Origin of the sequence: Faecalibacterium sp. DFI.5.82, assembly GCF_029076575.1 — a bacterium.
GTDB classification, from domain to species: Bacteria; Bacillota; Clostridia; order Oscillospirales; family Ruminococcaceae; genus Faecalibacterium; species Faecalibacterium duncaniae.
Map to the genome: position 1 here is coordinate 113,954 of NZ_JARFIS010000003.1, position 57,671 is coordinate 171,624.

Genomic DNA, 57,671 nt, shown 5'->3' on the forward strand with positions numbered 1-57,671 from the left:
TGAATTTGTTCTGGAACTTTAAGGAGGATGCAATATGTATTACGAACAGCTTTTCCAAACAACCGAGGCTAAGATGAACTTCGTCAAAGGTCTGATCCGCATTTCCAAGGCAGATGGTGTCATCAGTCCGGAAGAGCAGACGTTCTTTATTGATGCGGCACGGGGGCTTGGAATTCCAGAAAATGATATTGCAATCCTGCCAACTGTAATGACGCAGACAGAGGAAATCCTTCTGACATTTGCATCTCGGCAAGAAGCTCTCTGCTTTTTGCGGGAGGCGCTGCAGCTCTGTATGGTCGATAATAATTACTCCGAGAGTGAGCAAAAAGAAATTATGAAGCTGGCAAAAGAGTTTGGCGTAGAGTTGGAACGTGTCCATGCGCTTGAAAAATGGGTACAGGATGGAATTGAGTGGAAAAAACAGGGTGACATGCTGGTTGAAGATTGATAAAAAGGAGAAAATCAATTATGGGACTTGGTAAAATTTTTGCAGCAGTCGCCGCAGGTGCAGTGGCAGTGGTTGCGGCTCCTGTTGTGCTTCCCGCAGCTGCCGCAGTAGGAGCCGCTGGAGCAGCCGCTGCTGCCGGAGCAGCGGCAACCGTGGCTGCTGGCGTGGGAACTGCTGCCGCAGGTGCAGGCGCATTAGCTGCCGGTGCAGCAACTGCGGTTAGTGGAGCCGTTGCCGCAGCAGGTACAGCAGCTGCTTCTACCGCAGTGGGTGGAGCGGTGGTTTCGGCGGCAACAGCAGTGAGCGGTGCCGCAGCTGCTGTTGGAACCGCTGCTGCATCTACAGCGGTTGGAACGGCTGTTACGGGCGCAATGGGGGCAGTTGGTGCAGGAATTGGAGCGGCGGCAACGGCAGTAGAAGCGGCTCCAATCATTGGTGGTGTCGCTGCAAATATTGCGGCGGTCGCAGGAACAACTGCGGGAACAGCGGGAGCCACTGCCGTTGGTACAATTGCGACAACGGGCGCAGTGGGTGCTGCGAATGCAGCCTCTGGCGCAAATAAACGTGCTAAGGCTTCTAAAATCAAAAATGAATCACAGAGTCTCTACAATAATGAAAGAAAAAAACTGGAAACCACTCAAGACGAGACCAATAAACGATTGTCTGAGCTTGGACAGCTCAAACTTAAGGCTTGGGGGGAAGGTTATCCAAGATTCTGTGAGATGTACAGTAAAGTAAAACTTCCTCCAAACTCGAACGGTGAAGTTGCGCTGGAAGGAGATTTGTCGATAACTCCGGAAGATTTGAGCGAATTTCGCACCCTTGGAATAGGCATAAAGGAAGCGATGCAAACCGGTGCAACAGGTTATGCAGTAGGTATGCTGGCTGGATTTGCAGCGCAAAGCGGCGCAACAAGTATGGCTATTTTTGCTTCAACGGGTACGGCTATTTCCTCTCTTTCTGGTGCTGCAGCAACAAACGCAACATTGGCTCAGCTGGGTGGCGGCGCGCTAAGTGCAGGTGGCCTCGGAATGGCAGGTGGCCAGGCGGTGTTGACAGGATTGACAGCTGCACCGCTTCTTATGGTAGAGGGAATCCTTTTTAATATCAAAGGAAATAAAGTTCTGGAAAACGCTAAGGATATTGAGTACCAGACATTTAAGGCTGTTGGCAAGATGCAAGACATTGAGATTGAGCTGAAACGGCTTGCACTTTTGTCCAAGAGCGTGCAGGACGAGCTGCAGCAGTTGTATGATGTTTATTTGCGGCTGGTTGCACAGGCAGAGAAGACTGTGGAGCGCACAACAGAGTACGTCAACTTTACGGCAGCGGAAAAGTTGAATTTCCAAAAGACCTGCTTAGCAATCAAGCTGATTTCGGTGCTTTCTAAGCAGGATCTTCTGGATGAGGCTAAGGAAGGTGAGATGAACAAGGTTCTGGACAAGGAAGCAAAGGTTACACTCCAGACTGTTCAGCAGGCTGCTGAAAATGGCAAACTGTTGATGAAATAATTGCTATTAGGAAAAACAAAAAATAAACAGTGCGGGGTGCAGTTCATGGTGCCACTCCGCACTATTTTTGTTGGTTAGAGTGAACATATCCGCTAAGTTAACGGAAAAATCTCTTGCGTTGACGATATTACGTAAAATATAGAAATAAAATACTTGACGTACGACAAGATAAAATATATACTAAGGGAAAGGAGGCGGCAAAATGAGTACGGAGATTATTCACGAAAAACAAGATTTGACCTATTTATCGTGGTCCCTGATTCGGTCATCGTCAGGAACAGCGGGATCTTTTTTAAAAGCAACAGATGATTTGCAGCAGCCAAAGATCTACTATAAACTATCCAATTATGATGGCATCAATGGCATTGTGGGACATGAGTGCATAAATGAGATCATTGTGGACCGCCTTTTAAACATTCTTGAGATTGAACATCTTCATTATGATCTGATCCATGCGGACATTGATGTGGATGGAAAAGAAATGGAAACCTATCTGTGCGCATCCAAAGATTTTAAGGCACATGGAGAACACAAGGTTGCCCTGGATGCATATTACCAGGCAGAAAAACTAGACGGTGAAACGCCGTTGCAGTTTTGCACTCGCAACGGATGGTCGGATTTCATCTATAAGATGCTGGTGGTCGATTTTCTGATTTTAAATCGTGATAGACATGGCGCGAATATTGAGGTGCTGCGTAATGCCCGGAAGAAATCACTTCGGCTGGCACCGATCTTTGATCATGGACTTTCGCTGCTGTTCAACTGTCATACAGAAGAGGAGATCAACCAGTTTGATGTAATGAAGGATCGTGCCGTGCAATGCTTTGTCGGGTCGCGGTCGGCACAGCAGAATCTAATGCTGATTCCCAAAGATGAAATACTGGCATTGAATCCCCTGCAACACACGCACAAGGCTTATTTACTGGAAGGACTGGATGGCATTATACCGCAGTCCTTACAAAACAAAATATGGGATATGATCTGGCAGAGGTGGGAATATTATGAAAATCTTTGCAGTCAGAGATGAGGACAATACAACTAATAAGGCGGTTGCATATCTGTTCTATTATGAAAAAGAAAAGCGTTTTTATATTGAATTGCCAGAGGAGGCCGATCCATGGGAAACGCCGCTGATCCTCTCGTCTTTTTTGAAAAAAGGGCAAAAAACAATTAACGCTTATTGGAGCAGAATCTGGGTGCAACAGAGAATTGTGCCGTCTGACCGACAGAATCTTGGCATGATCCTGAGAGATAACGGACTTGACTTTTATGATGAGTATAAGCTGCTGACGATGACAAACGGACGCTGCTCACAGGATAGCTATTATTTGGAGCCGATTTCGGAGAAGGATCTTCCGAAGGAATTTGTGAAACGAAATCAGCAGAAAGTAGAAGACGTTATCCCGCTGCCAGAAAATCAGTTGCTGGTGTTTTTCCGAGATGGATGCGTGAAGAAGCATGATTTGGTGCAGCTGGCGAGTACAGACAAGCGGTTTGCTCCGGTGCTCCAGAACGAAAATACATTTCGCGCCGTTAATGTGGAAACGGATGGTTATGGTATTTGCTGGGGAGAAAACCTGTGTATTGAATGCGGAAAGCTCTATGCGGCAGGGAAAAAGGTTCCGTTAAGCATGGAAGAGTTCAAGTGCTTCGTAAGAGAACGTGTAGTTGACTCGGCTGAGGCTGCAGAGGAGCTGGCATGTTCTAAACAGAATGTAGATGATCTTGCGAAACGGGGCAAACTCCATCCAATTAAAGAAAGCGCAAAATATCGATTGTTTCTGAAAAGTGAAGTAATGCAGCGGAAATGGAAATAATGCGGGGTAAAAGCAGTATGACTTGGAGTAAAGGAGCTGTATCACAATGGAGTCACTCTGGCTGCAAATTTGCGACATTCAAGGTCGCCTCTTTAAGCTTGCATGGAAAGCAGGTTACGACAGTGAAGATTTTATGAAACAGTTCATGCGTTCCAGAGTTGCCCGTGATTTGGATTCGGAGTACAATCGGATGCAATGGGCGGGAGAAGAGTATCTTCTGGAAGAATTTGCGGACGAGTGTCCACAGACTATAAAGGGAAATGCTCGATATGATAAGGAAGTTATGTATTGGGCGGGCTATCTTTACCGATATTGGCACATTCTGACCAAGGAATCAAGCAAGGAAATTTATGCGCAGGCTCCGGCAAAGACCATGAACACCAATTATTTGATGTTCCACACCATGGCTCCAGAGCTGGCAATTGAAGATCTGAAAGAGCTGCACCAACAAAAGAAACATTCCAAAAACAAAAAATAAGAGAAAACCAGAATAAAAAATAAACAGTGCGGGGTGACATGATGCCACTCCGCACTGTTTTGCTTAGGTAAAGGACTTGAGCACTTTTTTCAGTGCTTCACGCTGATCCGGGGATAGCTGGGCCAACAACTCTAAAAACTCCTGCTGTTCCTCCGGGGTGAACCGGTTCTTTGGCTCAGAATGATTTTGGCGGTTCATAAAAGATACTTGCTCCTTTCGGCAAATCCTGCGCGGCTATCAGTTCGGCACGAATCTGACGCTTATATTTATAATAGGTATTCCGGGCAAGACCTGTGAGCTTCATGCACTCGGCATCGTCAAGTGTGCCGCCAAAGGTCTTGCAATGGGTGCGGATGATTTGCTTGGCTTCTCTGGCTTTTTTCGTTTCAAAGCCAGTGCCTTTCTTGCGGCCAACCTGCTTGCCGTTCAGCCGGGCGGTCAAAAGGCCCTCACGGGTGCGCTGGTGCAAATCGGCAACTTCTTTTTCGGACTGCTCAAAGGCCAGTTTGATCTGCTCCTTTGCCAAGGCCATCAGATACTCGTTGATGCCCTTCAAGATGAAGTCCACATTTGTCCCTGTCATGGCAATGCTGCCGGAGAGAGCTTTTTTGTAAGTCTCGGTGTCGATGTGGTGCTCTTTCAAGAACACCAGCCGGATGCCATTGTGGTAGAGGTCTTCGTACAGAGCAAAACCTTCTTCTGCATTTCTGGACATCCGGGATACTGAATCGAATACCACCGTATCCCCGGATTTCAGAATCCGATAGAGCTTCAGCCATTCCGGGCGAAAGATAGATGTCCCGGTGTAGGCTTCCTGCACGATATGGGCAGTCGGGTACTCGGCCTTGATATTGCGGATCTGACGGTCAATGCTCTGCTTTGCCGTAGAGATGCGGCAATAGCCATAGATGTTCATGGGGTTCCTTTCTGGCTCAAAGATAACGAGCGACATTTTTAAGATTGTGTTTTGCACCTTGAAATGGTTTGAAAACGGCTGATTTTAATACAAAACAGAATATACGGTATTTTTAATACAGTTTTAGTGGGCATAGGCAGTCATAAAATCAGAAATGGTAGTGCACGGTTTGTGATTGGCGGTGTCCTCGCCATCCAAGGGAGCGTAGTTCCAGTCGGTATTCTCGTCAATATATCGCCGCCCATCGTCCGGCAGGTCCAGCGGTTCCGCAAGGATAATAGTGCCCCAGTGGTTGACCATCACAAAGGGCGCGATCTCACAAGGGATGCCCCGGCACTCGTCATCATGCCGAACATCGTAGGCGTACAGACCATCCGGAATGGTATCTCTCCTGATGCGGATGCTGGTGAACAGTGCAGGCTTTCCGCAAACCGTGATCTCTTCGTAGGGTTCGGTCATTGCATTAAAGGTCATAATCTGTCCTCCTTAGATTTCAATGATAAAAGCTCTGAATTTCTCTTTGTAGAAATCCATTGTACTCTGCGGCAGGGAAGTCAGATTCCCTTCGTTGTCACATCCGGCCAGAAATCCCGGCCCGGCAAGAACATCGGCTCCATCCCACAGCGGACGATTGAGCGGCAGGCCAAGCAGCTTGCCTTCATCATTGCAGACCAGTGTGACCTCTGAACCGGTATCACTCAATGTGATGCATTCAATCAGCCCGCCTACAAAGTTCTGCATGGCTTCAAGGGTGTTGTCCAGTTCGATCTCCTTTGGCAACTCCATTGGCAGGAGCGCAAGGACTTTGATTTTTTGTTCTTCCATTGTGTATCTCCAAATAAAAACAGGACAATCCAAATGGATTGTCCTGTAAAAAGTGAAGGGGAGCATCCGAAGATACTCCCCCTAAGTCATATACAGTTTAGTTGATGACAAGCTCTTTCATAAGCTTGTCACGGTATGCTTCGTCTTCAGAAGCCCGCTTAACATCTTCAATGCGGCTCTGGTCGAGGAGCTTCTTAACAAGAAGTGCCATTTGATTCTTGCCTTCGATTTTACCTTCAGCTTTTCCTTTGTTTTCCACTTTATCAAGCACATCGCACATATTGCGTGGGCCTCCAGTACAGTTTTTATTTTTTGCGTACCATGCAGCGCTTCTTGAAGAACGCGATGCCATAACAGAGGATGTCATCATAGTCATCCCGGAAGTCCGCTGCATACATCCGGTCATTGATCTGCTGAATGGCAGTATCACAGGCATCTGGCAGAGCATCCAGAGTTTTGGCATACTTGGCTTCAAAAATTGCCACGCGGCCATTGCGGATATCCTTTACAATGACATCGCTGCGCCCCTCGCCATGCTCTTTGTTAGATTCTACCACATAGCCAGCACCAGTAAAGATGCCTGCAAGGAAAGCGTGGTAAAAATCCTCCCGGTAGTCGTGGTAGCTGATGGTCATACGCAGCAGCTTGGTCATCTCTTTTGTCAGAGCTTCGTTGTTTCCGCTCCAGACTGCATCAAACAACGGGCTGCGGTTCCATGCCTTTGCACTGTCATCAAACCATTTGCTTACAGTGGTTTCAAAAATTTCCCGAATCTCTGCATTGGGAATCATCAGCGCAGAGCAGCCATCCGGCAGCGAATCCGTCAGATCCTTATCCCGCACCTTGGTCAGATAGCCTGTCAGATACAGCACACTCCAAAGATTTTCCTCAGAGGAGTGCAGATAATCGTAGGTCAGGTTTTCTTCAATATGCTGAACGATGAAGCCGCCAGCCATCAGCGTTTCGAGCTTTGTGGTGATATTGTCGCCTGCATAGTCGATGAAAGAACGGATGATGGCGTTATCACTGGTGTTTTTCCAATAGCTTTTCGGCTTCTGTGCTACACCATACTGGAAATCCCGCAGATAACTGATTACGTCCCACGGACAATAAATGTCTGCATCGCCAAAATGATAACCGTCGTACCATGCCTTGATTTCAGCAGACTGCGATTCAAGATCAGCATCTTTCAGCATTTGATCTACATCTGCCTGTGTAAAACCAAAGGATTCGCTCAACCGGGGAGAAAGAATCGTATCCGAAACAAAATTGTTCGTCCCGGTAAAGATGCTTTCTTTTGCAATTTTCAGGCAGCCGGTAATAACAGCAAAGTCAAGCGAAGTATTGTCTTTGAGCGTGGTGCTCATCATAGCCCGCATCACGTCCAGCATCTGCGAATAATATCCGTTGCTGCTGGCTTTTGCAATGGGAACATCATACTCATCCAGAATGACGACCGCCGATTTTTTGAAGTGGATTTCCAGCATCCGGGTCAATAGCAAAAAGCAGCTTTTGGTTTCATCTATGGATGCAGTGCGTCCCAGAATTCGCTTAAAGATGCCTTTGTCATCGTCAGAAATAGCATCGTCATCCAAAAGAAACTGATAATCCTGAAACGCAAATGCCAGTTTCATGCACAGCATTCCATAGGCACTTTCAAAGGTCAGACCGTCCGTGTCCTTGAAAGAGAAAAATACCACAGGACACTGGTTCATCCATTTTTTGCAAAGCTCTGTATTTTTGGAGATTGCCAATCCCTCAAACAGTTGCTTGCTGTCTTTGCGGATATCCAGAAAATTTGCGAGAGTGCTCATACCAAGGGATTTTCCGAAGCGACGAGGGCGAGTAATCAATGTTACTTCAGCGATACCTCCGCTAAGAAGTTCAGAAATCAGATTGGTCTTGTCGATATAATAATACCCGCCTTCTCGAATCTTTTCAAAATTCGAGATTCCAACAGGAAACTGCAAATCTTTCATGCAATGCTCCTTTCCGCTCACAGAGGAGAGCTTTCAGAACTCACTACTGTAAGTGTACCATGAAATATAGAATCATACAAGAATCAAGTGACATCGAAATAGAGCAGTTTTATTATGCTACGTTCAATCTGGTGGCTTTATAGCAGTCAGCGCACATTCCCTCATGGGTGGCTGCAAATTCTGCCGCCTGCATGATGGAGCCATCCTTCAGCTTGACCCTCTTGATGGGCTGATTGCATCGGGCGCAGATGCAGGGCACAGGCGGCTGTTCCTGCTTCGGGGCAGCGGGTCTCGGTTTCGGCTGCTTTTGCGGTTCTGCCTCCGGCTGCGGTGCAGCATCTTCCGGCAAATCCTCTCCGGCATAAACGTACAGGCCAAGACCGAACATAGCAAGGTTCTTCACCAAGCACCGCATGATGGCTTTATTCACATCGAACATGGAGGCTGCTTCTACGGTGCGCTCTTCCATGCCGATCTTTTCACGGCGGCGGGTCTGCGGATTGTAGTCCCATTTCGGGGTGGTATAGGTATAAGGCACAGCTTTCATGGCTTTGTTTGCGCCATCCAGTACAGGCAGCCACATTTCGTGCGAAACGCCCTCAATCGTGACAGTGGTGTACACCATGAAGCCGGTTATGGGGTCATAAACATAGGGCAGGCCGTTGAATTTCTTGACCTCGTAGCTGGCAGCAGGATATAGCTTTTTTACCTCTGCCCAAGCGTACGCCCAACTTACATATTTCAGTTCCGTGCTGCCGGACTTTTTGACTTCCAGATGATCTTTGAAGTCGATGGCAAATAATTTTACGAATGGATTTTCCATGAGAATGCCTCCAATTCTGATAAAGAAAAAAGGGCACAACAGCGTCAACTGTTGTGCCCCATGATGTGAAAATTACGGATTGAGCAGAAAATCAATGATGTTTCGATGAATGATTCCGTTTCGGCTTAAATTCATCAAATCACCACTGATAACATACTTAGGATAGTTGTCGTGCAGCCGCTCAAGATTACCGAACTCCCGTTCTTCATCGGCGGGAGTGATCAGGTAAGCAACCTGAATATAGAGCTTTTCATCTCCACGGTAGCAGATAAAATCAATTTCGGTGTCGTCCAGCTTGCCGACCTGAACTTCATAGCCACGGCTCCGCATTTCCAGATATACGATGTTCTCATACAGCTTGTTGCTGTCAAGCTTTTCGCTTTTCTTGATAACGTTCCGCAGCCCAAGATCGACTGCATAGTACTTTTCTGTGCTGGACAGGAGCGCTTTTCCTTTGATATCATAGCGGCGTGCATTCAGAAGGATAAAGGCTTCCTTGAAATAATCAACGTAGTTCAGTACGGTAGCAGTGGTTGTCTTGATTCCTTCCGAAACCATGCGTCCACTGATATTACGGGCAGAAAACGGATTGCCGATATTATCCAGCAGGAATGCAAGGACATTACGTAATGCGGTCTGTTCGCGAATATTGTGGCGCAGCATGATGTCACGGACAATGATAGCCTCGTAAAGATCGTCCAGATAGGTGGTGATTGAATGATCGTCAGGGAGGAAGAAACGCTGCGGAAAACCGCCGTACTTCAAATAGTCTGCGAAGAGCTTTTCATCCGAAGTATAGGTTCCGTTTTCAATGCATTGCTGTTTTGCTTCGGCCAGCGAAAAGGGGAAAACCTGAATCTGGATGTATCGTCCGGAAAGATAGGTTGCCAGTTCGCCGGAAAGCAGCTTGGAATTGGAGCCGGTCAGGTAAATATCACAATCGAAATCGACACGAAGAGAATTGATTGCAATCTGCCAACGCTCCACCTCCTGAATCTCATCCAGAAGAATATAAATTTTGCCAGTGCAGCCTTCCGCTTTTTCTGCGATGTAGTCGTAAAGCGTTTCTGCAGTACGGGTGTTACGGAAGCGCATGGACTCAAAATTGGCCTGAATAATGTTCTGTGCGGGAATGTTGCGCTGGAGGAGTACGTCCTTGATCTGACCGAGAAGGACTGTTTTTCCACAGCGCCGGATTCCAACCAGAACTTTGATCAGATCCTGATCGATAAAAGGAATGATCTTATCCAAATAACTTTTGCGCAGAACCATCGTGCATCACCTCATATTCTTATCTTAGCATACAATTATTGTTGTGTAAACAGTATTGTGCTTTTCTATTAAACAAAAATAGCTGAAGCGAAATTTTGTGTGCCTATAGGCGTACAAAAATTATGCTGCATGGATAATGGTAAACCTGCGGCTGCTTACATTCTTGCTGTACCGATTGAAAATATCGGGTTGTTCTTTCTTCAAACGCTGGGAGTCTACCCGTTTACTTTCGGAGGATACCCAGGACACCTTGTAGCCCGGTGCTGTGCCATAGGCAGCATCCTGCATTTGCAGCTTGACTTGCTGTTCGATAGCCATTTTCTCCTGTTCCATCTGCTCGATTTGGGTGGAAAGCTCCTGCCGCTTATCCAACAGGTCGCGGATGGGATTAAGATCGGCAGTTTTGTTTCTATCATCTGCAGAGTACAGCTGATTGATCTGCTGTGTATCCCCCTCGCTTCCGGTAGGTACAGGCGGAATTTCGGGCATCACGTTGTATTTCCAGAAGTGCTCTTCCTTGGCAATGAGGTTGTTCAGAACTTCTTTGTCGGTTGTGATCTTGTGAATCACCAGTTCCTTCCCGAAAATCAGAGCAGCAATGTACCAGCAGTCAAAACCGCTGACAGCCAGATAGTGATTGACCTGAGCCATGTAATGTGCAGGGATTTTGCCATCTGCCCACTTATCCGCAGAGAACGGTGAAACCGTTTTGCATTCCAGTCCTGCTTTCTGTCCGACAATCAAACGGTCAAAGTCCGCCAGAAGCAGCGGATGTTCCTCGCTCTGGTAAATGGCATTTGCCCGGCGTACCTTCAGACCGGTTGCTTCGGTAAACCGCTGCGCCACATAATCCTCCAAGTCACGACCCTGCCGCATGGCCTCATTATCGATGTTCTCAATAGTTTCGCTGTTTTTGTCGCAGTAAACCTGAAAAGCAGAACGATAGGGATTTACACCCAGAATGGCACCTGCATCGGTGCCGGTAATACCGCACTTGCGGTAGCGGAGCCAATCCTCTTTGGACAGGTTCAAAGTTGAAATCAATCTTTTCATGCGCTTTGCATCCTTTCTTTCATAATAGATTCGGCAAGAATGAAGTCATATTCCACCAAGTCTTTCATGATGGTGGAAAAGTCACTGGCCAATGAATGGCAAGAGCCAACCCACAGGTCATAAAGAAAATCCAGAATATTATTTTGCACCCTGAGATGGTTCCAGTAGCGCTCCTCCAGTCTGCCCTCGGATTCCAAAACAATAATGGCGGTGCTGATGGTACTTTTCATCGTGATCTCATAAGCCATGGTAACGCTGATTTCAGAAGCACTCTTCTCAACGTTGTCAAAAAATTCCGTGAATTCCCTGAAAATGCGGTTATTTACATCATTCATGGCTTGCTCCTTTATGCTGCGGCCAGCACCATCTTGTAAGCCTTGTCGATCATGGGGTTGCCCTCTGCGGTATGCAGGAACAGATTTTCCTTGTAGTTTTTGGTCTTGCGGAGAGGGTCTGCGTGGGTGGCAAAATCAGAGACTGCGTTGATAAAGCGCCAACCGTTCTTGCCGACCCATTCCAGATCCGGTGCGTTATAATAGCGAGTCTTCAGATCTTCCTGCAAGCGCAGGTTATTCTTCCGCTGGCAATCGGACAGGTCCTCAGAAATCGGGAAAAACTCATTGATGAACTCCTGCACCTTGTGATCGGATAAATCGATGTGAGCCATCTCTTCGCCACGGTTGCCGAGTTCAATCATATAGTTGCTGGCCAGCTGCAGGGTTTCACGGGCATCCTGCACGCGGAGCAGAACATTTTCGGTGTGGCGTGCAGTCCAGCTGCGCTTTGCTGTATTCAGCGCAAGGTTCAGAGTATTCTGGCAGACCACACGGATTGGAGTCATGGCCACTTTCACACCAGAACTTCCGTCATGACTGTTGAAGATCACAAGATATGGTACTACCTGATCTCCAGCGATAAGATATTTCCTCGGAAGCCTTGCCAGCATCCAAACCTTTTTGCCGCCCTGCAAGGAACCGGCAGTTTCGTAAGTGACGCCCTCGCCCAACAGGTCATCCGTGAACTGAAATGCTTCTTCGTTCTGCACAATGCGGTAGCGGTCGGATACCACACCCAGAACAGCATCATCGGTGCTGCGGACATTTGCGCGATAGCCGGGGATCATAGCACCCGTGCCGGAATAGATATTGCGGCTCTCCACCTGCCAATCCAGACCGGCCAGTTCCAAGGCTTCACGGCTTGCAGGGGCATCCATGATGATCCGGCCAAGGCCGTGCCAAGGGGTCTCACGGACAGAGAACATCGTTTCAACATTTGCGGGCATAGTAAAATCTCCTTTTCAGTGTATTTTGCTCAATCGTTGTTTTCCATTTCTTCAGCGATGCGGACGAGGACTTCCACCAGGACGGTGCCAACCTCTTTGACGATTTCGGACCAAAAGTTCATAATGCTTTCTCCTTTCTGCGCAGCTGCGCTTTAAAATACGATGGTAATAATGATAGTGATGGTGCGGAATAACAAAATGCTCACCTCCAGACATAAAAAAGCCCCTGAGTCTTTCGACTCAGAGGTTTCGTATCATGATTATTATATCTGGGTGAAAAATGGAAATTTGAGAAAGCTAAAGAGAGGAATTTATCATAAAAAATTATAATGCAGGACGAATTTGCGCTAAAAGAAGTTGGTCCGCCGGAAGCCACGGAACAGAATCAAGCTCCTTTTTAGTCAGCCAGCGTGCAGCCTCGGCTTCTTTCAGCACCAGTTTGCCGGAGACTACCTCACACCAGAAACAGTCCATGGAAAGATGGAAGGTCGGATAATCGTATTCAATGGTACCAATCAAATCGCCTACCGCAATCTCGGTATCCAGCTCTTCCCGGATCTCTCGTTTCAGTGCCTGCTGCGGGGTTTCACCCGGCTCGATTTTGCCACCCGGGAACTCCCATCCGCCCTTATATTCGCCGTAGCCGCGGGCGGTGGCATAAATTTTATGTTTCGTCTGAATATCGTCGCAGATCACGGCTGCAACAACGCGAATCATTTTCATGAAAATCTCCTGAATTATTTTTCATAATAGAGTGGACAACCCAGTTTTCTCAATTTGGATTCGATTGCTCCTGTAGAACGTTTTAGAATCAAAGAAATTCGTTTGACGCTGTTCCCCTGCTGGTGGAGCCGCAATAATTCACGTTCTTCTTTTTGCGACCATGCTGTTCCAGCGCGAGAATAACGCTCTGCCTTTTTGTTTCGAGGAAGAGACTTCAGATATTCAGCGGTAGATTCAATGGAGCAATGCTCCAATACGATTTTTAATGCTTCTTGAATTTCTTCCTGAGCACAACTATCATTTTCAGACAGAATCCAACCGGTTAAAGGATTAATACCTTTTGCAAGAGTTTCAATTATGGTGCGAGCCAGCATATCGTCCATAGTATGTTACCCCACGATCAATTTGTTGGTCTTTTTGAGGAACTTTGCAGGGATCGGGCGGTCCAGCTTCCATGTGATATTCATGGGACGGGAGCCCTCATGCTTCACATAGTTCACCGTGCCCAGATAGGTATACGCTCCTGCACCGCCAAAACGGGCATCTGCCTTGAACTCACGCACGAACAGCAGCACCCGGCTTCCCTTTGCACGGTGATGGATGTAGCGCTGCCCGGTGGCAGAGTTTTCGGCGGTGGTGCTCTGGCTCTGCCAGTGGAACAGGCTCTCGTTGATGGAATAATCCTTGTACATGGTGGTGGGCGAGTAATCCTTGTCCGCTTTGTTCAGGGTCACAAAGAATACGTCCAGCTGCTTTTCCGGCAGCCACTTCACGCCCTCGCGGACGGTAGCAGGCTTCAAACAGTCCAGCGCCACCAGCAGTTGGTCGCGGGTATAGGTGCAGTGCAGGTCCAGCGGACAATCAAAGCCCACACCCACCGGCTCGTCGATAAAATCAATGCGGTCATATTGATACTGCAAAAGTGCCTGCAGTTCCCCCAGCAAAACGGGACTGTCCGAGAGAGCATACAGGTTATCGAGAACTTCTTCATCCTCCCAGCTTTCTGCGGTCTTACCCCAAAGGGTCACATAGAACATCTGCAGCATCCGCTTCTCTACTGGCGATAGAGCCGCAAAGTCGGTGTTGTCCAATTTCGGCAGAAGCCCCAGCAAAAAACGGATCCACCTGCGGGAATCCACGACCGCAAAGCGGGCAAGGGCTTTGGTCATAGTTTCTTCCAAAGGTTCTGCAAAATCGGATGCCGCCCCTGCGCGGACGCACAGTCTGCTGAAGCAGACCTTTTTGCTGTAAATTGCACGCGGGTCAAGATGATAGTAGTCGAGGAAGTTCCCCAGTGTCAGGGGCAGACCGGTATCCTCCGTGAAGGCAGTCGCCCGTGCCACAAGCCCGGAGGTGCGGTCATAGGAGGCGCTGATATTATCCAGCACATACTTTGCAGCAATTTTCTCCAACTGAATGTAGCAGCCCTTAGGCGCAGAGACAAAGCCCTCCTTGAGCTCCCGGCTGACGCTGCGGGTGGTATTTGAGAGCAGTGCTGCGAATTTCTCCTCAAAATTATACTTTTTATTGGCCTGTCCGATGAAATCCAGAACGGTCAGGCAATCCTTGTTTTCTGCCAGACGTAAGCCGCGCCCCAGCTGCTGCAAAAACACGGTCAGCGACTCGGTAGGACGCAGGAACAGCACAGTGTTCACCTCGGGGATATCCACGCCTTCGTTGTAAATGTCCACCACAAAGAGGAAACGGAGCTCCCCGGAAACCAGCCGCTGTTTGGCGGCATTGCGCTCCTCGTCAGGAGAATCGCCGGTCAGTGCCATAGATGGAATGCCGCGGGTATTAAAGTAGCGCGCCATAAATTGGGCATGAGCAATGGAAACGCAGAAGCCCAGACCCTTTACCTCGTCGATATCGGTGACATATTTCAGGATGGAGTTCACCACAAGGTCAGCGCGGCGCTCCGCCACCATGCCGCTGAGGGTGTACAGGTTGGACAACTCGTTTTTGTCGTAGCCGCCGGTACGCCATTTCAGACTGCTCAGATCTGCGGTGTCGGTGACGCCGAAATATTGGAAGGGGCAGAGCAGTTTCCGGTTGATCGCTTCCGGCAGACGGATCTCGGCGGCAATGCGTCCGCCGAAATAGTCCAGAACGCTTTTGCCGTCCATACGTTCCGGGGTAGCAGTCAGCCCCAGAAGGATCTTCGGCTGATAATATTCCAGCAGCTTCTGATAAGTGGGTGCAGCTGCATGGTGGAACTCGTCTACAACGATGTAATCGTAAAAATCCGCTGCCGTTTTAGCGGCAAGCTCTTGAGAATTGAAGGTCTGGATGGAAACAAACAGATGGTCGATGCTGTCGGCTTTGTGGCTACCCACATACAGTTCGCCGAAATTGGCATCCTTCAGCACCGCCCGGAAGGTGTACAGGCTCTGCTTCAGGATCTCCTCCCGGTGTGCCACAAACAGTAGTCGGCAGGGCTGCCCCGGATGCTGCCTGCAGAAGCGCTTGTAATCCAGTGCGGAGATCACGGTTTTACCGGTGCCGGTAGCGGCGACTACCAAGTTGCGGTTGTAACCCCGAACGGTGCGCTCGGCATCCAGTCGGTCCAGAATTTCCTGCTGGTAGGAATAGGGCAGAATATCCAGGGTGTAGATTCCGCTGTGGTCGGTTTCGCTGTATTTTTCGGCTTTCAGGGCGCGGGTCAGCCGCTCCCGCTGCCCTTCATCGTAATATTCAAACTCGCTGGAGTTCCAATAGCTTTCAAAGGTGGCTGCGATCTTTTCAATGGTCTCCGGCAGGTCCTTTCGGGTCACCTTGACGTTCCATTCCAGACCGCTGGAAATTGCCGCATTGGACAGGTTGGAGGAGCCTACATACGCCGTAGTAAAACCGGTGTCCCGGTAAAACACATAGGTCTTTGCGTGGAGCCGGGTACGCTTAGTGTCGTAGCTGACCTTGATCTTCGTATTGGGCAGCGCGCGCAGCTCCTCAATGGCTTTCACGTCCGTAGCGCCCATATATGAGGTGGTGATGATGCGCAGCTCACCGCCGCTTTGCGCAAACTGCCGCAGCTCGTCCATGATGAGGCGCAAGCCGCTCCACTTGATAAAGGAGACCAGCATATCAATGCGGTCGGCGGAAACGATCTCCTTTTTCAGCTCCGTGTACATTTGCGGCTCATGGATAGCGCCGGTAAACAGGGAGCTTTGCGCAATGGAGGTCTCCGGGCGGTCAAGGTCCTTTGCGCTTTTTCCTGTAGCAAGGCGCGGGTCATTCTGCTGCAAAAGCGCAAGAAGCTGCTCTGCCCGCTGGTCAACATTAAGCGCGGAAAAGTCAGCTTCCTGTGTGGTGTTTTGGATGGTAGTCACGATCTGATTTGCCAGCTGGATCTGCGCCTCGATGCCGCCGCCGTTATCCTGCACGTTCTCAAGACCCTTCTGCACCACGTCGGTCAGATACTGCGCCAGTACCTTGGCAGCCTCCGCTGTGTCGATGGGCGCAGTGGACTTGCGGGCTTCCGGAATCTCTGCAAGCTCGCGGTTCAGTGCGTTGTTGATGACCTGTTCGTACAGTCCGGGGTAGAGCATAGATGCACTTCCTTACCGTTTTCTTTTATTATAGCGCCCGTTAGAAGAATATTCAATGATCGAGGGTATGAGATATGCTTTGCGATTCTCTACCACTTAGATCAGGGTGACGACTCGCATGATGTCAGCCTTGCGCAGTTTGCCACAACAATGCATCCTTTCAGTCGGTATTCAGCCAATTTTAGCTCTAGTTAAACATGAACGTTATCGGGAAGAAAACAACAGCATTTATATTTCGAACAATAGGAGCGGAACCTTGAAAAGAGACTCCACGCTTATTGTTGAACGAGTGGGAAAGGTGTATTTGACATAAAAAACCATTCCGAGATTTGTAAGACCTTTGCATTGATTTCGTTCGTTTGTTGGAGTAAAATAAAAATGGTTTGTTATAGACCGCCACCATCCGTGAATGAACGATGTTGAGGGTTACTATGGAATACGTATCAATTAAACAAATCTCTGAAAAATGGGGCATTTGTGCAAGACGAGTGCAGACCTTGTGTACAGAAGGCCGCATCGAAGGAGCACAGCGTGTTGGGCACCAGTGGATCATTCCTGCAGATGCTCCAAAACCAAAAGATGCTAGAGTAAAGAGCGGAAAATACATTAAATCGAAGAATGAAAATGGAGAAGATATAGATGAACAGAAAACCATATAGTGCAGGAGCCGTGAAATTTTCATTCTGGTTTATTGAGTTTCGGAAAACGGTCCAGTTGCTGGCAGAGGGCAAGAGCTTTTCGGAAATAAAACTGCTAAACGAGCAAGAGAATATTTACAGCGCATCCACAAAGGCACGGGCACAGATGATCTACTCTACCGTTACGGCGCGCATAAAGATGCTGGACCCCAGCTTTTACCCGGTTTTCCTGAGCAGCGATATTGCAACGCAGAAGATGTTTGCGCTGGTAGCAGCACTTGCACACGATACGCTTTTCTTTGACTTTGTGTACGAAGTTGTGCGGGAAAAGATGATCCTTGGAGTGGACGAACTGACTGATGCGGACATTCGGGTGTTCTTCAAGGACAAGCAGGCGCAAAGCGAGAAAGTAGCAGCCTTTCAGGACTACACGCTGCATCGGCTGGGAGCGGCATACAAAACGCAGCTCTACGAGGCAGGAATGCTGGACGGAAACAAGGGCAGCTCACGCAAGATCCTGCGCCCGATTTTGGACATTGCGCTGGAACGCTGGCTGCAAGACAATGGATATGCCATTATGGTCAATGCGCTTACGGGGGTAAGATAAGATGGAAACTGTGAATGGATGCCTGAGCGACCGGCTGGATGAGATGGAAGCGGCAATCCGGAAAACGTCCTTCCGCAAAGGAACCGGCAGAGCCAACGAGGTGAACTACTGGGTTTTCGACTATCCACCGGAAAAAGAGCTGGAAGTTCGTGCTCGAATCGAGTATATGAAAGGCAAAAATGCCCGTGGCGATGATGACTTTGATCTGGTGGTATTTGATCTCTACGATGTCATCATTGATTTTCTGGAGAAGAAGCGCTTTTTGGAAAAGTGTTATGACCTTGAAAAGAAAAACGGGATGGAGCGGATCACCAAAGCGGTTACCAACGCCATGAAGATCAATGACAACGACAGCCTCATCGTGCAGTATATCAAGGAACATACGCCGGAGAACGCCATCGTGTTTTTGACGGGTATCGGAAAGTGCTATCCGATTTTGCGGTCCCATAAGGTTTTGAACAACCTGCATCAGGCATTTGTCCGCTGCCCGGTCGTAATGTTCTTTCCGGGCACCTACAACGAACAGGAACTGATCTTGTTCAACGAGATCAAGGACGATAACTATTACCGGGCATTCCGGCTGGTGAAATAAAGGGAGGATATAGTAGCTATGCAGATCAAGGAGATGTTCCGTAAGGAGATCGACCGTGAACTTCAGGGTGTTATCGTAGTCGGTCAGGGCGCAGAGACCAATGTTGCACAGGAACTGGAAGAGTATGTGGTGACTCGTGAACTGCAGCGGCACTTTGCGGATTTTTTTGCGGCTTATAAAAAAGGTATTCTGGGCACCACGCCGAAAATGGGCGTATGGATCTCCGGCTTCTTTGGAAGCGGTAAATCTCACTTTCTGAAGATCCTGTCCTATCTGCTGGAAAACAAGCAGGTGGGCGACAAGCACGCACTGGATTTTTTCATCGACGATAAAAAGATCACAAACCAGATGGTTCTGGCAGATATGAAGCTGGCAGAAGACACGCCAACGGATGTAATTCTGTTCAACATTGATTCCAAGAGTGAATCTGATGGAAAAGAAAATAAGGATGCTATTGTCAATGTATTCTTGAAAGTTTTCAATGAAATGCAGGGCTTCTGCGGGTCAATACCTTATCTTGCGGATTTGGAACGCCACCTTACAGAAGAAGGACGTTTGAAGGAATTCAAAAAGAGATTTTTAGAAAAGCACGGTCATTCATGGGAAGAGTCTCGACACGAATTTGATTTTATTCAGGATAAAGTTGTGGCTGTCCTTGTGGAAATGGGCTTTATGAGCGAGCCCGCAGCCCGCAACTGGTGCGAAAAGGCAACGGAGCCCTATCAGATCAGCATCGAGGACTTTGCCAAGCGTGTGAAGGCTTATCTGGATAAGAAGGGCAGCAACCACCATGTTGTCTTTCTGGTGGATGAGATCGGTCAGTATATCGGCGATGACTCCAAGCTGATGCTGAACCTCCAGACTGTGACCGAGGAACTGGGCAAGGAATGTCAGGGCAAGGCGTGGGTCATTGTGACCTCTCAGCAGGATATCGACTCCATCACCAAGGTGAAGGGCAACGATTTCTCCAAGATTCAGGGTCGCTTTGATACCCGTCTGTCTCTGTCTTCCGCAAACGTGGATGCCGTTATCAAAAAACGTATTCTGGAAAAGACTGACACCGCAGCCCAGAGCCTGCGGTTGATCTACGACCAGAAGGGTACCATCATCAAGAACCTCATTGTTTTCAACGACGGTGTGGAGAAAAAGCTGTATGCCAATGCGGAGGATTTTGCAGAGGTGTACCCCTTTGTGCCCTATCAGTTCAACCTTCTGGCAAGTGTGCTGACCAGCATCCGTACCCACGGTGCATCCGGTAAGCATCTGTCCGAGGGTGAGCGCTCTATGCTGGCACTGTTCAAAGAGTCTGCCATGCAGCTCATGAACGAAGAAACCGGTGCCATCGTACCGTTCCATAAATTCTACGATGCACTGGAAAACTTCCTTGATCACAGCCACAGCAGTGTGATCATTCGTGCCTACGATAACAGCTACATTAACCCGGAAAAGAAGGAAAAGGACGTCTTTGCCATCAACGTGCTGAAGACCCTGTTCCTGATCAAATATGTGGTGGAGATCGAGGCAAATGTGGACAACATCACCAGCCTGATGATCTCCAACATCGACGATGACCGCCTTGCTCTGAAAGCAGAGGTAGAGGAAGCCCTGAAGGTGCTGATGCGCCAGATGCTGATCCAGAAAAACGGCAGCGTTTATGTGTTCCTGACCGATGAAGAGCAGGAGATCAACAACGAGATCGAAAAAGAAAACGTGGAGATGCCGGAAGTCATCACGAAGATCGCTGAGATGATCTTTGAGGACATCTTCCCCAGCAAAAAGTACCAGTATCCGGCATTCGGCGGACGATACACCTTCCCGTTCAACCAGATGGTGGATGACCGCCCCTACAAGGCAAATCAAAGCTACGATATCGGGCTACGTGTGCTGACCCCGTGGTATGAGGGCGGCGTGGAGGACTCTACCCTGCGGATGATCTCCGGGCAGGGCAAGGAAGTGCTGGTGGCACTGCCCAACGATGATTCTTTCCTGACCGAAATGCGCGCCTACCTGAAGATCGAGCGCTTCCTGCGCAAAAACACCTCGGTGCAGCTTGCAAAATACGAGGCCATCAAGGAAGCAAAGCGAGTGGAGATGCGGGAGCGCAACAGCAACGCCAAGCTCTACCTGACCGAGGCACTGAAAGATGCTACCATCTATGTAAACGGCGATGTGCTGCGTACCTCCGGCAAGGAAGTGAACAGCCGCATCAACGAGGCAATCGGTCGTCTGGTGCAGACGGTCTACCATAAACTGTCCTACATTACCGCCCCCATGGGCGAGACCGACATCCGCAAGCTGTTCCGCAGCAGCAACCAGCTCTCCCTCACCTTGGAGGACAGCTCTGAGGCAAATGTCCATGCGCTGGATGACGTTCTGCAATTTATCGGCGGCAACTCTCGGATGCACATGAAGACCTCCATGAAAACCATCAAGGATCGGTTCATGAAAGCTCCCTACGGCTTTGTGGAGGACGATGTGCAGTGGCTGGTGGCGCGGCTGTTCAAACGGGGCGACCTTGCCTTTACGGTGAACGGCGAAAGCGTGAACGCCAACAACCGCACCGAGGAAGAGCTTGTGGGCTACATCACCAAAAAGCAGTTTGTGGACAAGCTGCTGATGGAGGTCCGTGTCCGGGTGCCGGAGAAGCAGAAAAAGGCTGTCCGCACCATTATGAAGGAGCTGTTCAACGTGCTGCCCACGGCAGAGGACGAGGACACCATGATGACCGAGTTCCGGCACTACTGCGAGCGCACCATCACCTCCATCGACCGTCTGGAGCCCCGGTATCAGCTTTACGCCTACCCCGGCAGGCAGGTCCTTGCCGAGGGCAAAAAGCTGATGAGCAGCCTGCTGCAGATCAACGCTCCGCTGGAGTTTTTCAAGGAAGTCAGCGATGGGCAGGACGAGCTGCTGGATTTTGGCGAGGATTTTGAGCCGGTGCAGAAATTCTTCAGCCCCAACAGCGAGCAGGAGCAGATCTTCCGCCGTGCACTGGATATGCTGGGCATTTACGATGACAGCAAGACCTATATCGTGAACACCGCACTGGAAGATGTTGTCCGGCAGATGCGCAGCATCGTGTCCATGAAAGCACCCTACCGTGAGATCCCCAAGCTGCCGGAGCTGCGGGAAAAGTTCATGACCCTGTACAACGAGATTCTGGAAGAGGAGTCTGCACCGGTGGTAAAGGCCATCAAGGACGACCGCAACCGTGTGCTGGAGGTGTTGAACGACAAGCCCTACAAGGACGCAAAGCACAGTGGTTACATGGAGCGGTTCGAGGAGCTGCTGGACGGTGCCGTGCACTGCAACAATGTGTCGGTGCTGCGCAGCTATCAGGATAAGTCCGATGCGCTGAAGATCCGCCTGCTGGACGAAATGGTAGCCGAGGACAACCGCTTGGCACAGCAGGCACTTGCACAGGCAGAAGCAGAACAGAAGCGTCTGGCAGAGGAAGCCCGCAAGCGTGGCGAGACCGTCACCGTGTCGCAGCCGAAGGTCCAGCAGCCTGCCGTCAAGGTGCGTACCACCAAGAATCTCTCTATCAAAACGGTGGCACGGGCAGCGTCCTGGCGGCTGGAAAATGCAGCCGATGTGGACAAGTACCTGTCTGCCCTGCGGGAAAACCTGCTGAAAGAGATCGCGGATGATTCCATCGTGAATGTGGAACTGTGAGGTGTATATGTCAGAAATTTCATTTGATATAACTATGGAAGGTGACAGAGAGGGATATGTCACCTTTGAGTGCCCATTTTGTGGTTCATCGTTTGGCTTGAGAGCTGATGAAGTAAAGAATGACGAAGGAACATTGGACAAAATCTATTGCCCATACTGTGGACTGAACAGTGACTCTGATGAATTCCTACCGCAAGAGGTAATAGAACAGGCAGAGAAAATTGTGCACAACTATGCAGTAGAGCAATTTAATCAGGCTTTTGGAAAAATGGCCAAATCGATGAATGGGCATCATGGCATAATCAAAATGACGTATAAACCTCTGAAGAAAAAGGAACTTTCAGAACTGTATAGCCATGAGGGGACGGAAGAAGCCTTTGAATGTAAGAGCTGCAAGCATCATGTAAAGGTACTTTATGTTACTGGCAATACACTGGTATATTGCCCATATTGTGGGGTGAACACATGACGGAATATCAAGAACTTCAACTAACAAGCAAAGATTTTCGAGATTATTCGAGCAATCTGATGAATAGCAATCGAGAGAACGCAAGTGTCAACCTTGTACGGTTGATGAAGTACATCGAGGAAAATCCTACGATTCATGAAATTGTGCATACTGCGATCGATAATGTGGATTACGATTTTAATGAGTGCTTTACTTCGGGAATAGGATGGATGAAAGTTAAGATTCCAGAAGATCGTAACCAGCACATAAAAGCCATATATGATTATATGTGGTATATCATTAACGAAGAAAACAGAGATGTTGAGAGGCAAGCACTTGGTTACTATTGTAGGAGCAACAAAATAGAAGATTATATCCGGAATTTCTGTAGAAACGTTGTTGAACCTTTGGTGGATTACGTCGTAGGAGAACTTGAAAAGAGGATGATTATTATGCAGGGAACGCCGCAGCCAACAATTGTTGTGAATAACACTATCACTAATTCAACAGGTTCTTTCTACCAGCAGGGTCAGGGCACGATGGCGATAAGCAATCAGAATGGTGTCTCCGGTGAAGATTTGAACGGGTTGATTGAAAAAATTATCTCATCCCTGCCTGCAATCAAGGATGTTGACACTGAAGAAGTGGACAGTGTAAAGGATGATCTCGAATCATTGCAGGAGCAGATTCAGTCTCCCACACCTAAAAAGAACCGGATGCAGAAAGCCTTAAATGGCGTTCAGAAATTCTTTAGCGATTTTGGCATGAAAGTGGCAGTTACAGTAGCAGCAAAAGTGGTTACCAGCCAAGATTGGACTGCACTGATCCAACAAGCACAACTGTTTATCGGAAACTTATAATATGAGGATGGAATGATGAACAAAACAGCCATTAAAAACTTTGCCATCTGGGCGCGGAACAAGCTGATCGCAGATATCTGCTACCGTGCCGGACTGATGGGCATTACTGAAAAGGGCATTGCAGATCCTCTGCCCCAGAGCACGCTGGATGCCCAGTTCTACGATATCGGCGCAGCGGAGCCGTATCTGGTGGCAGGCGAGGCCATCAAGCAGCGGAGGCAGCTGGTGAGCGCCATCCGGGAGAAGGAGGCCGACACCGATTACGCCACCGCCTACCAGTACATCATGGAGGAAGTGGCGTATACATGGTTCAACCGCCTGATCGCTGTGCGGTTCATGGAGGTCAACGACTATCTGCCCTCCCACCTGCGGGTGCTTTCCTCCGAGAGCGGCAAGGTGGAGCCGGATCTGGTCACCACCCCCTTTGATGCCGAGTTGCCCTTTACCGCCGAGGAAGAAGCCCAGATCATCCAGTGGAAGCAGGACAACAAGCTGGACGAGCTGTTCCGCTTTTTGTTCATCAAGCAGTGCAATGAACTGAATAAAATCCTGCCCGGTCTGTTTGAAAAGACCACCGATTACACCGAGGTCCTGCTGAACCTTTCGGTGGTGGATCAGGAGGGCGTGGTGTACAAGCTGACCCACGACATCCCGGAAAGTGACTTCAACATCGAGCAGGGCGGTCAGGTGGAGATCATCGGCTGGCTGTATCAGTACTACAACACCGAGCCTAAGAAAGCTGCTTTTGAAAAGAACGGCAAGATCACCAAGGAGGAGATCCCGGCGGTGACCCAGTTGTTCACCCCGGACTGGATCGTCCGCTACATGGTGGAAAACAGCCTTGGCCGCCTGTGGGTAGAGGGTCACCCGGACAGCGACCTGCGGAAAAACTGGAAGTATTATCTGGACGAAGCCCCGCAGGAGCCGGAGGTGCAGGCAAAGCTGGCGACGATCCGCAAGGAGTACGCCGCCCTGAGCCCGGAAGACCTGACCCTCATCGACCCCTGCATGGGTTCCGGGCATATTCTGGTCTATGCCTTTGACGTGCTGATACAGATCTACGAAAGCGTGGGTTACAGCCAGCGGGATGCCGCCAAGAGTATTCTGGAACACAACCTCTATGGTCTGGACATTGATGACCGCGCCTATCAGTTGGCCTATTTTGCTGTGATGATGAAGGCACGGCAGTACAACCGCCGCATCCTCAACGGCGAAAATACCTGCCACGTCCACGCCATTCAGGAAAGCAACCCCATCAACCGGGCTCACCTCAAGTTTTTTGGGGCGGGCCTTTCGGACTTGGAAAAGAACACCGCCAAAATGCAGATGGAAGGTCTGCTGGATATCCTCACCGATGCCAAGGAGTACGGCTCCATCCTCAATGTGCCGGAGTATAACTGGGACTTGTTGCGCCGGTTTGTGGGCGGCATTGACGATGAGGTGCAGATCACGCTGGAAAGTGCCGGTGTGGAACACACCGCCGAGGAGCTGCAAAATCTCATCGACCTTGGCGAGACCATGGCACGGAAGTATTGGGTCACCTGCACCAATCCCCCCTATGCCGGAACCAGCAACCTCAGCGCCAATGTCAACAACTTTGTCAAAAAGAACTACCCCGACAGCAAGGCAGACTTGTTTGCTGTCTTTATTGAACGCTGCCGTGCCATGACTGCCGACAACGGCTATCAGGCAATGATCACCCAGCATAGTTGGATGTTCCTTTCCAGCTTTGAAAAGCTTCGGGAAAAGATGATGCTGACCGAAACCGTCAACATGGCTCATCTGGGCGCAAGAGCCTTTGAGGAAATTGGCGGTGAGGTGGTGCAGACCACCGCCTTTGTGCGCTGTGCAAACCATGTGGAGGGCTATAAAGGCACCTATTGCCGCCTGATCGAGCCGACTTCCCAGCAGGGAAAAGAGGAGGTGTTCCTTGCAGGACAAAACCGCTATACCGCAAATCAGGATGATTTTGCAAAGATTCCGGGGGCGCCGGTGGCGTATTGGGTTTCTGAAATAGTTTTCAACGATTTTATGACATTAAAACCGATAGCTGCTTTTGGTCAGGCAAAAGCGGGAATGACAACCGGCGATAATGATAGATTTTTAAGACTCTGGACTGAGGTTAAAAGCAAAAAAATTGGATTTGGCTGTCCCGATAGTAAAGCTGCGCTTGAATCTAAGAAAAAATGGTTTCCGTATAATAAGGGCGGCGGATATAGAAAATGGTATGGCTTAAATGATTATGTGGTTTTGTGGGAAAAAAATGGTTACGAAATAAAAAACGCCACAGAAAAAGGTCGTCGAATTGCAAGTGTTAGAAGTGAGTACTTGTATTTTAGAAAATCGATAACATGGGCAACCCTCACATCGTCAGCGATTTCTTGTCGCTATTCTGAACCCGGTCACCTATTTGACGATAAAGGTTCAAGCTGTTTTGTCTCGGATAAAGAATACGATTATGTTATTGCGCTCATAAATTCCTGCGTTGGAAATTATTTTCTTAATCTGCTGAATCCGACGATGTCGTTCCAGTCAGGAAATATAGGAACCTTGCCGATAAATGATACATATTTTGAAAACGTCGCAATAAAGCGCAATGTCACAAATAATATATATATTTGCAAAGAAGACTGGGATTCCTTTGAAACCTCTTGGGATTTTAAGACACATCCCCTTGTTCGTTGCAAATCTTTCCCACCCAAAGAAGTGGAAGAAGATGCCAAGCATCATATCGTTGATATGAATATGATTCAGGAAGCGTTTACGAATTGGAGCAATGAATGCTACCTGCGTTTTGAGAAGCTGAAAGCTAACGAAGAAGAACTGAACCGCATTTTTATTGATATTTACGGTTTGCAGGATGAACTGACCCCAGAAGTGGAAGATAAGGATGTGACCGTGCGTAAGGCAGACTTGCAGCGAGACATCAAGAGCCTGCTCAGCTATGCCGTGGGCTGTATGTTTGGGCGCTACTCTATTTATAAGGATGGTTTGCTTTTTGCAGGGGAGCCGTATTCTTTGCAGGCGTTTGTGGACAAGCTGAATGACCGTCCCGGAACGGTTTCGGCAGAGGAACTGGAGTGTGCATACCGCAATGAAGGGGTTGTGGTAGATGAGATGTTCTTCCCGGACAAAGATAATGTTATTCCCATCACCGATGAAGAATATCTGGACGATGATATTGTCGCCCGCCTGTGCGACTGGCTGAAGGTGGTGTACGGTGCGGACACGATGGAAGCAAACCTGGATTACATTGCCAAGGCACTGGGCAATAAGGGCACCACCAGCCGGGAGGTCATCCGCAACTACTTTGTGAACGACTTTTTCAAGGATCACTGCCAGACCTACTCGGTCACCGGCTCCGGCAAACGGCCTATTTACTGGCTGTTCGACAGCGGCAAGCAGAACGGCTTTAAGGCGCTGGTCTACCTCCACCGCTACACCCCGGATACCATCGGCACCCTGCGTGTGGATTACCTGCACAAGATGCAGCGTGTGTACGAATCCGAGATCAACCGGATGCAGGACATGATGGACCACACCACCAACGCTCGGGAAGCCGCTGCCGCCTCCAAGCGCAAGGACAAGCTGACCAAGCAGTTGAAGGAGTGCCGGGACTACGACGAAAAGATCAGCCATCTGGCACTTTCCCGCATTGCGCTGGACTTGGACGATGGCGTAAAGGTGAACTACCGCAAGCTCCAGACCGCCGCCGATGGCAAGTTCTACGAGGTGCTTGCCGATAGCAAGAACATCATGGCGAAAGAGAAGAAATGAGGGAGTACTATGAGTTTCAGAATTCAGTCGCTTCATCTTAAAAACTACGGCAACCTGCCGGAGTTCCACTGCGAAAAATTTACCGGGTTGAATCTGATCATTGGCGAAAATGCCACCGGCAAGACCTTTTTGCTGAAATCGCTCTATTCGGCTGTTCGTGCTATGGAGGATTACAAGCGCGGTGATGATATCCGTCCTATGGTGGATATCCTTTCGGATAAGCTGCGCTGGACCTTTCAGGCCGATAAACTGGGCGACCTTGTCACCCGTTCGGCAGCCGAGGGTCTGACCTTCAAAATGCAATCTGACCAGCAGGATATGGCGCTGGAGTACCAGTTTTCTCAGAGCGCAGCCACCAAAGTGGGCGGCGCAACGGCACCTGAATCTCCTAAGGTTGGCAATTCTATCTTTCTGCCTGCAAAAGAAGTGCTGTCGCTGTTCTCCATCATTCTGAAATCCCGTGAGGTGGATCGAAGCTTCGGTTTTGACGATACCTACTATGATCTGGTAAAAGCACTTCAGATCGCACCGTCTAAGGGCAAGAACTTTACGGCTTTTGCGGAGGCTCGGAAAGAGCTGAGCCATGTGGTAGACGGTAAAGTGGATTTTGACAATGACTCCGGCAAGTGGTACTACAAAAATTCCAGCGGACAGAAATTCTCTATCGGTGCTACTGCAGAGGGTGTAAAGAAGATCTCTATTATGGATCGGCTGCTGGCAAATGGCTACCTGAGCAAAGATTCGGTGATCTTTATTGATGAACTGGAATCGGCTTTGCATCCTACAGCGATCTGTAAGTTTCTGGATATGCTGGCACAGGTGTCCAAGGAAATGGGCATTCAGGTGTTCATCTCCACACATTCCTACTTTGTCATCAAGAAGATGTACCTGATCGCACTCAAACAGCCGGAAGCTGTCACCTGCATTTCTCTTAGCAGGGGACAAGAGCCGCTGATCTGCAACCTCTATGACGGTATGCCCGACAATTCGATCATCCAGACGTCCATAAAGCTCTATGAACAGGAAATCGACGAGGAATTGTAACGATGAAAATTACAGAATCTCACATGGAATTTGGAGAGTTCGAGGAGTCTAATGTTTTCCATATCGAGGAAAGTTCACAGTATAAGTTGATAAAAACACATGGAGTTTCCTGCTGTGAATTTATTCTATTGAGAGATGATAAGCTCTTTTTGGTTGAAGCCAAAGAATCTTGCCCACGAGCAGTAAGGGAAGGATATCCAGAAGGTGAAAAGGAAAAGCAACTCAAAAACTTTCAGGATTTCATCACGGAAATTACCACGAAAATGCGGCACACGCTGGAGTTATATGGAAGCGTTTTGCTAAATCGTCAGCCGCAGGACTCGCTTTCTGAGTTGATGCGTGAAAAGGGATTGCATGTGGCAGAAATCAAGCCTGTGCTGGTTGTAAACACCAAAGGTAAAGGGTGGAGTCCCGACCATGAAATTCAGGAAGCACTTCAGATGAAAATGAATCCCGAGTCGAGAATTTGGAAGGTTAGACCGATTCTGGTAATCAACGAGGTCAAAGCCAGAGAAAAGCATTTGATTATTTGATAAGTGAATTATTTACATAAAAAGGACAACCGTATGGCCGAATTAAACCTAAAACAAATCATAGACCGTCTGAATGCAGAGTTTACCGGCGATACCCGCAAACTGGTGTTCTGGTACGATGACAAGGCAGACTTTGCCGAGGATCTGGAAAACGTGGAACTGGAAAATGCAAAGATCTACCGCCTCCAGCCCGATAACCAGTTCTATACCAAATACTTTCTGGAACGGGTGGACACCACCACCAATTACCTTGTCTACGCCCCGTTCCCCAAGCCCGATGTGCGGGAAAACCACTTGGAGGACACCCTGCTGTACTCCCGGCGGTTCTTTGCCGACCGTGCCTCACTGCTGTCGGTAGACCTTGGCATTGAGGAAAAGTATAAGCCTATCCTCGAAAAGCACATCAAGTTCTTTGCCGATAAAAAGCGCACCCAGCGATTCTACGATCTGGAGATCGAGAATTTCAACGAGGAGAACATCCTCACCGGGCTGCTCAGCGCCATCTGCAAAGCACGCACCTGCTCCTTTGAGGAGGTGGTGCGTGTCGTGCTCACCGAGGGTAGTCTTGCGGAGAATGCTTACCTGCAGCAGTTTGAACAGTACGACCTGCTGCCGTCCTTCTGGCGGCTGTGCGAGCAGCATTTTGGCTATACGGACGTAAAGCCTACGCTGGAACGGCTGCTGGTGACTCTTTTCGTCACCTATACCGCCCGCTATGTGCAGGCGGAGCTGCCTGCGGCGTGGAAGTCCTTTGTGTCCTACAAGGCAGGCAACATCATTGCCTTCCTCGACAGCCTGATGAACAGCGTCCTCTACCGGGATAAGTACGATGAACTTTCGGATCATGTGGCAAAGGGGCTGAACGTCTATCAGGCGTTCTCCGGCTGCCGTGCCGATGATCTGGTGGAGTGCGATACCTTCCTTGCAGTGGATCAGGTACTGGTCAAGTGGCTGATGGGGCGGCTTCTTGCCGAGGATACCGGGGCAAAGCTCAACGAGCTGACCATCCCGGAGGTGTGCGAAAAGCGTGCCAAGATGCACTTTGGCAGAAAGACCGACAAGACCTACCAGTTGCTGCAAAGTGCCTACTGCATGGTGCAGGCGGCAAACTACCGCAGCGCCGAGGGCTTCAAAGCCATTGTGGACCGGTATCTGTCCGCAGATCATCAGATAGACCAGCAGTACCGGAAGTTCTACTTCTATTACGACAAGCTGGAAAACACCGAAACTTTTGAGCCGCTGCGGGAGCTGGTGGAGAACATCTACACCAACGAATATCTTGACACTCTTCTCCCGGCATGGAACGAGGCTCTCCAGAAGGAGGAAGCTCTGGCAGTGCTGCCCTTGCAGCGGGATTTCTACAACGCCAACCTGCGCTACGCCAAGGAGCGTACCGTGGTCATTATCTCCGATGCTATGCGGTATGAGGTAGGGCAGGAGCTTTTTGCCCGGATGCAGGATGACCCCAAGTGCTCGGCGCAGTTGAACGTGCAGTTGGGTGTGCTGCCCTCCTACACCCGGCTGGGCATGGCTGCGCTTCTCCCGCACCGCACGCTGGAAATGACCGATGACTTTCAGGTTCTGGTGGATGGCACCCTCTGCGATACGCTGGCAGGGCGTCAGCAGGTGCTGCAAAGCTATGTGCCGGACAGTGTCTGCATCCAGTTTGACGTGATCAAGAGCATGAAGGTGGCAGACCTGCGGGATGTCCTTACCAAGCGGCAGGTCATCTACGTGTACCACAATCAGATCGATGCCCGTGGCGACAAGCCCAACACCGAGGATGAGGTGTTCAACGCCTGTGAGGAAGCCGTGCAGGAGATCATGGATCTGATCCGCCGCATCAATGGCAGCGGAAACACCCATCACTTTATCGTAACGGCAGACCACGGCTTTATCTATAAGCGGGATAAGCTGTCCGAGAGCGAGAAAATCGCAGGCAAGAGCATGGAAAATGCTTTTGTCAACCGCCGCTTTGTGGTGTCCGCTGCTCCGCTTCAGGATGACGGCATCGGGCACATGAGCATGGGCGCAGTACTGGGCAATCAGGATGCCAAGGTGGTTTCCTACCCGGTCAGCAGCAACGTGTTCAAGGTTGCTGGCGGCGGTGCCAACTACGTCCACGGCGGCTCCTCGCCGCAGGAGATGCTGGTGCCAGTGCTGGATATCAAAATGGAGCGTGGACATCAGGAGACCAAGAATGCAGAGATCGCACTGGTCAGCATTCTCCACAAGATCACGAATCTGATCACCTCCATGGATTTTGTCCAGTCGGAAGCCGTCAGCGATACTGTGAAACCGGCAAAGTACCGGGTGTTCTTTATCTCGGAGGACAACGAGAAGATCTCCAACGAAAACACCTATGTGGCAGACAACCGGGAGCTCAGCGCACAAAAGCGCATTTTCCGGCTGCGTTTTACCTTTAAGAACAAGAAGTACGACAAGGATAAGCAGTATTATCTTGTGGTCTACGATGAGGATACAGGTCTGGAACAGTGGCGGCATCCGGTGATGATGGATATTGCCTTTGCAGACGATTTTGGCTTTGGATTCTAACAAAAAGGAAGGCGGGTACACCGTATGCTAATGATGGATCAGGCAGCAGAGGGAAACCGGGAAGAACTGCGCCGGAAACTGCGGGAAAACTTTGATGGTCGTATCGTCCGCAAGGATCTGACCAAAAAGATCAAGGAAGGTGCCAACGTACCGGTCTATGTGCTGGAGTTTCTGCTGGGGCAGTATTGCAGCTCGGACGATGAGGAGATCATCGAGCAGGGCGTGCAGAACGTAAAGCATATTCTGGCAGATAACTTTGTGCGCCCGGATGAGGCGCAGAAGGTGCTTTCTCAGTTGCGCCGGAACGGCAGCCACACCATTATTGATATGGTGACTGTGCATCTGGATATCAAGAAAGACTGCTTCTTTGCGGAGTTTTCCAATCTGGGACTCTCCAATGTGCCCATTACGGACGACTACCCGGAAAAATATGACCGTTTGCTCTGCGGCGGCATCTGGTGCATCGTTCAACTGGAATATGAATCCGAAGGTGACAGCAGCTTTGGAATAGAGGACTTTGATAGCGAACCCCGGCAGAAAAAGCAGAAGGATGTTTCGCCTATCAGCATCCGCAAGCTGACCCCCATCCAGATGCCTCATATCGATATTGAGGAAGTACGCACCGGGCGTAAAGCCTTCACGCAGGACGAGTGGATGGATGTAATGCTGCGTTCTTGCGGTTATGAGCCGGAGCAGTTGAACCAGCGGGAGAAATGGCTCCTTTTGGCTCGTATGTTGCCGCTGGTGGAGAACAACTTCAACCTCTGCGAGCTTGGACCTCGCAGCACCGGTAAGTCCCATATCTATAAGGAAATCAGCCCCAACAGCATTCTGGTATCCGGTGGACAGACGACTGTGGCAAACCTATTCTATAACATGGGACGAAAGACCGTTGGTTTAGTGGGTCTGTGGGACTGTGTGGCTTTTGATGAGGTTGCTGGTATCAAGTTTAAGGACAAAGACGGCATCCAGATCATGAAGGACTATATGGCTTCCGGCTCCTTTGCCCGCGGCAAAGAGGAAAAGGCAGCCTCGGCCTCGATGGTCTTTGTGGGAAATATTAACCAGAGTGTGGATGTGCTGCTAAAAACCTCCAGCCTGTTTGACCCGTTCCCGCCTGAAATGGGAACAGACACTGCATTTTTGGATCGCTTGCATTGTTACATTCCCGGCTGGGAGATCCCAAAATTCCGCCCGGAGCATTTCACCAACGACTACGGCTTCATCACGGATTATCTTGCTGAGTTTATCCGGGAACTGCGTAAGGAGCAGTACGGCGATGCACTAGATAAGTATTTCCGCCTTGGTAAAAATCTGAATCAGCGTGATACGATCGCAGTGCGTAAGATCGTAGGCGGCTATGTAAAGCTGCTGTACCCGGACGGTGAGTTTACCAAAGAGCAACTGGAGGAAATCCTTGTCTTTGCGCTGGAAATGCGCCGTCGAGTGAAAGAGCAACTGAAAAAGCTGGGTGGTATGGAGTTCTACGATGTGAATTTCAGCTACATTGATCTGGATACCTTTGAAGAAAAGTTTGTGTCGGTTCCCGAACAGGGCGGCGGCAAGCTGATTCCGGATGGAATGTGCAATCCGGGACAGATCTACACTGTTTCGCGTGGAAAAAGCGGCATGATCGGTGTATTCCGGTTGGAAAGTCAGATGTTGCCGGGCAGCGGAAAGTTTGAGCGCACCGGTCTTGGCAGTGACCGTGATTGCAGAGAATCCACCAACACAGCCTTTAACTTCCTGAAAGCAAATGGAAACCGCATCAGCGGTGGCATCAGCACGGCATCTAAGGACTACATCATCAACTATCAGGATCTTCAGGGCATCGGTATGACAGGAAAGCTGGCACTGCCCACCTTGATTGCATTGTGCAGCATTGCCCTTGGTCGTCCCACGGTCAGTACCCTTGCAGTTCTGGGCGAGATCAGCATCAGTGGAACAATCTTGAAGGTAGATGAGCTTGCAAACAGCCTGCAGGTCTGCCTCGATAGCGGTGCAAAGAAGGTTCTGCTGCCGATTTCAAGTGCCGTTGATCTGGGGACTGTTCCACCGGAATTGGTGGGTAGCTTCAATCTGATCTTCTACAGCAGCGCAGAGGATGCGGTGTTTAAAGCACTTGGTGTGGAGTGAAGAAAGGCGTGCTCTATGAAAACGAATGATAGAAAAATCACAGACCTGATGGCCACAATCCATACAGGAAAAACGCAACTTCCTGATTTTCAAAGAGGCTGGGTATGGGACGATAGTAGGATAAAAGCTCTGATTGCAAGTATCACAAATGGATATCCTGTCGGTGCAGCAATGTTTCTGGAATACGGTAATGAGAGTATTCACTTCAAATCACGAGTTGTTGAAGGGGCGCCTTCTGCAGACAAGGTGATACCGGATGAACTTATTCTGGATGGACAACAAAGACTGACATCTGTCTATTCTTCACTTTTTAGTGAGAAGGCAGTTAGAACAAGAACAGACAAAGGGCAAGAAATAGAACGCTTTTACTATATTGATATGGCCAAAGCTGTTAACAGCACGATTGACCGGGTGGATTCGATTATTTCGGTTCCTAAGGATCGGAAAATAACTTCAGATTTTGGTCGAAAGGTTGAGCTGGATCTTTCGTCGGCATCTCAGGAATACGCTCAGAACGTGTTCCCGCTAAACATTATTCTTGATCCGAGCAAATACAGCAAGTGGCAAATGGACTATATGCAATATCATCAGTACGATTCAAATGCTGCAAAATTGTATATGGACTTTCTCTCCAAAGTAATTGTTCCGTTCGGGTCAGTGACCACATAGGAGCTGTGGCATTGCAGGAGATTCGGTTTCAGCCAAAAGCGCGTCTTACCGCTGCCAGAGCCACCGACTACCAACACATTTTTGTTTCGGGCGTTCTTGGGGTCAGGTGGGCGATTGCTCATCATCAGACGTTCCGTTTTTGTCAGGATGATGTTATCGGCAAACTTGGGAGCCTGAAAAGGCTCAATATCCTTGGCGGTGCCCCATCGTGCAGAGCCGTACTCCATTCCATGACGGTACTTCTTTGCATTTTTGCTCCGCAAATATACGGCGAGCCGTAACCCTGCGCCGCAGGAAAAGCCAATAAGCAAATCCAGCGGATGCAGACTGGGCAGAGGGTTTGCAAAGGCCAGCGGAATAGTTCCCATCATCGCCATAATTTTATCGCCCAGTTCTTTGCCCTCGGCCAGCCGCCATGCTTCACCGAAGTTTGTTGCCACCAGTCCAAGCAGGATATAGGGAAGATACAGCGCAAGCAGCTTCATTAGCTTTTTTGTTGTCACAGCCCACGCTCCTGTTCCTTACGGCGCACCCTGCCGGGAAGTTCTGCTGCGGCTTGCACCAGCTCATGCAGCTTTTCCAGTACAGAGGGTCGCTTGGTTTTACTCAGAAGGGATACGGAATATTCTTTGAAAGCCGCATTAAATGCCTCCACATCTGGGGCTTTGAAAAAGACCAGATACCGGGGCGGCATTTCAGAGTTGTCCTTGCGAATAGCATAGTCAATGCCATATTTTTTTGCATACCGTTCAAACCCACGGATATTTGTTTTGTCGATTTCCACACTGGAAACACCACGATTCTGCCGCAGTAGCATTCGGACGCTCTGTTTGCCGCCAGCCATCTTCGCTTGCTGCTGTTGAATGGCAGCTTTTCCGGCATTAAGAATTGTCCGGGCGGTCAACTTTGTAGTAGACACCACGATGTTGAATGTTTTCTGCTCGACTTCTTCCTGCATTTTACCACCCCCCGTGCAGAAGTTTAGATTTAACGGTCATGTTCCGCTGGTGGCTTGCTCACGACTTTATTCTCGGCAGACTTCACAGCATCGTCCGGGACAGGAATCACCAACAGGCGATTCCCCAATTTCAAAAAAGTTTCCGGCTGGTGAAATTGCTTCTCGTACTTCTGTGCCAGCTCCGGGGAAAGTGATGCAAAATCCTCCTCTCCCAACCCCACCACCAGAAAGGTTCCGGCAACGGCATCATACATTTGACCCTGCTCATCACGCATGGCGCGATTCAAGGGTAACCCAGTCAGCTTGCCCTCATCGTTATACACGATAGCAACCGGATCATCGAAAGGATAGCTTGCCGCAATGGTGCCACCGACTGCATCCTGAAAATCTTTCAGCTCTGTGCCGATGGTGACTTTCTGCGGATACATACCGGGCTGAACCAAAAGAATCTCCATTTTTCTGTTCTCGGAAAGTTCTTGCTCCCCCACGGTTTTGAAATCGACACTGACAAAATCCGTGGAATCGAGAACATAGTCCTCATTGTTCCACGCTTCCGTGACGATTTTCTCTGCTTCTTCCTGTGAAACAGCTTCGACAGAAACCGTGCGCTGGAGTGTTTCTGTGATTTCTACATCAAACTTCTTCATGTGTACCTCAGTCGATGCAGATGCAAGTCAGCTTGTCGCGGTCGATCATCAGAGTGACACTGTTGCTTTCCAGATATTTCTGGATGGTGTACATATCGCTCATCGTTAGGGATGCAAAATCCCCATCATCATCGAAGCGATGGAAAATCACCGGGCCAATCAGATACCGCTTGCCCATCAGCTTAATGACCTGCTTGGGGTTGTAGCGGAAGCCAAGCGGTTCATCTTCGGAAATGCCGATGCCCTCATCTGCTTCATCGAAGCAGGGCAGGATATGCGGTGCATCGTCAGGCCGGATCACGGTCAAATCCAGAACGGGAGAAACTGCCGCAAAGTACGGCTCTGCATTGCCAAGTTCGTTCTGCATGACCATGTGCATGAAAGAGAAGAAGCCGGACACAGTATCGTCGATGTGGTCGATTTTCTTGCTCATGGTGTCGATAGTCTTTGCGGTATTGAAATCAATCGTATTGTTCATAGGCGTTACCTCGTATAATAAAATAGTAGTATTTATAGACCGCTCTCCAGCGGAATGCTACAATAGTTTCAGGGTGCTGTGGATTGGTGAGGCGTTACTACCGCAAAGACGGTTTTTGGGAGGCTCCAACCACAGCTTCTTTGTTGAAATGTTAATCAGTTAGATACCGCCAGACGGTTTATTTAGAACGAGGTTACAAGAGCAAAGAAGTCTGTGGTCCTGAACAGCATCGAAATAAATACGCCGGAGGTATCAAAATGGTTTGTGTTGGAATTGACGTTGCCAAGGATAAGCACGACTGCTGTATTCTCGACTCGGACGGAACGATTCGTGCCGACTGCATTACCATCCCCAATAACATGGATGGCTTCAAGCAGCTGCTTCAGACGATTCGAGACTGTACCAAAAAGTCAGACAAAATAAAAGTAGGACTTGAGGCTACCGGACATTACAGCTACAACATTCTTGGATTTCTTCTTGACAATGACCTGGCCGTCTATGTCATGAATCCTTTGCACACCAACCTGTACCGAAAAAGTCTCAGCCTTCGCAAAACCAAAACCGATCGTGTGGATGCAAGAACGATTGCAACTATGCTATTGTCCGATGTAGACCTCAAGTCCTACACGGATACAGCATACCATAACGAAGAGTTAAAGTCACTAACAAGATACCGATTCGATAAGGTTCGTGAAAGAGCCAAGCTGAAGCAGTCAGTGTCCAGACTGGTCACGATTCTGTTTCCAGAACTGGAGAAGCTCGTTCCCTCTCTCCATATTGCTTCGGTTTATGCGCTCCTCAGTGAATATCCCGGTGCAAAACAGATTTCAGAAATTCATCTCACCAAGCTGACAAACCTTCTTGCGACAGCATCCAAGGGTCGTTATGGCAAAGATAAGGCTATCCAGATTCGAGATGCTGCCAGAACTTCCATTGGTTCCGTTATGCCTGCTAAATTTCTGGAACTGAAGCATACCATTAAACTCATTCGGGAACTCACCTCCGAGATTGATGAAATTGAAGTTTCTATTCAGAAAATCATGGATGAACTGAATCCACCGATTCTTTCTATTCCCGGTGTCGGTATCCAGTCAGCAGCCATGATTCTTGCTGAAATCGGTGATTTTTCCAACTTTGAATCTCCTGACAAAATCCTTGCTTACGCTGGCTGCTCTCCATCTACATACCAGTCCGGAAAACTTACAAACTGTTACGCTCACATGGAGAAGCGTGGTTCTCGTTATTTGCGATATGCCCTCTACAACGCAACCAAGTACGTCTGCCACTGGAATCCCGTCTTTGCTGAATATCTTGCCAAGAAACGTGCTGAAGGAAAGCACTACAATGTTGCCTTATCCCATGCCACGAAGAAACTTGTGCGGCTAATCTATGCCTTGCAGAAATCTGGCAAAGCATATCTTGTAGCTGCCTGATTCTCTCCAGAGCCTGAGCCAAATCCAAGAACAACTTAGCTGGCGCAGCGAACCCTTGACAAACCGAAGCATTCAAATGCTATTCTGTTTCTGCGAGGGTTGGCCGGGCTTGCTTTGCTATTCTCTCCGTCGCCCTCGCTGCATTGATTATGGCATTTGAATGCTGTTTGTCAGGGGCAGCGGTCGGCAGACGGATTTTTTCATTTTGGGGCTTGACTTTTAATAGTTAGTCTCCAAAATTTTTGCAAAAATAAAAGACCCAAGCGGGTCTTCTCGGCGTATACGCCGTCAACGCTCGTTGCCACGCTGACGTTTTTTCTGCCACGCATCCAAAAGCTGTATGATTTTTTCTTCCATTTGCCGGGGCGTGTAACTGCGCGGAAAGTATTTGCGCAGGATGTCGTTTTTGATAGTTACTGTATCCAGTTCGCCTTTCTTTTCTTCTCCCATAATGGCAACAACGGCATCAGAGGTGAATTGACCTATCTGTGCCAGTTCTTTGATGCGCTTTGCCTGTGAAACGGAAGGTGCGTTTTGGGTATCGTCCATCGCCTTTATCATTTCCTGCTGTTGCTCAGGCGAGAGGTAAGACAGCTCTACGGCAGGATTGAATGAAATCATTTTTTCGTCCACCATATTGAGCAGTTCAGGAATAAGGTTCGTAAGTCGGACATACCGCTGTACTTGTCTGCCGCTTTCATCGGTGGTTTTTCCTATCACGTCAGCAGCTTCCAACTTCCCGACAACTTGTCGGGAAGTTAAATCTGACCTAGCACCTTGATTTTTTAGAGCATCCAGCTTCATTTTGTATGCGAACGCTCTTTCGCTGGGTGAGATGTGTTCTCGCTGCAAGTTGGAATCAACCATCAAAATCGTAGCAGCATCATCATCCATGTCACGCACAATGACGGGCAGCGTTTCCAGACCAGCCATCTTTGCAGCGAACTGGCGGCGGTGGCCAGAGATAATCTCATATCCGTCACCATCCGGACGCGGTCTTGCGATAAGCGGTGCCAGCACACCAAACTGGGCAATGCTTTCCACCGTCCGGGTCATGGCTTCATCGTCCACGACTTTGAAAGGATGGTTGGTGAACGGATGCAGCTCATCAATGGGAATCTGTTGCACCTGTTCGCTCTGCTCTTCCTGTCGCTTTTCCTCCGTAGAGAAAAGTTCATCTAGCCCTTTCAGAGCTAAGTTTCCGCTGTCTATCGGCATCGGCCAGCACCTCCTTCGTCAGAGATTTGTAGGCTTCTGCCACTTTTCCTTTTGGGTCATAGGCAAAAATGCTTTTTCCTGCCGCACTGATTTCAGCGGCACGGACAGACCGGGGAATCGTCTGCTCGAATACATTGATCTTCCGGCCATAGCCTTGCCGGATTAGATTGTCGATCTGCTTTCCATAGGTGGTGCGGCTGTCCGTCATGGTGAGCAAAATACCCTCGATTTTTAATTTTGGGTTTATCTGCCGCCGCACTTTTCCAATCGTCTGCAAGAGCTGTTCCAGTCCTTTGGCAGAGAGGTACTGCGCTTGCATCGGAATCAACGTGGTATCTGCCGCAGCCAGCGCATTGACGGTGAGCATTCCCAGCGAAGGAGTACAGTCCAGTAGAATATAATCGTACTCGCGTTTGGCACTGTCCAACACCTGCTTTAGCATCTTTTCCCGGTTCATACTGTTGACAAGGGCAACTTCCATTCCCGCCAGCTCAATGTTGGCCGGGATAAGGTCAACACCCTCCGCATGGTGCAGGATGCCCTCACCGGGCTGGATGGGCTGGTCATTCATAGCTTTCTGCATGAGAGTGGATAGCGTAGTGGGCAGTTCATCCGGCTGCTGCCAGCCCATACTGATGGTGAGTGAGCCCTGCGGGTCAACATCCACCAGCAGAACTTTCTTCCCCTCCATAGCCAGACCGATGCCCAAATTTTCACAGGTGGTGGTTTTGGCCGTGCCGCCTTTTTGGTTGACGATGGCGATTGTGGTTGCTTTCTTTGCGATAATATCACCTCCCCGGAGAGCCACGCGCAAAGTCGTGGTTCGTTTTGTTCTGATAGTAGAGATTCATGGTCGTAGGCGCATTGAATAATGCCGCCAGCAGATATTGCTTCATGTTCCGCACAGGGGAAGTGTTCTCTGCCAGACAGCCCAGCACGAAGCGGATATGGTCTGCGTTCAGCTTTTTCAACCGACTGCGCACTACTTCGACAGGCTTATCATCCCCGGCAATCCTCAACATCTTGCGTTTGGTGGAGCAAGTGTCCACAAGCAAGTCCACGATTTGATAAATGGCGTCCTCATCATCCGGGCAGAGCCGGAGCAGCAGTTCGACCTCCAATGCCTGATAAAAATAATCTTCAAGCTGTTCTCGCTGGGTCAGCCTGTCCGTTTCATCCGGGAGGAAAGGATGGTTCTTCTCTGTTTTATTCTTATCAGTCTTATTAGATTGCGATTTTGGCCGCACCTGAACTGTACTTTCGGCAGCACAAGAATTGCTGTTTGCACAATTCTGTATTTGCGCTTTTGGCAGTCCAGATGAAAAGTTCTTGACGTAGATCAAGCTGGGTCTGCCCAGCCCACGCCGTTTGCGTTCGATGAGGTCTGCCTGTTCTAGCTCCCGGAACAACTTGACCGCCTTGTGCTCGGCACAGCAGAGAGATTCCTGCACCTCCCGGACGGTGTAGATGATATACACACGCCCATGTTCATCCACCCAGCTATTCTTTGCAGACAGACTCATACGATCGAGCAGGATGCCGTACAGTGTCCGGGCATCCGTAGAGAGTTGCCGGAAACGGCTGTCCTGAAAGAGTGCTTTCGGTATGCGGAAGTAGGCGAACAGTTCACCTGACTGCCCATAGAAGTAGTCGAGCATCATTTGGTGTGGCCTCGGATTTTCAACTGTGAGTGTGTGATCATGTGCAAAACCTCCTTGTCTGATTTTTGCAAAAGAAAAAACGCACCTTCAATTTTGTGGAAACTGAAAGTGCGCTATGTAAAACTAATTCAATTATTCACGAAAGGATTCCAGATATTCGTCCAGCACTTCTACGTTCACCAGTGCAATGCGTTTCAACCGGACGACAGCGTGAGCATCCTGTGCGACTTGTCGGAAAGAGTTTTTGCCCATCGAGTAGAGGACTGCCCCTTCCTCGTAGCGAACGTATTTCTTTTTCTTTCCAGCCAGCAGTTTTTCCAGTTCAGGAACCTCAACCGAGTTTCGCTTATGTGCCATGGTATTCTTCTCCTTTGTCAAGGTTATGTGGTATACTTGCATTATCAGGATATAGAAAAAGGACACTCCACTTTCGGCTTTTGCCGATGGTGAAATGTCCTCTTGACTGTTTTCTCGTTTACAGTTTTCTGCTGGATGTGGAACTGGCGAAAATCCGTCACGCTCCGTTTGGGATTTTTGCCTTCTCCGACAAGCCCCTAAGAAATCCGTCTGAACATTCAGGTTTTTGGTACATTCAGGGTCGGATTTTCAGTTCGTGCGGACTGTCGGAGACACAAGGATTACCACGTAGCTTAGTTAGATTCCGGGCGCATCGTGGGGAACAGCAGAACATCGCGGATGGAGGCGCTGTCGGTGAGCAGCATGACCAGGCGGTCCACGCCGAAGCCCAGGCCGCCCGTGGGGGGCAGACCGTACTCCAGAGCGTTGACGTAGTCGTAATCCACCTGAGCCTTGCAGTCGGGCTCAATGGCCTTGCGCTCGGCGACCTGACGCTCAAAGCGGCCCTTCTGGTCGATGGGGTCGTTCAGCTCGCTGAAGGCGTTGCCGTACTCGGTGCAGTCGATAAAGTACTCAAAGCGCTCGGTAAAGGCGGGATCCTCCGGCTTGCGCTTGGCCAGCGGGCTGATCTCCACGGGGTAATCATAAATGAAGGTGGGCTGGATCAGCTTGTCCTCAACAAAGGCATCGAAGAACTCGGCCAGAATGGCACCCTTGGTGGGGACCTCGGGCAGCTCCACATGATGCTCCTTGGCAGAGGCAATGGCATCCTCGTCGGACTTCCAGTCGTTGAAGTCCACACCGGAATACTTCTTGACAGCCTCCACCATGGTCAGGCGCTCCCAGTGGCCCATATCGATCTGCTTGCCCTGATAGGGAATGACCATGCTGCCGCAGATCTTGAGGGCCAGGCGCTTGTACAGCTCCTCCACCAGATCCATCATGCCGTGGAAATCGGTAAAGGCCTGATACAGCTCGATGCTGGTGAACTCGGGGTTGTGCTTGGGGTCCATGCCTTCATTGCGGAAGATGCGGCCAACCTCGTACACGCGGTCCATGCCGCCCACGATCAGGCGCTTGAGGTACAGTTCGGTCTCAATGCGCAGCACCATATCCATGTTCAGGCTGTTGTGGTGGGTGTAGAAGGGGCGGGCGGAGGCACCGATCTCAAAGGGGGTCAGGATGGGGGTATCCACCTCCAGGAAGCCCTTCTCGTCCAGATAAGCGCGGATCTCCTTCAGGATCTGGCTGCGCTTGACGAAGGTATCCTTCACCTCGGGGTTGGCGATCAGGTCCACATAGCGCTGACGGTAACGCATCTCAGTATCGGTCAGGCCGTGGAACTTCTCGGGCAGGGGGCGCAGGCTCTTGGCCAGCAGGGTCAGCTCGGTGGCACGGACACTCAGCTCGCCGGTCTTGGTGCGGAACACCTCGCCCTTGACACCGATGATATCGCCCACGTCCAGCTTCTTGAAGGCGGCATAGGCCTCCTCGCCCAGCTCGTCGCGGCGGACATACAGCTGGATATCGCCCTTGTCATCGCGCAGGTGGGCAAAGCTTGCCTTGCCCATCACGCGCTTGGACATCATACGGCCAGCCAGCGCGACCTGCTTGCCGCTGTCGGTCTCGTTGGGCAGCTCCTTGAACTCTTCCTTCAGGTCGGCAGAGTATGCGTCCTGCGGGAACTTGGTCAGGGTGAAGGGGTCGTTTCCGGCAGCCTGCAGGTCGGCCAGCTTCTGGCGGCGCACCTGCACCTGCTCGCTCTCAGACAGGCCCTGAGCGGGGTTTCTCTTTTGCTCTTCCATGGTTTCCTCCCGTTCAGGCTCAGTTTGCGGCGTGGGTGATGGCCAGCACTTCGTACTCGACGGTCTGGCCGGAGGGCAGCAGGACCTCAGCCTTCTCGCCCACGGCCTTGCCCAGCAGAGCGTGGCCCACGGGGCTCTCGTCGCTGATCTTGCCGTTGATGGGGTCAGCCTCGGTGCGGCCAACGATATCGTACTCCTCGGCCTCATCATCGCCGATCATCTTGATGGAAACGTGGGTGCCAACAGCAACGCTGTCCACGCTCAGCTCGCTCTCGTCGATGATCACAGCGTTCTTGACCATCTGCTCCAGCTCGGTGATGCGGTTCTCCACCAGACCCTGGGTGTTCTTGGCTTCATCGTACTCGCTGTTCTCAGAAAGGTCGCCGTGGCTGCGGGCTTCCTTGATCTCCTCGGCCAGCTCCTTGCGGCGGACCGTCTTGAGGTATTCCAGTTCGTCCTGCATCGCCTTCAGGCCGGAAGCGGACATCTTGATTTCTTGTGCCATTTTGGATCTTCTCCTTGTCTATTGGATTGACGCAGCCGCAAAGCCGCGCACGAATGCTATTATGACTGTTCTATTATAATAGCAAGCCGGGAGCTTGTCAATAAAAACCACGGCGCTAGAGCGGAAAAAGCGGCGGTTTCGGCTCCCGCCCCTATGCAGAAGCGCCCCACCGGTTCCCCGGCAGGGCGCTTCCACAGGTTATTTGGGAATAGAGAATGGTTCGGTTGTGGGGGCAACCCCCCAGTCGCTTTCAGCGACAGCCCCCGCTAATAGGGGGGCCCTTGGCATGGCGGATAGTTTCACCTTTTTGCCAAGGCCGCCCCTATTAGGGGCGGTGGCATCCCGAAGGGATGACGGTGGGGTTTACTTTTCCTGTGCCTTATTCCACACGCGGATCACTTCAACACGGCTCACGGAATCGGTATCCACATAGGTCTCGCCGTTGTCCTTTGCGGCCTTGAGCAAATCGTTCTCCACAGCCCAGGCAATGGCCTTCTGGGTATCGGTGGCATCGGCGGGCAGAACTGCGGCGGGTGCGGGCTTACCGGCATGGTTCCACACCAGCAGGGCCAGCTCGGCACGGTTTGTGGGGATGGCAGTACCGGCGGGCAGAGCGGTTTTCAGGTACAGCTCCGTGCCCAGCTGGTAGCCCTGCCATGCCAGAATGGCGGTGCCAGCAGCGGCAGTGCCGACTACTGCGGCGGTGCCCAGAATGTTGGGCTCGTCCTCCTCAATGGAGGCATCCTTCGTCATGGCTTCGATGGTCACGCCACCGGCAGGCATCTGGAACTTCAGGGGGTTGTTCTTGACATCCACATCCAGCGTTTCATCGGTGGTAATAGTCCACTGGTCAAATGCAACGGCATCGCTCTGGCTGGTGTAGGTCACGGTCACGTCAGCCTTTTCGGGCACTTTGGCGATCAGCTCGCCCTTGTCGTTCTTCTCAGCCTTGATCTCTTCGTCACCATTCTTAATGGTAACATCAGCATTCTTAACGGTCAGGGTGTAGAGCTCGGTTGCAGGGGTCAGTTCGGCGGCCTTTTCGGCAACAACGACCTGAGTGCCATCAGCACAAATCTGGGCACCATTTGCGTCCTTCAGGGCAACGTTAAAATCAAACTTGCCGACTTTTTTGTAGGTCACATTCAGGGTTGCTTTGATATTACTGCTTCGGGAAGTCAGTTTCATCATCTGAGCCAGCTCCTGAACAGTGTATTCTTTCTCGGTCAGTTCCTTGCCGTCCAGCTCCACCTTCTCTACTTCGTCGCCGTAGGTCAGAGCAACTTTACCTTTGTGAATCTCTGCCCCATAGGTGCCCGGGTTAACGGTAATGTTCACATCAACCGGGGTATTGACCAGATAGGCGCTCTTGGAAGTGGTTGCAGTCATCGTTGCGGCAACGGGGATGACTTTCCACTTGGCGTAATAGGTTTTACCAGTTACGGGGGTAGTATCCTTGGTTTCAATCTGGCAATTAGCGTCCTCATACCATTTTGCGGTACATCCAGCCTTGGTTACACTGTCAAAACCGGTCTTATCCGTATTGACTGTACCGCCCTTAACAACCATAACGATACCGTGACGATTCGAAATGCCAGTGTCACTCCCCGGAATTGCACTTGCATCATTGACATAGATGACAGTAGAATCATTCATACCATCACCAAAGCAGCCAGCTGCATAGCTGGCAATCTTTTTGCAGCCGGTCAGGTCAACGGTTTTCAGGTTGGTGCATCCCGCAAGCGATGCTTCAAACGTTGCATCATCGCCAACCACTTTCAGATTTTCCATCTTCGGGAAAGTCTCAGCTTTTACATATTGCAGGTTTGCATCGCTCACAGTAACTTCTTTGAGTTGTTCACTAGGAGAGAACATATTTTTCCAAAGAGTTTCTGTCGTCATATCTGTCCGACTAGTATTCAATGTGCCAAGAATTTCCACGTTCTTCAAAGAGGTTACAGCCGGATAAGAACCTGTCGGTTGTTCTCGGAAGGGATTAGAATCATCGCTAGTAATTTTTGCGCCTTCTTCAATAATAAAGGTTTCAATGCCACATGCTGGGAAAGGAACATGATGCAATGCGGTTTCACCGTAGAAGGTCACTCTCTTCAAATTCTGACAATTTGCAAACGCCCATGCATCAACTTTTGTCACACTCTTCGGAATGTCAATTTTCTCAATAGCAGTCCCTGCGAATTCAGAATCTCCAATGATTGTAGGGTTGCTTCCCAAATCAATCACACTCAATTTCTCACAACCCCGCACAATTGCATAGGGAAGTTTTTCGGTCCTAACAATCATTTTTTTCAAACCAGAACCTTGAAGTGCATTAGAAGTCCCATCCGGAACCTGTGGGTTTTTTCTTAATCCAAACTCGATGTCATCTGTAACAGTAAAGCTTTCCAGATTCCGCATCATTGAAAAAGCATACGCACCAATATATTTCAGATTGCTCCAGTTATCAAAATCAACTGTAAACTGTGTTCCTCGAACTGCCGCACAGCCAACACCTTCAAAGCTCTTGGGAAGCCATTCAGTCAGTTCCTTGTCCTTGCCCAGTTCAGAGCAGAAATCGAACATACTTGTAGGCAAATATTTTCCTGTATATACATTCTGGTTTGAATCCACGTCAGTAGTTTCAGCCGCTTCAAATCCTTCTGCCCAGATTACTTCTTCCAATGCTTCATCATAGCGAAAGATGTAATCGCCCAAATGCTGAATGCTGGCAGGAATATTAGCTTTTTTCAAAGCCTTCATCCCACGGAATGCACTATTGCCAATCGCAGTAACGCCTTCCTCAATATGTACCTCTGTAATCTGGTTGAGATAGGGTTTCCATGGACGCAGATCATTGTCTGTGCCAACATCCGTATCAGCAATTCCCTCATAATCTGCCATTGGGCCATTGCCAAAAATAGTCAGAACCTTTGTAGATTCATCGTATTTCCACTGAACACTCTCTTCCTGATTCTCTGCACCACAATAACCAGAGGTTTCTGCTTCGCTTTCGGTGCTATTCTTGCCAGTAACAGTGGTTGTCTCCGCAGTATTGGTGCTCGTTCCCGCTGCAAACGCCGAAACCGCAGTAGCAGGCATCATGGAAACTGCCATGCTCACTGCCAAGGCGGCGCTGATCACACGTTTCAATCTCATAAAAATCCTCCTTTTATGAATTACTCCCAAAATATAACCATGCCCGCACAAAGCAAAAAGAGCGCCGCACCGGCCAAATGGCTGGTACAACGCTCTGCGTTTTGTACTTTGGGAATCTACCGCCCCTTGAGGTGATGCCCATGTGCGGTATGGTTGAGAAAGTGCAGCTGGCTGCCATATTACAGGCCCTGTAGCTTTGCGTCGCAGCCTTTCGACTGGTTTGCCGATTCTTCTGTTTTTATGTGGCATTTTACACAAAAATCATAAGACTTTTTTTTTTTTGGTCAATAACCCAAAATCATCTTTGGCAAGTTACACAAAATCGACAGTGTTTGTATAACATTTTCGGATAGCAGCATCGCCCCGGGGAGAAGTGTTCCGTTTGGGAAATGATGGCGTGTTTCCTCGCTTTTTCGTTGAAATATGCCAGGTTTTATGATATAGTAGTAGTCGTTTTTACGTTTCACTCCCCTACTCTCCCCGCGGAAAGGAAGCTCCCATGAACCTGACAAAGCAGTTCTTCAAGTATGTGTCGCAGAATATTTTCGGTCTGATCGGCACATCGTGCTATATTCTGGCCGACACCTATTTCATCGCCCAGGCGGCGGGCACCGACGGCGTGACCCTGCTGAACCTCTGCCTGCCCATGTACAACCTGATCTTTGCCTTCGGCTCGATGATCGGCCTGGGTGCTGCCACCCGGTACGCCATCCTGCAGGCGCAGGGCGAGGCACGGGCGCAGCGGTTTTTTTCCAACGCCATCCTCTGTGCCTGCCTGATTGCCATCCCGTTCATGCTGGCGGGCGCGTTCTGCCCGGGCACGCTTCTGCAGCTCATGGGCGGCGATGCGGGCATTGTGGCGCTGGGCCTGAACTACACCCGCATCTTCCTGCTGTTCACGCCCTTCTTCATGTGCAACTACATCTTCTCGGCCTTCGTCCGCAACGACGGCGACCCGTCCCTTGCCATGGTGGCCACCCTGAGCGGAAGCCTGTTCAATGTGGTGTTCGATTACATCTTCATCTTCCCCATGGGGCTGGGCCTGCCCGGCGCGGCGTTGGCAACCGCTATCTCGCCGGTGCTCAGCATCGCCATCTGCAGCCGCCACCTTTTTCAAAAGAGCAACACGCTCACCTTTGTCCGGCAGGCCCCCTCGGCCCGGCTGCTGGTGCAGAGCTGCCAGCTGGGCATCTCCGGCTTTGTCGGGGAGCTCTCCTCTGCCGTGACCACCACCGTGTTCAACTTCCTGCTGCTCCGGCTGGCGGGCAACGTGGGCGTGGCCGCTTACGGCGTGGTGGCAAACTTTGCGCTGGTGGCAACAGCCATCTTCAACGGCGTGGCCCAGGGTGCCCAGCCGCTGATCAGCCAGTGCTACGGCAAAAATGAGATGGCCGGGGCAAAAAAGCTGCTTCTGCTGGGCTGCGGCACTGCGCTGGCGCTGGCGGCGGTGTTGTACGGTGCTGTGTTTGGCTTTACCGACACCTTTGTTGCCCTCTTCAACAGCGAGAGCTCTGCACTGATGGCCGAATACGCCCACAGCGGTATGCGCATCTACTTCCTGGGCTACTTCTTTGCAGGCTGCAATATTGTTGCGGCGGGCTATCTGGGTGCGGTCAACCGCCCCACCGAGGCCACCATCACCTCGGTCAGCCGGGGCGTGGCCGCCATCGTCACTTGCTCGCTGATCCTGAGCGCCCTGTTCGGCATGAACGGCGTGTGGTCGGCCTTCCCCGCCGCCGAGGCCATCACGCTGGCCCTGACGGTGTTCCTGCTCAAGCGCCCGCAGTCTGTGTGCGGCTGAGCACCTCCACGGAAAAGAGCCGGGTGCTGCCCCGGCTCCTGAACATTTTAAATATACAGTGCCTGCTCCCGCTGGCTTTCCGCCGGGCTGAGGGGCCGTGCTGTCTGACCGGCCAAGGCCCGCCACTGTGCGGGGGATTGGCCGGTCTCTTTTTTGAACACCCGGCACAGGTAGTTGGCCCCTGAGAAGCCGCACAGGCTGGCAATGACATCCAGCGTGTATTCCCGGTGCAGGAGCAGCCGCATGGCAGCTTCCACCCGCACAGTGGTCAGGTAGCGCCCCGGGGGCACCCCCACGGCGGCGGTAAAGGTGCGGACAAGATGGCTCTTGGAGACCCCCAGCCGCTCACTGAGCTCCTCCACGCCGTACAGGCCAGCGTAGTTCTGGCGGATATCCTCAATGGCTGCCTCCACCAGCGGCGGCAGGGGCGGGGCGGCGCTATCGGCCCCCGCAAGCTCACAGAGCAGGGCAAAGGCCAGCTGGCTGGCAGCCCGGCTGCGGGGCGTGTCGGCCTCGGCAGCAAGGCGGCCCAGCAGCTCTGCGGCGGCGGGGCAGGTCTCGCCCCGGGCCAGGAACGGCAGCTCCGTCAGCCCGGCAAGGAACTGCACCGCCGCCTGCCCGGTCAGCTGGATGCAGAGCAGGTGGCTCTCCCCTTCCGGGGTCAGGGTCAACGGGGCGCGGCTCAGCACCAGATGGCCCGCCGCCGCGCTCTGGGGCGGCAGGATCAGTGCGCTGCCCGCCGGGGAGGGCGAGGCATCGGTCAGGCTGGCAGTGCATCTGCCGCTGGAGACCAGGCAGACCCACAGCCCCTCGCCGGTCAGGGTCAGGGGTTCTTTGGGCTGGATATCCCGCACCACGCCAAGGGCTGCGGTGCTTGTCCAATCATAAAGCAATATCTGACACCTCAAATCAATAAAATGCTATTTTATATCACAAAGTTATCTGTTATTATAATACCAACGAGAGCGTGCACCGTCAAGGTGCCGTAACATAGAAAAATTTTAATGGAGGCAATGACCTATGGCTTCGATTAGCTGCCAGCACATCTACAAGATCTATCCGGGCGCTACTGCTCCTTCTGTTACCGACTTCAACCTGGAGATCCAGGATAAGGAGTTCATCATCTTCGTCGGCCCCTCTGGCTGCGGCAAGTCCACCACCCTGCGCATGATCGCCGGTCTGGAGGAGATCTCCAAGGGCGAAATGTACATCGGCGGCCGCCTGATCAACGACGTTCCTCCCAAGGATCGTGATATCGCCATGGTGTTCCAGAGCTACGCTCTGTACCCCCACATGACCGTTTACAAGAACATCGCTTTCGGTCTGGAGCTGCGCAAGACCCCGAAGGACGAGATCGACCGCCGCGTTCACGAGGCTGCCAAGATCCTGGAGATCGAGCACCTGCTGGACCGCAAGCCCAAGGCTCTGTCCGGCGGCCAGCGTCAGCGTGTTGCTCTGGGCCGTGCAATGGTTCGTAACCCGGCAGTCTTCCTGCTGGACGAGCCCCTGTCCAACCTGGATGCAAAGCTGCGTACCAGCATGCGCACCGAGATCATCAAGCTGCACAAGAAGCTGGCTACCACCTTCATCTACGTTACCCATGACCAGACCGAGGCTATGACCATGGGCGACCGCATCGTTGTTATGAAGGACGGCATCATCCAGCAGGTCGATACCCCGCAGAACCTGTACGACATGCCCTGCAACATGTTCGTTGCCGGCTTCATCGGCAGCCCCCAGATGAACTTCCTGGACGGCACCGTGACCAAGAACGGCGATCAGTACGCCATTGACCTGGGCGGCGACACCATCCCCCTGCCCAAGGAAAAGACCGCTGACGGCAAGCTGGATTCCTACGTTGGCAAGAAGGTCAAGATGGGCATCCGTCCTGAGGATATCGACGACGAGCCCGAGTTTATGGCAAAGCACCCCGACTGCCACCTGGAGGCTCAGGTCGATGTGTCCGAAATGATGGGCGCTGAGATCTACCTGTACCTGGAGTACAAGGGCAACAAGATGACCGCCCGTGTCGCTCCCACCTCCAAGGCACGCAACGGAGACACCGTCCGCGTTGCATTTGATCCGCACAAGGTCCACGTCTTTGATGTCGAGACCGAGCAGACCATCCTGAACTAAGTTCTCCAGGGATCATCTTTTGATCCTCCTAATAAGCAAAAGCCGCCGGGAAACGATTTCCGGCGGCTTTTGTCTAAGAGAACACACATTGGAACATTATAAGGGAGATTTCACCATGGAACACATGATGCTTCTGGTCACCTACCGTATGCTCCCCGGCCAGCGGGACGCTTTTCTGCAGGAGGTTGCCGCTGCCGGCATTCTGGCAAAGGTCCAGCAGGAGGACGGTTTTGAGCGCTACGATTACTACCTGAGCGCCGCCGACCCGGACGAGCTGCTCATCGTTGAGGAGTGGGACTCCGAAGCCCAGCAGCAGGCCCACGTGAACACCGACCACATGGCCCAGCTCCGCGCCATCAAGGAGAAGCATGTTGCTTCCACCGCGATGCAGCGCATTGCCAAAGCCGACTGAGCACGAGAGGATAGAAAAGCACCCGCGGCCTGCTGGCTGCGGGTGCTTTTTCCAAAGGAGAGAACGGAATGCTCAGCCCTTGACACCGCCCAGTGCAACACCACGGACGATGAACTTGGACAGCAGCAGATAAACAATGATCACGGGCAGGATGGCAATGGCCACCAGCATATAGACTTTGCCCATATCGAACTTGAGGAAGTCGGCACTGCGGAGCTGTGCAATGAGGATGGGCAGGGTCTTTTTGTCTGCCGTATCCAGCACCAGTGCGGGGATGAAGTAGTTGTTCCAGCTGGACACAAAGGAGAAGATGGCCTGCACCGCCAGAGCGGGCTTCATAATGGGAAGCACGATATGGTTGAAGGTGTAGAACTCCCCTGCGCCATCGATGCGGGCGGCTTCCACGATCTCCATGGGCAGGCTGGCATCCAGATACTGCTTCATAAAGAAGAACACCGCCGGGGCCGCAATGCTGGGGATGATGAGGGGAATGAAGCTGTTCTTCAGCCCCATCTTTGTGATGAGCTGCAGGAAGCCCAGCGCCGAGACCTGGGTCGGCATGGTCATAATGAGCAGGATGATGGCAAACGCCGCCTTTTTGAACCGGAAGTTATAGGCGTAGATGCCGTAGGCTGTCAGGGCCGAAAAATAGACGCTGAGGGCAGCCGAGCAGCCGGACACGATCAGGCTGTTCCGCACACCGGTCAGCACCGGGATGTTGGCATCCGACAGCACGTTTTTCAGGTTGGTCATCAAGGATCTGCCCGGCAGAAAGGAAAAGCCTTTCTGGATCTCAAAATGGGTACGGGTGGAATTGATGACCAGCACATAGAAGAAGAACAGGCATAAAAAGCTCAGCAGCACCAGCGCCGCATAGCACACCGTGCGGCGGGCCGCAAGGGTCGCTTTTTCGGATCTTGTCTTGACTGCGTGTGACATTATGCTTTTCCTCCCTTCACCTGTTTGGCCGCCTGCCTGCGGGCCTTGCGCTCGGCCTTGCTCAGGCCGTCGTCCTCCTTGGTCAGGGCCATGTAAACGATCACGCAGAGCACTGCGCACACCAGGAACAGCACCACCGAGACCGCGCCGGCCATGCCGTAGTTCTTGCTGAACAGGTGGTTATTCAGGTACATGATCATGGTGGTAGAGGTGCGGTCGGGGCCGCCCTTGCCGTTGGTCAGGATCTGCGGCACATCGAACATCTGCAGGCCACCGATCATCGAAGTGATCATCACATAGACCAGGATCGGCCGGATGAGCGGGATGGTGATCTTCCAGAACATCTGGTTCGGGGTGCAGCCGTCCAGCTCCGCTGCCTCATACAGGGTGGGGTCCACACCCATGATGGCCGCCATCAGCATGATGGTCGTATTGCCGAACCACATCAGGAAGTTCATCAGGCCGATAAGGCCGCGGTTGCCCCAGACACTGTTCAGGAAGCTGAAGGGCTCCTTGAGGATGCCCATGCCCACCAGTGCAGCGTTCACGGGGCCGTTATCCGAGAACAGGGCAAAGAACAGCATGGCGAACGCCGAAGCCATGATGAGGTTGGGCATGTAGATGACTGTCTTGAAGAAGGTCTGGCCCTTCAGCTTCAGGCGCAGGTCGGTGAACCAGGCCGCCAGCAGCAGCGAGATGGCGATCTGCGGGATGAAGCCGATGATCCAGAGCAGCAGCGTGTTGCCAAAGTATTTGGGCAGGTCGGTTGCAAACAGGGTGATGTAGTTCTTCAGGCCCACAAAGGTAGGGCCTATGATCTTCAGGCCGCTGCGGTAATTTTCAAAAAAGCTGTAATAGATCGTAGACCCCAGTGGAATGAGCTGGAACAGCGCAAAGATGAGGAAGAACGGTGCAATGAAGATATAGCCCCACTTTGCATAGCTGATCGAGCCGTTCTTCTTTGGTTTTGCTCCCATAGTAACTGCCCTCCTGACGTACACTGCCCAAAGCAAAACGGGGCGGGCGGGATCAGCGTCCGGCCCGCCCCATTCAGATTCGGTTCAAAAGGTTTTCAGGTTCCGGCTGCGCTTATGCGGGCCAGACCACATCGGTCAACTCGGGGTACTTTTCCTTGATGGCGGTCTCGAAGTTTGCCTTTGCGGTATCCTCGTCCACCGTGCCGGTAAAGTAATCCTTGAAGGCATTCTGGAAGCTCTCGTTCAGGCCCTGATCGTACGGGCCTGCATTGGACATATCGATCTTCTTTGCAGCTTCTGCAAACAGGGCGATATGGTTCTGGCCGCCCAGGAAGTCGGAGGCATAATCGCTGTTTGCGATCTCTTCCATGGCCTTCTCGTTGTTGGTGTAATCCTGCGTATCCAGGGTGATCTGCTTCATAATGGCTTCGTCGCAGGTCAGCTTCTGCATCACGTCGCGGATGATATCGGTATTATCGGTACCGGCTGCCGCGCAGATCCAGGTGCCGCCCCAGTAATAGGGCTGAGGACCTTCGCAGACTGCGTAATCGCCGTAGATGCCGTTGCCCACTTCTTCCTTGCCGCCCTCGGCCACAGGGGTCTCCAGAGAGTTGCCCAGCAGGGTGAAATTGATGCCCCAGGTGGAATAGAAGAAGCCAAACACCTTGCCGCTCGGGCCCTGATCGGCTGCCCACTGGCTGTCCCACAGGCTGGACTTATTGTTGTAGCCCTTATCGGTGTACTCCTTTGTCTGATCGACCCACTTCATAATGTTGGGGTCTACCTTGACGGTCGTGCCGTCCACCCAGGGAGCGTCCACGTTGTTGGAGAAGGTGCGGTAAGCATCATCGAAGCCGGACAGCATCTTGTAGCCCTTGGCAGAGGCCTGTGCAGCCACCTCGTTGAACTTATCCCAATCGGACAGATGGCTCTGCACCTCGGTGGGATCATCGGTGCCCAGCACTTCCTTGGCAATGCTGCGGCGGTATGCGAACAGACCGGGGGTCGCCTGCCAGGTGGTGCCGCGCTGGCTGCCGTCCACGCTGACAATATCCTTGGTGTACTGGTACTGACCGGCCAGATCGGCATCGGTCAGGCCGATGTCTGCCTTGACATCCAGCGCGTAATCGGAATCCACATACTTCAGTGCGTAGTCAGCCTCGATCAGGAAGATATCTACCTTGTCATCATCGGCGGCAGAGTCCTGATTCAGCAGGGCCTCATCCAGCTTATTCTGGTAGTTGTTGTTCTCGTTGGCGTTGATGGTCCACTTGACAACGGTGCCATCTTTCAGGGTGGTGGTGGATTTATCCTCAGCGATGGAGGCGACCTCGGGGTAATAGTTATTGAAGCGGCCCTGGAACTCGTCGTTCCAGCACCAGATATTCAGCACCTTGCCCTGAGCTGCCGGAGCAGCGGAAGCGGCGGAAGAAGCTGCGGCAGAGGATGCCGCGCCGGTAGAAGAAGAGGAGCCGCCGCATGCACTCAGCGCTGCACTGATGGTAACTGCACCGGAAGCCAGCAGGAAATTACGACGCGAAATCTTTCTCATAATGAAAAACCTCCTTCAATGGTTTTCGTGAAAAAGCGTTTCAAATTCAAGGCTCCGGTTCGCCCGGAACCAAATCCAACCCATTCATTCGATGCTGCGCACCGAGCCGCCCTCCAGCAGTTTTCCTGTCACCGGGATCTGCTCGGCCAGCGTCACACGGGGGTGCTCGATCATCTGCACCAGTTTATCCGCTGCCATCCGGCCCAGCATTCTGGTGTTCTGCTGCCAGGTCACCAGCTGGGGCTTCATCACGCGGGAGAGGTAAATGCCGTCATATCCCATCACGGAAATATCCTCCGGGATGCTCAGGCCCGCTTCCTGCAGAGCGATGCAGCCGCCCATGGCCGAGAAATCATCGGGGAAGAGGATGCAGGTGGGCCGCTGGAGCAGTGCCAGCAGGGCCCGGGTCTCCTCGGCACAGCGGTCGGGATCGTGATACACACCGCTGCGCACATATTCTTCGGGGACCTGCAGCCCCAGCTCCGCGCAGCTCTTGTAGAAGCCCGCCAGACGGTTCTCCGTCACCGCCGTGCGCTCGCCATGGATAAAGGCGATGCGGCGGTGGCCGTTGGCGTAGGCGTACCGCACCAGCGCCGAAAGCCCGTTGACATTATCGGAAAGGACCGCCATCCGGTTGTTGAACACATGGTCGATGGTCACCACCGGCACATCACTGTTGACCAGCTCCACCACCTGCGGATCGTTGAAATCCACGCAGGCAATCACCGCTCCATCCACGCCCCGGTAGTGGCAGTGCTCCAGATAGGTCATTGTTCTGCCGCCGAGGTTCCGGTTGACAAAGGTGATATCGTAGCCCAGCTTTTCTACCTGCACTTTGAAGCTGTCCAGCACCGCCGAGAAATACTCATGGGCCAGGCCGCTCTGCCGCTCGTCCACAAACAGAACGCCAAGGTTGTAGGTACGGTTGGTCTTCATTGCGCGGGCCGCCATATTGGGCACATAGCCCATCCGGCGGGCCGCCTCGCGGACACGGTCGCGGGTCGCAGCAGAGATGTCCGACTGGCCATTGAGCGCTTTGCTCACCGTTGCCACCGAGACACCGCATTCACGCGCCAGATCTTTCAAGGATGACATTTCGCCGCCCTCCCTCACAGGGACCCGCCCAGGGTTCCCGAGCGAATCCTAAATCGTTTTCGCAATTTCAATATAGCGCACTTTGTACTAAAAATCAAGCAAAAGAAGAAAAGTTTTATCTTAAAAGTCTGCATTTCAGCAGGTTGCGAGATTTCATTTCCTCAGAATTATGCAGTCTGTATCGTTTTCGTTACATTTCGTTACCGTTCGATAATTTTTTCGTTCTCATACCGGTTTCCACCCCTGAACCAGCCCGCTGCACCCTTGTTGTATATTTCAGGTCCGCTCTTGATTTTTCCCGCAGGATAGACTATTCTTAGGGTGACAAGTGCCTTTCCCACCCTTGGGCCGCAAATTCTAAATCGTTTTCGCCATCAAATAATTTCAGCATTTCCGGTTTACCCTATAAGGAGGAACAAGGCTATGAGATTCGGACATTTTGATGATGCGCGCCGGGAATATGTGATCGACACGCCCCGCACTCCCCTGCCCTGGATCAACTATCTGGGCAGCGAGGACTTTTTCAGTCTGGTGTCCAACACCGGCGGCGGTTACAGCTTTTACCGGGATGCCCGGCTGCGGCGGCTGACCCGCTACCGCTATAACAATTCCCCGCTGGACATGGACGGCCACCGCATCTACATCAACGATGGCGGCACCATCTGGAACCCGGGCTGGCAGCCTGCCAAGACGGAACTGGACCGTTACACCTGCCGCCACGGTCTGGGCTACACGATCCTGCAGGGCGAAAAAAACGGCATTGCGGCCGCTCAGGAGTTGTTCGTGCCCCGGGGCGATGCCTGTGAGATCGACCGGCTGACGCTGGAAAACAAGACCGCTACCCCCCGCACGCTGGACGTGTTCAGCTATGTGGAGTTCTGCCTGTGGGATGCCATGGACGACAGCTCCAATTTCCAGCGCAACTTTTCCACCGGCGAGGTGGAAGTGGTGGATAGTGCCATCTATCATAAGACAGAGTACCGGGAGCGCCGGGATCACTACGCCGTGTTCTGGGCCAACGCCCCTGTTACCAGCTTCGACACCAGCCGGGATGCCTTCTGCGGCGTGTACGGCGGCCCCGCCGCACCGGAAGCGGTCAAAGCCGGTCACTGCTCGAACAGCATTGCCCACGGCTGGGCTCCGGTGGGTGCCCACCATTTCCATCTCACGCTGGCACCAGGTGAGAAAAAGAGCATCATCTTCGGGCTGGGCTACATTGAAAACCCGGTCCGGGAAAAATTCAGCGCTCCCGGCATCATCAACAAAGCCCGGGCCGAGGCCATGATGGCCCGCTATGCCACCGACGCACAGGTGGATGCCGCCCGCAGGGCACTGGCCGACTACTGGCAGGAGCTGCTCTCGGGCTGGCAGCTGACCTCCGGCGAGGAAAAGCTGGACCGGATGGTGAGCCTGTGGAACCAGTATCAGTGCATGGTCACCTTCAACATGAGCCGCAGTGCCAGCTATTACGAGAGCGGCATCGGCCGCGGCATGGGGTTCCGGGATTCCTGTCAGGATCTGCTGGGCTTCGTCCACATGATCCCTTCCCGCGCACGGGAGCGCATTCTGGACATTGCTGCCACCCAGTTTGAGGACGGCAGTGCCTACCACCAGTACCAGCCCCTGACCAAAAAGGGCAACAGCGACGTGGGCAGCGGCTTCAACGATGACCCGCTCTGGCTCATTGCGTGCACCGCCGCCTATCTGCGGGAGACCGGTGACTGGTCGATCCTGGACGAGCCGGTTGCCTTTGACAACGACGTGACCAGAGCACAGCCCCTGATGGAGCATCTGCGCCGGAGCTTCCGCTACACCCATACCCATCTGGGCCCCCACGGCCTGCCGCTGATCGGCCGGGCCGACTGGAACGACTGCCTGAACCTGAACTGCTTCTCGGAGCACCCGGGCGAGAGCTTCCAGATCACCGGCCCCAGCGAGGGCCCTGTGGCTGAGAGCGTGTTCATTGCGGGCATGTTCGTGAAATATGGCCGCGAGTACGCCGAACTCTGTGACCACCTGCACCTTACCGAGGAGGCTGCCAGCACCCGCACCGCCATTGACGCAGTAGAACAGGCCACCCTGACCGCCGGCTGGGACGGCGCATGGTTCCGCCGTGCCTACGATGCCTTTGGTGCCCCAGTAGGCAGCAGGGAATGCGACGAGGGGCAGATCTTCATCGAACCCCAGGGCATGTGCGTGATGGCCGGGATCGGCCGGGAGACCGGTCAGGCCGAAGCCGCACTGAAGAGCGTGGAGGAGCGGCTGGACACCCCGTACGGCGTGGTACTGCTCCAGCCCGCCTACACCACCTACCGGCTCAATCTGGGCGAGATC

At 51.5% G+C, this 57,671-nt stretch carries 49 protein-coding genes, 2 pseudogenes and 1 riboswitch (1 of these 52 cut by a window edge); of the genes and pseudogenes, 22 read left to right on the forward strand and 29 right to left on the reverse strand.

Features of this window, described 5'->3' with window-relative positions; translation table 11 throughout:
• Positions 1 to 34 precede the first annotated feature (34 nt).
• The 5 genes from P0G09_RS06225 to P0G09_RS06245 all read left to right on the forward strand — a co-directional run bounded on the left by P0G09_RS06225 (position 35) and on the right by P0G09_RS06245 (position 4,254).
• Positions 35 to 448 carry a TerB family tellurite resistance protein gene (locus P0G09_RS06225; protein WP_275252219.1) on the forward strand — a complete coding sequence of 138 codons (414 nt, stop codon included), beginning with the start codon at positions 35 to 37 and terminating at the stop codon, positions 446 to 448.
• Between the two features lie 20 nt (positions 449 to 468).
• Positions 469 to 1,959, forward strand: a complete 1,491-nt coding sequence (locus P0G09_RS06230) for a hypothetical protein (RefSeq protein WP_275252220.1) — start codon at positions 469 to 471, stop codon at positions 1,957 to 1,959.
• Positions 1,960 to 2,161: 202 nt separating this feature from the next.
• Complete coding sequence (locus P0G09_RS06235) at positions 2,162 to 2,986, forward strand: hypothetical protein (RefSeq protein WP_275252221.1); 825 nt, start codon at positions 2,162 to 2,164, stop codon at positions 2,984 to 2,986.
• Positions 2,961 to 3,776: a DUF2442 domain-containing protein gene (locus tag P0G09_RS06240; protein ID WP_275252222.1), complete on the forward strand. Its 816-nt coding sequence runs from the start codon at positions 2,961 to 2,963 to the stop codon at positions 3,774 to 3,776. Before P0G09_RS06235 ends, P0G09_RS06240 begins: the two co-directional genes overlap by 26 nt.
• A gap of 46 nt (positions 3,777 to 3,822) precedes the next feature.
• Positions 3,823 to 4,254: a hypothetical protein gene (locus P0G09_RS06245; RefSeq protein WP_275252223.1), complete on the forward strand. Its 432-nt coding sequence runs from the start codon at positions 3,823 to 3,825 to the stop codon at positions 4,252 to 4,254.
• Between the two features lie 175 nt (positions 4,255 to 4,429).
• On the opposite strand, the gene P0G09_RS06250 is transcribed toward P0G09_RS06245, so the two are convergent.
• The 13 genes from P0G09_RS06250 to P0G09_RS06310 all read right to left on the reverse strand — a co-directional run bounded on the left by P0G09_RS06250 (position 4,430) and on the right by P0G09_RS06310 (position 16,675).
• A complete protein-coding gene (locus P0G09_RS06250) occupies positions 4,430 to 5,170 on the reverse strand; it encodes a recombinase family protein (protein WP_275252224.1) in 741 nt (246 codons plus the stop codon).
• 123 nt (positions 5,171 to 5,293) lie between these two features.
• On the reverse strand, positions 5,294 to 5,644 hold the full coding sequence (locus P0G09_RS06255; RefSeq protein WP_275252225.1) for an LPD28 domain-containing protein: 351 nt from the start codon (positions 5,642 to 5,644) through the stop codon (positions 5,294 to 5,296).
• Positions 5,645 to 5,656: 12 nt separating this feature from the next.
• Entirely contained in the window at positions 5,657 to 5,995 is a 339-nt protein-coding gene (locus P0G09_RS06260) for a DUF3846 domain-containing protein (RefSeq protein ID WP_275252226.1), read from the reverse strand.
• A 97-nt stretch (positions 5,996 to 6,092) separates the two neighbouring features.
• Positions 6,093 to 6,275, reverse strand: a complete 183-nt coding sequence (locus P0G09_RS06265; protein WP_275252227.1) for a hypothetical protein — start codon at positions 6,273 to 6,275, stop codon at positions 6,093 to 6,095.
• 25 nt (positions 6,276 to 6,300) lie between these two features.
• Positions 6,301 to 7,974: an AAA family ATPase gene (locus P0G09_RS06270; RefSeq protein WP_275252228.1), complete on the reverse strand. Its 1,674-nt coding sequence runs from the start codon at positions 7,972 to 7,974 to the stop codon at positions 6,301 to 6,303.
• 112 nt (positions 7,975 to 8,086) lie between these two features.
• Positions 8,087 to 8,797 carry a DUF1071 domain-containing protein gene (locus tag P0G09_RS06275; RefSeq protein WP_275252229.1) on the reverse strand — a complete coding sequence of 237 codons (711 nt, stop codon included), beginning with the start codon at positions 8,795 to 8,797 and terminating at the stop codon, positions 8,087 to 8,089.
• Positions 8,798 to 8,869: 72 nt separating this feature from the next.
• On the reverse strand, positions 8,870 to 10,069 hold the full coding sequence (locus tag P0G09_RS06280) for an ATP-binding protein (protein ID WP_275252230.1): 1,200 nt from the start codon (positions 10,067 to 10,069) through the stop codon (positions 8,870 to 8,872).
• Between the two features lie 120 nt (positions 10,070 to 10,189).
• Positions 10,190 to 11,122 (reverse strand): lambda-exonuclease family protein, encoded by a 933-nt coding sequence (locus P0G09_RS06285; protein ID WP_275252231.1) that lies wholly within the window; start codon positions 11,120 to 11,122, stop codon positions 10,190 to 10,192.
• Positions 11,119 to 11,457, reverse strand: coding sequence for a DUF3848 domain-containing protein (locus P0G09_RS06290; protein ID WP_236131916.1), 339 nt, complete (start codon positions 11,455 to 11,457; stop codon positions 11,119 to 11,121). Before P0G09_RS06290 ends, P0G09_RS06285 begins: the two co-directional genes overlap by 4 nt.
• Before the next feature lie 11 nt (positions 11,458 to 11,468).
• Complete coding sequence (locus P0G09_RS06295; RefSeq protein WP_275252232.1) at positions 11,469 to 12,404, reverse strand: DUF932 domain-containing protein; 936 nt, start codon at positions 12,402 to 12,404, stop codon at positions 11,469 to 11,471.
• Positions 12,405 to 12,728: 324 nt separating this feature from the next.
• Positions 12,729 to 13,127: a (deoxy)nucleoside triphosphate pyrophosphohydrolase gene (locus tag P0G09_RS06300; RefSeq protein ID WP_275252233.1), complete on the reverse strand. Its 399-nt coding sequence runs from the start codon at positions 13,125 to 13,127 to the stop codon at positions 12,729 to 12,731.
• 14 nt (positions 13,128 to 13,141) lie between these two features.
• The gene (locus P0G09_RS06305) at positions 13,142 to 13,510 is read right to left on the reverse strand and encodes a hypothetical protein (RefSeq protein WP_147323237.1); all 369 of its coding nucleotides are present in this window, start codon (positions 13,508 to 13,510) and stop codon (positions 13,142 to 13,144) included.
• A 6-nt stretch (positions 13,511 to 13,516) separates the two neighbouring features.
• Positions 13,517 to 16,675 (reverse strand): DEAD/DEAH box helicase, encoded by a 3,159-nt coding sequence (locus P0G09_RS06310; RefSeq protein ID WP_275252234.1) that lies wholly within the window; start codon positions 16,673 to 16,675, stop codon positions 13,517 to 13,519.
• 431 nt (positions 16,676 to 17,106) lie between these two features.
• Between P0G09_RS06310 and P0G09_RS06315 the strand changes: the two genes are divergently transcribed.
• From P0G09_RS06315 to P0G09_RS06370, 12 genes and pseudogenes are all read left to right on the forward strand, one after another.
• Positions 17,107 to 17,334, forward strand: a complete 228-nt coding sequence (locus tag P0G09_RS06315) for a DNA-binding protein (RefSeq protein ID WP_097782261.1) — start codon at positions 17,107 to 17,109, stop codon at positions 17,332 to 17,334.
• Positions 17,335 to 17,344: 10 nt separating this feature from the next.
• On the forward strand, positions 17,345 to 17,920 hold the full coding sequence (locus P0G09_RS06320; RefSeq protein ID WP_341458142.1) for a DUF1819 family protein: 576 nt from the start codon (positions 17,345 to 17,347) through the stop codon (positions 17,918 to 17,920).
• A gap of 1 nt (position 17,921) precedes the next feature.
• Positions 17,922 to 18,512, forward strand: a complete 591-nt coding sequence (locus P0G09_RS06325) for a DUF1788 domain-containing protein (protein ID WP_275252235.1) — start codon at positions 17,922 to 17,924, stop codon at positions 18,510 to 18,512.
• A gap of 18 nt (positions 18,513 to 18,530) precedes the next feature.
• Positions 18,531 to 22,187: a BREX system P-loop protein BrxC gene (brxC, locus tag P0G09_RS06330; protein ID WP_275252236.1), complete on the forward strand. Its 3,657-nt coding sequence runs from the start codon at positions 18,531 to 18,533 to the stop codon at positions 22,185 to 22,187.
• 7 nt (positions 22,188 to 22,194) lie between these two features.
• The gene (locus tag P0G09_RS06335) at positions 22,195 to 22,656 is read left to right on the forward strand and encodes a hypothetical protein (protein WP_275252237.1); all 462 of its coding nucleotides are present in this window, start codon (positions 22,195 to 22,197) and stop codon (positions 22,654 to 22,656) included.
• Complete coding sequence (locus P0G09_RS06340) at positions 22,653 to 23,495, forward strand: hypothetical protein (RefSeq protein ID WP_275252238.1); 843 nt, start codon at positions 22,653 to 22,655, stop codon at positions 23,493 to 23,495. The genes P0G09_RS06335 and P0G09_RS06340 overlap by 4 nt, the downstream gene beginning before the upstream one ends.
• A gap of 12 nt (positions 23,496 to 23,507) precedes the next feature.
• Complete coding sequence (pglX, locus tag P0G09_RS06345) at positions 23,508 to 27,272, forward strand: BREX-1 system adenine-specific DNA-methyltransferase PglX (RefSeq protein WP_342760521.1); 3,765 nt, start codon at positions 23,508 to 23,510, stop codon at positions 27,270 to 27,272.
• 9 nt (positions 27,273 to 27,281) lie between these two features.
• Positions 27,282 to 28,316: an AAA family ATPase gene (locus tag P0G09_RS06350; RefSeq protein ID WP_097839699.1), complete on the forward strand. Its 1,035-nt coding sequence runs from the start codon at positions 27,282 to 27,284 to the stop codon at positions 28,314 to 28,316.
• A 2-nt stretch (positions 28,317 to 28,318) separates the two neighbouring features.
• Positions 28,319 to 28,849, forward strand: a complete 531-nt coding sequence (locus P0G09_RS06355) for a hypothetical protein (RefSeq protein ID WP_097839698.1) — start codon at positions 28,319 to 28,321, stop codon at positions 28,847 to 28,849.
• 33 nt (positions 28,850 to 28,882) lie between these two features.
• A complete protein-coding gene (pglZ, locus tag P0G09_RS06360; RefSeq protein ID WP_275252239.1) occupies positions 28,883 to 31,405 on the forward strand; it encodes a BREX-1 system phosphatase PglZ type A in 2,523 nt (840 codons plus the stop codon).
• Positions 31,406 to 31,429: 24 nt separating this feature from the next.
• Positions 31,430 to 33,541 (forward strand): protease Lon-related BREX system protein BrxL, encoded by a 2,112-nt coding sequence (gene brxL / locus P0G09_RS06365; protein WP_275252240.1) that lies wholly within the window; start codon positions 31,430 to 31,432, stop codon positions 33,539 to 33,541.
• A 48-nt stretch (positions 33,542 to 33,589) separates the two neighbouring features.
• Positions 33,590 to 34,021 (forward strand): annotated as a pseudogene (locus tag P0G09_RS06370) (DUF262 domain-containing protein); the annotation flags it as partial.
• A 55-nt stretch (positions 34,022 to 34,076) separates the two neighbouring features.
• On the opposite strand, the pseudogene P0G09_RS06375 reads toward P0G09_RS06370, so the two are convergent.
• The 4 genes and pseudogenes from P0G09_RS06375 to P0G09_RS06390 all read right to left on the reverse strand — a co-directional run.
• Positions 34,077 to 34,713, reverse strand: a pseudogene (locus tag P0G09_RS06375) (type IV secretory system conjugative DNA transfer family protein); the annotation flags it as partial.
• Complete coding sequence (locus P0G09_RS06380) at positions 34,710 to 35,168, reverse strand: PcfB family protein (RefSeq protein ID WP_275252243.1); 459 nt, start codon at positions 35,166 to 35,168, stop codon at positions 34,710 to 34,712. The gene P0G09_RS06380 and the pseudogene P0G09_RS06375, both read right to left, overlap by 4 nt.
• 29 nt (positions 35,169 to 35,197) lie before the next feature.
• Entirely contained in the window at positions 35,198 to 35,815 is a 618-nt protein-coding gene (locus tag P0G09_RS06385; protein ID WP_275252244.1) for a DUF3846 domain-containing protein, read from the reverse strand.
• 7 nt (positions 35,816 to 35,822) lie between these two features.
• Positions 35,823 to 36,293: a hypothetical protein gene (locus P0G09_RS06390; RefSeq protein ID WP_217212195.1), complete on the reverse strand. Its 471-nt coding sequence runs from the start codon at positions 36,291 to 36,293 to the stop codon at positions 35,823 to 35,825.
• Positions 36,294 to 36,550: 257 nt separating this feature from the next.
• On the opposite strand from P0G09_RS06390, the gene P0G09_RS06395 reads away from it, so the two are divergent.
• Positions 36,551 to 37,726, forward strand: a complete 1,176-nt coding sequence (locus tag P0G09_RS06395; RefSeq protein WP_005936957.1) for an IS110 family transposase — start codon at positions 36,551 to 36,553, stop codon at positions 37,724 to 37,726.
• Positions 37,727 to 38,014: 288 nt separating this feature from the next.
• Here the strand turns inward: P0G09_RS06395 and P0G09_RS06400 are convergent, their stop codons facing one another.
• From P0G09_RS06400 to P0G09_RS06430, 7 genes are all read right to left on the reverse strand, one after another.
• Positions 38,015 to 38,944: a ParB/RepB/Spo0J family partition protein gene (locus P0G09_RS06400; protein ID WP_275252245.1), complete on the reverse strand. Its 930-nt coding sequence runs from the start codon at positions 38,942 to 38,944 to the stop codon at positions 38,015 to 38,017.
• Positions 38,901 to 39,752, reverse strand: a complete 852-nt coding sequence (locus P0G09_RS06405; protein ID WP_275252284.1) for a ParA family protein — start codon at positions 39,750 to 39,752, stop codon at positions 38,901 to 38,903. Before P0G09_RS06405 ends, P0G09_RS06400 begins: the two co-directional genes overlap by 44 nt.
• Positions 39,733 to 40,605 (reverse strand): DUF6017 domain-containing protein, encoded by an 873-nt coding sequence (locus tag P0G09_RS06410; RefSeq protein ID WP_275252246.1) that lies wholly within the window; start codon positions 40,603 to 40,605, stop codon positions 39,733 to 39,735. Before P0G09_RS06410 ends, P0G09_RS06405 begins: the two co-directional genes overlap by 20 nt.
• A 132-nt stretch (positions 40,606 to 40,737) precedes the next feature.
• Positions 40,738 to 40,962: a DUF6462 family protein gene (locus P0G09_RS06415; RefSeq protein ID WP_117948960.1), complete on the reverse strand. Its 225-nt coding sequence runs from the start codon at positions 40,960 to 40,962 to the stop codon at positions 40,738 to 40,740.
• Between the two features lie 293 nt (positions 40,963 to 41,255).
• The gene (gene lysS, locus P0G09_RS06420) at positions 41,256 to 42,767 is read right to left on the reverse strand and encodes a lysine--tRNA ligase (RefSeq protein WP_275252247.1); all 1,512 of its coding nucleotides are present in this window, start codon (positions 42,765 to 42,767) and stop codon (positions 41,256 to 41,258) included.
• Between the two features lie 19 nt (positions 42,768 to 42,786).
• Positions 42,787 to 43,272: a transcription elongation factor GreA gene (gene greA / locus P0G09_RS06425; RefSeq protein WP_097773349.1), complete on the reverse strand. Its 486-nt coding sequence runs from the start codon at positions 43,270 to 43,272 to the stop codon at positions 42,787 to 42,789.
• 363 nt (positions 43,273 to 43,635) lie between these two features.
• Entirely contained in the window at positions 43,636 to 46,410 is a 2,775-nt protein-coding gene (locus P0G09_RS06430; protein WP_275252285.1) for a leucine-rich repeat domain-containing protein, read from the reverse strand.
• A 174-nt stretch (positions 46,411 to 46,584) separates the two neighbouring features.
• A riboswitch (cyclic di-GMP riboswitch) is annotated at positions 46,585 to 46,660 on the reverse strand.
• A gap of 264 nt (positions 46,661 to 46,924) precedes the next feature.
• Here P0G09_RS06430 and P0G09_RS06435 point away from each other — a divergent pair.
• Positions 46,925 to 48,226 carry an MATE family efflux transporter gene (locus P0G09_RS06435; protein ID WP_275252248.1) on the forward strand — a complete coding sequence of 434 codons (1,302 nt, stop codon included), beginning with the start codon at positions 46,925 to 46,927 and terminating at the stop codon, positions 48,224 to 48,226.
• A 47-nt stretch (positions 48,227 to 48,273) separates the two neighbouring features.
• On the opposite strand, the gene P0G09_RS06440 is transcribed toward P0G09_RS06435, so the two are convergent.
• Positions 48,274 to 49,119, reverse strand: coding sequence for an AraC family transcriptional regulator (locus tag P0G09_RS06440; RefSeq protein ID WP_275252249.1), 846 nt, complete (start codon positions 49,117 to 49,119; stop codon positions 48,274 to 48,276).
• 127 nt (positions 49,120 to 49,246) lie between these two features.
• On the opposite strand from P0G09_RS06440, the gene ugpC reads away from it, so the two are divergent.
• Positions 49,247 to 50,362 carry a sn-glycerol-3-phosphate ABC transporter ATP-binding protein UgpC gene (gene ugpC / locus P0G09_RS06445; protein ID WP_097771644.1) on the forward strand — a complete coding sequence of 372 codons (1,116 nt, stop codon included), beginning with the start codon at positions 49,247 to 49,249 and terminating at the stop codon, positions 50,360 to 50,362.
• 115 nt (positions 50,363 to 50,477) lie between these two features.
• Positions 50,478 to 50,774: an antibiotic biosynthesis monooxygenase family protein gene (locus P0G09_RS06450; protein WP_035394851.1), complete on the forward strand. Its 297-nt coding sequence runs from the start codon at positions 50,478 to 50,480 to the stop codon at positions 50,772 to 50,774.
• 72 nt (positions 50,775 to 50,846) lie between these two features.
• Here P0G09_RS06450 and P0G09_RS06455 read toward each other — a convergent pair whose 3' ends face one another.
• The 4 genes from P0G09_RS06455 to P0G09_RS06470 form a co-directional block, all read right to left on the reverse strand.
• Positions 50,847 to 51,713: a carbohydrate ABC transporter permease gene (locus P0G09_RS06455; RefSeq protein WP_005935355.1), complete on the reverse strand. Its 867-nt coding sequence runs from the start codon at positions 51,711 to 51,713 to the stop codon at positions 50,847 to 50,849.
• On the reverse strand, positions 51,713 to 52,690 hold the full coding sequence (locus P0G09_RS06460) for a sugar ABC transporter permease (protein WP_275252250.1): 978 nt from the start codon (positions 52,688 to 52,690) through the stop codon (positions 51,713 to 51,715). Before P0G09_RS06460 ends, P0G09_RS06455 begins: the two co-directional genes overlap by 1 nt.
• Before the next feature lie 112 nt (positions 52,691 to 52,802).
• Positions 52,803 to 54,242 (reverse strand): twin-arginine translocation signal domain-containing protein, encoded by a 1,440-nt coding sequence (locus P0G09_RS06465; protein ID WP_005935350.1) that lies wholly within the window; start codon positions 54,240 to 54,242, stop codon positions 52,803 to 52,805.
• 84 nt (positions 54,243 to 54,326) lie between these two features.
• Positions 54,327 to 55,337: a LacI family DNA-binding transcriptional regulator gene (locus P0G09_RS06470; RefSeq protein ID WP_275252251.1), complete on the reverse strand. Its 1,011-nt coding sequence runs from the start codon at positions 55,335 to 55,337 to the stop codon at positions 54,327 to 54,329.
• 423 nt (positions 55,338 to 55,760) lie between these two features.
• Here P0G09_RS06470 and P0G09_RS06475 point away from each other — a divergent pair, with 423 nt between their 5' ends.
• Positions 55,761 to 57,671, forward strand: partial view of a glycosyl transferase gene (locus P0G09_RS06475; RefSeq protein ID WP_275252252.1) — the 5' portion only. It continues 525 nt past the right edge of the window; 1,911 of the gene's 2,436 nt are visible here — the first part of the coding sequence; its start codon is at positions 55,761 to 55,763; its stop codon lies beyond the right edge, outside the window.

Coding starts and splice junctions, on each gene's coding strand:
- P0G09_RS06225 (WP_275252219.1), top strand. CDS start 35: ATGTATTACGAACAGCTTTTCCAAACAACCGAGGCTAAGATGAACTTC.
- P0G09_RS06230 (WP_275252220.1), top strand. CDS start 469: ATGGGACTTGGTAAAATTTTTGCAGCAGTCGCCGCAGGTGCAGTGGCA.
- P0G09_RS06235 (WP_275252221.1), top strand. CDS start 2,162: ATGAGTACGGAGATTATTCACGAAAAACAAGATTTGACCTATTTATCG.
- P0G09_RS06240 (WP_275252222.1), top strand. CDS start 2,961: ATGAAAATCTTTGCAGTCAGAGATGAGGACAATACAACTAATAAGGCG.
- P0G09_RS06245 (WP_275252223.1), top strand. CDS start 3,823: ATGGAGTCACTCTGGCTGCAAATTTGCGACATTCAAGGTCGCCTCTTT.
- P0G09_RS06250 (WP_275252224.1), bottom strand. CDS start 5,170: ATGAACATCTATGGCTATTGCCGCATCTCTACGGCAAAGCAGAGCATT.
- P0G09_RS06255 (WP_275252225.1), bottom strand. CDS start 5,644: ATGACCTTTAATGCAATGACCGAACCCTACGAAGAGATCACGGTTTGC.
- P0G09_RS06260 (WP_275252226.1), bottom strand. CDS start 5,995: ATGGAAGAACAAAAAATCAAAGTCCTTGCGCTCCTGCCAATGGAGTTG.
- P0G09_RS06265 (WP_275252227.1), bottom strand. CDS start 6,275: ATGTGCGATGTGCTTGATAAAGTGGAAAACAAAGGAAAAGCTGAAGGT.
- P0G09_RS06270 (WP_275252228.1), bottom strand. CDS start 7,974: ATGAAAGATTTGCAGTTTCCTGTTGGAATCTCGAATTTTGAAAAGATT.
- P0G09_RS06275 (WP_275252229.1), bottom strand. CDS start 8,797: ATGGAAAATCCATTCGTAAAATTATTTGCCATCGACTTCAAAGATCAT.
- P0G09_RS06280 (WP_275252230.1), bottom strand. CDS start 10,069: ATGGTTCTGCGCAAAAGTTATTTGGATAAGATCATTCCTTTTATCGAT.
- P0G09_RS06285 (WP_275252231.1), bottom strand. CDS start 11,122: ATGAAAAGATTGATTTCAACTTTGAACCTGTCCAAAGAGGATTGGCTC.
- P0G09_RS06290 (WP_236131916.1), bottom strand. CDS start 11,457: ATGAATGATGTAAATAACCGCATTTTCAGGGAATTCACGGAATTTTTT.
- P0G09_RS06295 (WP_275252232.1), bottom strand. CDS start 12,404: ATGCCCGCAAATGTTGAAACGATGTTCTCTGTCCGTGAGACCCCTTGG.
- P0G09_RS06300 (WP_275252233.1), bottom strand. CDS start 13,127: ATGAAAATGATTCGCGTTGTTGCAGCCGTGATCTGCGACGATATTCAG.
- P0G09_RS06305 (WP_147323237.1), bottom strand. CDS start 13,510: ATGGACGATATGCTGGCTCGCACCATAATTGAAACTCTTGCAAAAGGT.
- P0G09_RS06310 (WP_275252234.1), bottom strand. CDS start 16,675: ATGCTCTACCCCGGACTGTACGAACAGGTCATCAACAACGCACTGAAC.
- P0G09_RS06315 (WP_097782261.1), top strand. CDS start 17,107: ATGGAATACGTATCAATTAAACAAATCTCTGAAAAATGGGGCATTTGT.
- P0G09_RS06325 (WP_275252235.1), top strand. CDS start 17,922: ATGGAAACTGTGAATGGATGCCTGAGCGACCGGCTGGATGAGATGGAA.
- brxC (WP_275252236.1), top strand. CDS start 18,531: ATGCAGATCAAGGAGATGTTCCGTAAGGAGATCGACCGTGAACTTCAG.
- P0G09_RS06335 (WP_275252237.1), top strand. CDS start 22,195: ATGTCAGAAATTTCATTTGATATAACTATGGAAGGTGACAGAGAGGGA.
- P0G09_RS06340 (WP_275252238.1), top strand. CDS start 22,653: ATGACGGAATATCAAGAACTTCAACTAACAAGCAAAGATTTTCGAGAT.
- pglX (WP_342760521.1), top strand. CDS start 23,508: ATGATGAACAAAACAGCCATTAAAAACTTTGCCATCTGGGCGCGGAAC.
- P0G09_RS06350 (WP_097839699.1), top strand. CDS start 27,282: ATGAGTTTCAGAATTCAGTCGCTTCATCTTAAAAACTACGGCAACCTG.
- P0G09_RS06355 (WP_097839698.1), top strand. CDS start 28,319: ATGAAAATTACAGAATCTCACATGGAATTTGGAGAGTTCGAGGAGTCT.
- pglZ (WP_275252239.1), top strand. CDS start 28,883: ATGGCCGAATTAAACCTAAAACAAATCATAGACCGTCTGAATGCAGAG.
- brxL (WP_275252240.1), top strand. CDS start 31,430: ATGCTAATGATGGATCAGGCAGCAGAGGGAAACCGGGAAGAACTGCGC.
- P0G09_RS06380 (WP_275252243.1), bottom strand. CDS start 35,168: ATGCAGGAAGAAGTCGAGCAGAAAACATTCAACATCGTGGTGTCTACT.
- P0G09_RS06385 (WP_275252244.1), bottom strand. CDS start 35,815: ATGAAGAAGTTTGATGTAGAAATCACAGAAACACTCCAGCGCACGGTT.
- P0G09_RS06390 (WP_217212195.1), bottom strand. CDS start 36,293: ATGAACAATACGATTGATTTCAATACCGCAAAGACTATCGACACCATG.
- P0G09_RS06395 (WP_005936957.1), top strand. CDS start 36,551: ATGGTTTGTGTTGGAATTGACGTTGCCAAGGATAAGCACGACTGCTGT.
- P0G09_RS06400 (WP_275252245.1), bottom strand. CDS start 38,944: ATGCCGATAGACAGCGGAAACTTAGCTCTGAAAGGGCTAGATGAACTT.
- P0G09_RS06410 (WP_275252246.1), bottom strand. CDS start 40,605: ATGATGCTCGACTACTTCTATGGGCAGTCAGGTGAACTGTTCGCCTAC.
- P0G09_RS06415 (WP_117948960.1), bottom strand. CDS start 40,962: ATGGCACATAAGCGAAACTCGGTTGAGGTTCCTGAACTGGAAAAACTG.
- lysS (WP_275252247.1), bottom strand. CDS start 42,767: ATGGAAGAGCAAAAGAGAAACCCCGCTCAGGGCCTGTCTGAGAGCGAG.
- greA (WP_097773349.1), bottom strand. CDS start 43,272: ATGGCACAAGAAATCAAGATGTCCGCTTCCGGCCTGAAGGCGATGCAG.
- P0G09_RS06435 (WP_275252248.1), top strand. CDS start 46,925: ATGAACCTGACAAAGCAGTTCTTCAAGTATGTGTCGCAGAATATTTTC.
- ugpC (WP_097771644.1), top strand. CDS start 49,247: ATGGCTTCGATTAGCTGCCAGCACATCTACAAGATCTATCCGGGCGCT.
- P0G09_RS06450 (WP_035394851.1), top strand. CDS start 50,478: ATGGAACACATGATGCTTCTGGTCACCTACCGTATGCTCCCCGGCCAG.
- P0G09_RS06455 (WP_005935355.1), bottom strand. CDS start 51,713: ATGTCACACGCAGTCAAGACAAGATCCGAAAAAGCGACCCTTGCGGCC.
- P0G09_RS06460 (WP_275252250.1), bottom strand. CDS start 52,690: ATGGGAGCAAAACCAAAGAAGAACGGCTCGATCAGCTATGCAAAGTGG.
- P0G09_RS06465 (WP_005935350.1), bottom strand. CDS start 54,242: ATGAGAAAGATTTCGCGTCGTAATTTCCTGCTGGCTTCCGGTGCAGTT.
- P0G09_RS06470 (WP_275252251.1), bottom strand. CDS start 55,337: ATGTCATCCTTGAAAGATCTGGCGCGTGAATGCGGTGTCTCGGTGGCA.